Genomic DNA, 57,671 nt, shown 5'->3' with positions numbered 1-57,671 from the left:
ATACCACTCTCTCTGGCAACACTGCCATAGCAAGAGGTGGTGCTATCTTGTCGCTTGGTACGGCAACCATCACGAATAGCACCATCACCAATAACACCGCTGACTCTGATGCCAGCAATGGCGCAAATGACAACGGGGGTGGAATATTCAGCAGTGCTGCCACGAACTCTCTCATAAATACCATCATCGCCGGTAACTTTGATGCCTCTCCAGCCGCAGGAACCATACACCCCGACGTTTCAGGCAACATCACCGGGAATAACAACAATCTGATCGGCAGCCTGACGGGCAACACGGGTACGCTTGGGACTGGCAGCGACATCGTTAACTTAACTCCTGGACTAGCAGCACTGGCAAATAACGGCGGCCCCACGCTGACGCACCTCTTACTGCCTGGCAGTCCGGCTCTTGATAGGGGTAATAGCGCGATCGCTACGGATCAGCGCGGCTTAACTCGGCCTTCTGGCAGTGCTGTTGACATCGGCGCTGTTGAAGTACAGCAGATTGTCAGCATCACCGCGCCGGATAATTCAGCCTCTGAGACTCCTATTGATCCAGGCACTTTCCGCATCACCCGCAGTGATAGCACAGTCGGTAATTTGACGGTGAATCTCGCCATTGATGGCAGTAGCACCGCCGTTGCTGCTGACTACAACCTCAGCACTACCTTTCCCGTCACTATTGCCAACGGGCAAAGCTTTGTGGATGTGATTCTGACTCCGGTTGATGACGCAATACCGGAGGTTGCAGAAACGCTGCGATTGAATTTGGGAAATGGGAATTATGCGATCGCACCGGCCAGCAGCAATGCTACAGTGACTATTGCAGCCAATGACTCGATTGCTTATGCGATCGCACTCACAAATCCAGCGACAGGTTCCTTAATTGAAGGCAACTCCGGCACTCAACCCGTCACTTTCACCGTCACTCGCAGCGGCGGCACGGGGGTAGCGAGTACAGTAGATTATGCGATCGCCGGCACCGCGATCGACGGCGCAGACTACAATAATATCAATGCTGCGGGGGCGACTACCGCCACAGGGACGATCGCCTTTGCCGCCAACGAAACAACTAAAACTATTGCTGTGGATGTCTTGGGCGAAACTGCGGTTGAACCTGACGAGACAATTACCGTCACCCTCAGCAACCCAAATTTGACCGCAGCGCCGGAAAGTTCGACTGTAACCACCAGCACCGCAACTGCTACGATCGTCAATGATGATACTCCTAGTATCTCGATCGGTGATGTAGTTGTTACCGAAGGAAATACCGGCACTGCTAGCGCCACCTTTACTGCCACTCTCTCAGCAGCTTCTAGCTTGCCCGTCACCGTCAATTACGCCACGTTAGACGGTACTGCTACTACTGCTGATAGCGATTACGCGGCGGCCGCAGGCAGCGTCACCTTCAATGCCGGGGAAACGACAACAACCATTACTGTTGCTGTCAACGGCGATTCTAAGTTTGAAACTGACGAAACATTTAACGTCAACCTTAGCACCGCTGTCAATGCGACTATTGCTAAAGCGACGGGCATAGGTACGATCGTAAATGACGACTTGGAGTCACCAACTCCGACGCCAACACCGACGCCAACGCCGACGCCAACTCCGACTCCGACTCCGACTCCAACTCCGATACCGACTCCAACTCCGACTCCGACTCCGACTCCAACTCCGATACCGACTCCAACTCCGACTCCGACTCCGACTCCAACGGAAACTCCGACTCCAACTCCAACTCCGATACCGACTCCAACTCCAACGGAAACTCCGACTCCGACTCCGACTCCGACTCCAACGGAAACTCCGACTCCGACTCCGACGCCAACTCCAACGGAAACTCCGACTCCGACTCCAACGGAAACTCCGACTCCGACTCCAACTCCAACGGAAACTCCGACTCCGACTCCGACTCCGACTCCAACGGAAACTCCGACTCCGACTCCAACGCCAACTCCAACGGAAACTCCGACTCCGACTCCAACTCCAACGCCAACTCCAACGGAAACTCCGACTCCGACTCCGACTCCAACTCCAACGCCAACTCCGACTCCAATTCCGACGCCAACGGAAACTCCGACTCCGACTCCAACGCCGACTCCGACTCCAACTCCAACGGAAACTCCGACTCCGACTCCGACTCCAACTCCAACGGAAACTCCGACTCCGACTCCGACTCCAACGGAAACTCAAGACGAAGATTGCATTTGCAAGCAGATAACCTTTCCCAGCCAGACTGCTATTCGCGGCCCCAACCAAACAAATAGCACCACCAACGGTACAGAAAGCGACGACATTCTGGAGGGTTCGATTACCAATGACAATCTCAACGGCTTAAATGGTAACGACTTGGAGGTTGGCTTCACCGGTAATGACAATATTTATGGCGGATCTTTCCTCGGCATCGATCGAGGAAATACAACCATTCTTCCCTCTGCCAAAGATAGCGACGTGCTGTTTGGCAATGAGGGCGATGATTACCTCAACGGGGGTGCTAAAGATGATTTAATTTTTGGGGGCGAGAACGAAGATGTTGCTTACGGCGGCAAAGATGACGACATAATCTTTGGAGACAAACAGAGCGATACTTTAATTGGCGATGAGGGTAACGACACATTATACGGTGGTACTCTTAACCCTTTAGACATCGATTCTACAGGTCGCGATTTGCTATTTGGCCTCAGTGGCGATGATTACCTCAACGGGCAAGAAGCCGAAGATTCCCTTTCTGGCGGTAATGGAAACGATACAGTGCGCGGCGGCAAGGGCGATGATTTGGCCCTAGGAGATTTGGGCAACGACGTGCTGTTTGGGGATGAGGGCAGCGATACTCTCTGTGGTGGCGACGGAGAAGATACTATGTACGGGGATATTGGCAGCCCTCTCGCGATCGGCTCCGCTGGCGGTCAAGACCAGATGTGTGGTGGTTTGGGCAACGATTTGTTGTTTGGCAATGAAGGTCAAGATACCGTCAGCGGTGATGCTGGAAACGATACTCTTTATGGCGGCAAGGATGAAGACAGTTTACTGGGTAGTGCTGGGGACGATTGGTTATTTGGAGATGAGGGGAATGATACTTTGATTGGAGGTACTGGGAACGATCGATTTATCTTAGGTATCGACTTCGACCGCGAGACTATTTTAGACTTTCAAGATGGTCGCGATGCGATCGGCTTGACAGGCGGTTTAAGTTTTTCGCAACTGAGCATTACTTTAGAAAATAATTCTACTTCGATCCGAGTTACCAGTTCCGGTCAACTGTTAGCAACTCTCAGCAATGTGTCAACAGGGCTGATTAATGTTACCGATTTTGTAGCGGTCTAAATCGATACCCGTAGGGACAGGGGAATACCGGGGCTTTTACGGTTCGTAGTGCGGACTTCAGTCCGCACTACGAACCTTACTTATTGCGATCGATCGACTGGACATGATATTACACATCGCAAAAAAGCTGAAACCCGATTGAAATTGTTAGGATAAAGGCAATCGAGACGATGTGCGTTGTGATTCCGTAGCAGTCAACTGTCAACTGTCAACAATGGAGGGCGAATCCCATGCAGTCCTTGACATCTCCAACCGATCGAACCAGTGGATTATACGTGCGTTCCCCGGAGGGAGAACAACTCGTTTTTCCCCTCAAACATACAGAAGTCACAGCCAAAATAGCCGGAAATCTCTCGCGGGTTGAAGTCTCCCAAAAATTTGAAAATCCTTTTACTAAGCCGCTGGAAGCTGTCTATATTTTCCCGCTACCTGCGGAAGCAGCGGTAGATGAGATGGAAATTAAAATTGGCGATCGCACTATTAAAGGCAGTATCAAAAAACGCGAAGAAGCCCAACAAATTTACGAAAAAGCCAAACAAGAAGGGCGGACTGCAGGTTTGCTGGAACAAGAGCGAGATAATATTTTCACCCAGTCCCTTGCCAACATCAAACCCGGTGAAGAAATTGATGTCACGATTCGCTATACCGACAGCTTGAAATTTCTAGCGGGCGATTATGAATTCGTCTTTCCGATGGTTGTCGGGCCGCGATATATTCCCGGTACGCCGATCGATGAAACGGCAGCCAGCGGTAGCGCCCCAGCCCCAATGACAGTCAATTCGTCTACCGATATCGTCCCCGATGCGTCGCGCCTGAATGCCCCGATTTTGCCGCTGGGAATGCGATCGGGACACGATATCGGCGTCACGCTGGAAATTGAGGCTGGCGTACCGATTCGTAACGTCAATTCCCCATCCCACAAACTGCAAATTGAATATTTCGACTCTCCCCAAACTTCCTTAGCAAGCGAGCAGAAAAATGGGCTGAGGGTGCGCGTTAAATTGGGGAATCAAGATACAATTCCCAACAAAGATTTGATTGTTCGCTATCAAATTGCGGGTCGAGAAACTCAATCGACGGTATTAACTCAAGCGGACGATCGCGGCGGGCATTTTGCAGTTTACTTGATTCCGGCGATCGAGTACAAAACTGATGAAATTGTGCCGAAAGATGTCGTATTTTTAGTCGATACTTCCGGTTCGCAATCCGGTGCGCCTTTGCAGCAATGTCAGGAATTGTTGCGGCAATTTATTAACGGATTGAATCCAGCGGATACTTTCTCGATTCTGGATTTTTCCGACAAAGTGCGACAACTGTCAAAACAACCGCTACCGAATACAGCAGAAAATCGACAAAAGGCGATCGAATATATCAACAAACTCCGCGCTGACAATAGTACGGAAATGTTGGGCGGGATTCGGGCGGCGATCGATTTTCCCGCACCATCCGGGCGCTTGCGAACTGTAGTATTTCTCAGCGACGGTTACATCGGCAACGAAAACCAAGTTCTCGCCGAAGTGCAGCAACATCTCAAATCGGGGAATCGGCTGTACAGTTTCGGTGCGGGGAGTTCCGTCAATCGCTTTTTGCTCGATCGCATTGCGGAAATCGGGCGGGGAATCTCGCGGATTGTCCGGCATGACGAACCAGTTAACGAATTTGTCGAAAAGTTCTTCCGGCAAATCAACAATCCGGTGTTGGTAAATCTGGAAATTACTTGGCAGGGAGAGGGCGAAAATCCGGTAATTTATCCCTCAGTTGCGCCGGATTTATTTGCCGAACAACCGCTGGTTCTCTTTGGAAAAAAGGGCGATCGCGAAGGTGGAACGCTTCATATTAAAGGGGTTAGTGCAGGCGGAAACCAGTACGTCCAAACCTACGAAATGAACTTTACAGATCCAGGAAATCCGGCAGTTGCCCAGCTTTGGGGGCGGCACCGCATCAAAGATTTGATGAATCAGATGGTGCAGTACGAAACCAAGGTGGGGGTGGAAACGGTGACAGAAACGGCGCTAACCTATCAGCTTCTGTCGCAGTACACGGCTTTTGTGGCTGTCAGCGATGATGTGCGCGTCGAACCGGGTACGGAATCGATCGCGATGAATGTGCCGGTAGAAATGCCAGAGGCGGTGGAATATGAGGGCGTATTTGGCGGCACAAACTATATAGATAATGGCTGCACAGACTGGATGGAACAAGAACAAGAATTAGAACGCGGTATTTCAATTAGCAGCAACCAGAATCGGATTTATCGATTGTCCGCCTGGATGGAACAAGAACTAGAACTAGAACGCGGTATTTCAATTAGCAGCAACCAGAATCCGATTTATCGATTGTCCGCACCAGCGAGGGCTAGCGCCCCCGCACCGTCAAAGCGACGCGCGCGCAGCACATCACCTGTAGAAGTCGTTAGCGCGACGGGGTTGGATGAAGTGGCGATCGATAGTTTAAACGAACACTTGGCAACTCTGACTGTTCCCCCCGGTATCAATGGCGAATTGGTGTTAGAAATTGTCTTCACTAAAGTGCGCGCCAGCCGCATAGTTGTGGATGCTGATGCTTCGACTTTGGCGGATGTGGAGTTGCTGAAAACTATCAAAAAATGCCTCTTTAGCTGGCGCATTCCTCACTTTATTGGGGATACAGTGCGCCTGACGTTGCGGGTGCGATCAATTCCGGTTGCACCGGAATGATAGAGGAGACGGCAATGCCGTGTCCCTACCCAAAATAATATTGTAGGGACTTAAGCCAAGCCGTTTCTTGATTTCTACGCCAGATTAATTGTAGGGACACGGCACGGGGCCGTGTCCTGATTTCGGGTAATATTAATTCCGATACAACCGGAATTGGTATAACTTGACGGACACGATCGCATTTTCAACTAAACAGCAGCCAACTCGGGAGTCGGACGCTTGCTGTGGCGGATACCCTCGATCGCCGCTGCGTAATCATTCGCCTTAAACACAGCAGAACCAGCGACGATCGCATTTGCGCCCGCTTCCAGCACCTGCCAAGTATTGTTCCCCTTCAAACCGCCATCCACCTCAATCCAAGGATCGAGGCCCTTGTCGTCGCACATTTTACGCAACTGGCGAATTTTCGGCAAAACAGCCGGGATAAAACTTTGACCGCCAAAGCCCGGATTGACGCTCATAATCAGCACCAAATCGCAAAGTTCCAGCACGTACTCGATCAACTCCAAAGGCGTCGAAGGATTCAGAACCACACCAGCCATTTTGCCCAATTCCCGAATTTGGCCGAGGGTGCGGTGCAAGTGAGGCGAAGCATTATGCTCGGCGTGAACCGAAATAATGTCAGCACCAGCCTTCGCGAAGTCTTCGACGTACTTCTCGGGCTCCACAATCATCAAGTGGACATCGATCACCTTGGTAGTAACGGGGCGAATTGCCTCAACAATCAGCGGCCCGATAGTAATATTAGGAACAAAGCGACCGTCCATCACATCTACGTGAATCCAGTCAGCCCCAGCTCGATCGACAGCCTGAATCTCTTCTCCGAGACGGCTAAAATCGGCTGATAATATGGATGGAGCAATAACGATTGATTTTTGGGATTGGGTCATGGCCTTCGTCTGTTCTCCTGTCTGCTGTGCTGTATCCAGTTTATCAAAATACAGGTCTCCGGGCCGAAAAGTTGCCAGCGATCGGTCGCGAGATTGGGAGGGCAGAAAAATTTGGTCTCTGACAGACAAATTTGGCGATCGCACCAGCCCTGAAGAAAGAAATTTTGGTTTAGGATATAAATTTTCCCTCTCACAAATAACTTTTGTGCAAAATCTCACCTCCTGCAAATTTTGGGTAGCGAATTATGAAAAATACAGAGCCCTTAGAAAATCCTGAACTCGATCGTGCAAGTCTGTTTGTATTAATGATCCCAGTCATCGGCTTTTTCCCCGCCCTGTGGACTCTTTACCGCCGTCAGGGCAGCCCCGAACGCAAAGCCGTCAGCCGCTTGGCAATTGCCCTTGCTTTTAGTTGGCTCTTAGGACATATTCTTTTAGAAGCTGGAGCGATTTCTGCGGAATCTCCGACACTTCCCATGTTATTAATGAGTAGCCTGCTAACAACCAGCTATTTCATCGTTGCTCTGGGACTGATGGTTCGCCTCTGGAAGCGTCAACCGCTATGGTTGCCAGGAATGAGTCGCGTAGCCGAGCAAGTAGTAGGCAAACATTTATCATAATTTAGGGTTATTGTAAGCCCCTACCCTATTGATTGATTGCGTCTTCAGCTTGATACTACATATTGCCATTATCTTTTTTATTTTTGTTGTGTGTGAGGAAGCCAGTGCCAGCTCAAAAAATTCCTAATCAAGACCCTATCCAACAATCAACTGCCCAACCTTCAACCAAAAAAGCTTCCCAGCCCCATCGAGGCCGCTGGCTGGGTTTTGGTTTTGGTTTGGCTGGAGTAGCCATGCTCTCAGCCACAGCCGGAGCGTTGCTAGCCGTCTCCCTTTCTACAACGCCGCTTCAGCAACAAAAGTTGAGCCCTGAAGAAGCGGCTGTGTTTTCTCAAGGCGACATGGCAAAGCTCAACATGAAGATGCCGGAGCTGACTCGCCCAGTTAATATTTTAGTTTTAGGACTTAAAGTTCTCAGCTCAGACCTCGACGGCCATCCCGATAAGGAGCTGGGATACGAGGTCTGGCAAAATTCTTTCAAGGGGTTAACCGATACCATGCTGTTGGTTAGGTTTGACCCTCAAAATAAAAAGTTAAGCGTGCTTTCGATTCCGCGTGACACCCGCACCTATGTTGAAGGTAGGGGCGAGGTGAAAATAAACGAAGCTAATTACTACGGGGGCCCGGCTTCGTCAGCAAAGGCAGTCAGCGGACTCTTGGGCGGGGTGGGAATTGACCGCTATGTCACAGTCAATATTCAAGGCATCAAAAGTTTGGTGGATGCACTTGGTGGCATTACTATTAATGTCCCTAAAGACATGAAGTATACCGATGAAAGCCAGCATTTATATATAGATTTAAAGGCTGGCAAGCAGAAACTCAACGGCGAACAAATCGTGCATTATTTGCTTTACCGGCACGACGATTTGGGCGATATCGGGCGGGTGCAGCGCCAGCAATTGTTGATGCGGGCTTTTGTGGAACAGGAAGTAAATGTAGGTTTGCTGTCTCGACTACCGAAAATTTTGTCGGTGATTCAGTCTCACATTGACACCAATTTGAGTATAGAAGAATTGGTAGCTTTGGCTGGTTTTGCTACTCAAACCGATCGCGCTGGCGTGCAAATGTTGATGGTTCCCGGCAAATTCAGCGATTCTAAGGACTACAAGGCGAGTTTTTGGTTGCCAGATCAAAGTGGCATCGAAACTATGGTGTCAGAACATTTTGACTTCGGCCAAAATAGTTGGACAATTGAGAATGCTGATGCGACTTTTCTCAAGGTGGCGATTCAAGATAGTACCGGAGATCCATCGGCTGTTGAAGATTTTGTCAATACTCTGACTCAAGCCGGTTATCGGAATGTTCAGGTTTATAAAGCTTGGCCCGAACCGCTGGAAGTAACTACTCTAGTAGCTCAACAGGGTGATATTAAAGGTGCTCAAGCAATTCGCCAGTTTTTGGGTTTTGGAGATGTGCTGGTTGAGAGTACCGGTTCTTTGCAGTCGGATGTGACAATCAGATTGGGTCAGGATTGGTTGGAGAAAAAGGCTCAGTCCGGCAGTGCGGCTAAGTCTTTTTAAACTGGATTTTAACTGGGGTATTTGTAGGGACACAGCATTGCTGTGTCCTCTTATTTTGTGTTGATAGAGATGGAGGCGATCGCTTTTTTGTCGATTTACTGATACTATACTTTTTGGTGATGATGGATCGCGATCGCAATACCGATACTTCCCTCCACAATCTGAACTGAAACAATAATCAACGAGGGAAAGCTTAAGATATTTTATAAAGGTAGGGTTGATGAACAAGGGTGCTAAAATAGACCGACAGCGGGAACATCAGGCAAATGAACGCACCTTTCTTGCATGGTTACGAACTTCACTCGCTTTAATTGGTTTTGGATTTGCGATCAGTAGGTTCAGTTTATTTCTCCGTCAATTTCAAGCTACAGTAACTCAGCAAGAAGTTTCCTCCCCTCCCTTCTTCAACTCAGAAACTTTAGGGCTAGTTATGGTCGTTTTTGGCATTGCGGTCATTGCCTTAGCAGCATGGCGTTATAATCGAGTTTTCTGGCAAATTGAGCGAGGTGATTATCGCCCAAATCGCGTGCTAGTTTGGATTCTGACTGGAGTTGTAATGATTTTAGGAACGTTAAGCATTCCGTTGTTGCTATGGCGAGATCGCGGAAATATAGCTCCCACTGCAACTCCTAAAAAATCTCAATTCTAAGTTAACCAGATCGGTTAGCTAAAGTGCCTCTTCCTTCATTCAGCTACCATATAGGCGTCCCAAATTGTCTTGATTTTTTCCAAACGTTACAAATCATCGGTAAGGCGATCGAATTGAGGTGGTCTATCGTGCCAGTAAACTGGCTAAAATCGCAAGTTTGAGCTTTGTTGCGGCTTAAAAATTTTCAAGTTCCATTAATCACGATCGCCCACAGGTAAGCTCAGTATAAACCCTGTTTGACCAAGTATGGCAGCATCTAGTTTGATATCGCCGCCGTGGGCCCGTGCGATTTCCCTTGCTAAACTTAGCCCCAATCCCGATCCTTCGATTTTTTTGATCTGAGTCGAGTCACCGCGATGGAAGCGCTCAAAAATACGATCGCGCTCCCTCAAAGAAATATCGTGAGAACTATTGACAATTTTCACAATTACTCTTTTTCCCTGACAGTTAGCCTGTAACCTGAGCCAACCCTTCGGTAAATTATATTTAATCGCGTTACCAACCAGATTTTGCAAAACCTGCACCAGCAAATCGCGATCGCCCTTGATATATAAATTAGGAGCAATTGCCATTTGTACATCTAAATGCGGTGCTAACAGTTCCATATCTTCGGAAAATTCCAATAGCAAGGCCGAGATATTCACCTCAACCAAATGTAAACCCATACGTCCGGCATCGGCTAGAGAAAGTAAGAGAAGTTTGCGGGTAATTTCACTCAAACGGCACACTTCATCCAATAAATTACTCAGGGTTTGCTGCACCTCAGAACCAGATTCAACTTGATGCAAAGCCCGTTCTAATTCCCCTTGCAAAATGGCCAGCGGAGTCTTTAACTCGTGGGCAGCATCTCCACTAAAACGAGAAGCTTGTTTAAAACTTCGCTCCAAACGTTCTAACATCTGATTGAACACAAAAATTAATTCTACAAACTCTATATCCGTTGAGCCGACAGGAACGCGCCGATCTAGCCCTTGTACGGTAACATTGCGAATAGCCATCGTGAGTCGCCCAATTGGATATAGAATACTCCGCGATATGACCCACGCTCCACCGGCCACGAGTAAAAGCACTACGGGAATAGAAAATAGAAAGATATTGCGAATCGATGCCATTTCCCGATCGATCGCTTGTAAATTAACAGCGATCGCTATTTGAGTTTGAGGAGAATGAATCGCGCCCACACGCCAAACTGCCCTGCTAGTACGCTGGGTTGCTAGTTTAGCTTTGAAAACTTGAGGAAAATTGGGTCGATCGAATGGAGGAGGTCGATCGCGCGGAGGTCTTCTTTCTCTCGGTGAAAATGAATCCGGTCGATCGAGAGGTGGTGGATGGGGAGGTGGTGGATGGGGAGGTTCTAATTGAAAAGGTATTCTGGCAGGATCGGGAGGGGGTTGGGGCAGCGATCGCCATAGTGAATTGGCATCAATTCCATCTTGCCACTGGCTCGATCGGTAGAGCAAATTACCATCTCTGTCAGTCACCAGCAAAGCCACGGTTGTTTCCCCATCATTCATGCCCAAAACTGATGGCAAAGAATCATTATAAACATCCCATTGGGTCGATTGCGGGCGGGTAGATTGGATTAACTGATTCTTGATTTCCGCATCAAGACGCTTGACCTTAGCATCGTAAATCAACCACCACGAAACAATACTAAAGCCAATTAGAGCAATACTTGCCAGAACAGCAGATAATAGAGTAATCCGAAAGCGAAAAGATTGCAGTTTCACGATGGGGAATCTGGTTTGCGAAACCGATAGCCAACGCCCCGCACGCTCTCAACCCATCCTGTACCGCCGATCGGTTCAATTTTCTTGCGAATGCGTTGAATACATACATCTACCACATTCGTATTCGGATTAAAATCATAACCCCAGATATGTTCGAGGATTTGCGTGCGGGTGAGTACCCTACCGGGCGATCGCATCAAATATTCCAACAGATTAAACTCGCGGCTTGTAAGTTCTACCGCATGGCGATCGCAAGTAACTTCTCGGAGAATGCGATCGAGCTTAACTGGGCCAACGCTCAGAATATTTTGCCCACCGCCCGAAGCCCGTCGCACCACAGCATAAATCCGAGCAACTAACTCCTCAACAAAAAACGGTTTAGCCAAATAGTCATCAGCACCGAGATGTAACCCTTCAATGCGATCGTCTAGTTCATTGCGAGCAGTTAATAAAATCACGGGTACGTTGCGTCCAGCCTTTCGCAGATGTTTGAGAATAGATAATCCGTCTTTTCCCGGCAATACAATATCCAGCACGATCGCATCGTACTCATTATCCATCGCGCGCCCGTAGCCATCATTGCCATTATCGCAATAATCCACAACAAAGCCTTGTTCTTTCAAGCCGATACAAACAAAATTGGCGATTTTTTCTTCATCTTCAACGTATAGAACATTCATAGATTTACCGATTAGGTTGCGATTATACCGCGAGCGTGGATTTACTTAAATTACAAAACTGTAATCTATCCACACTGTTGCAGGTCATGTTTGGGGAGTTTGATGTAGCTATAAACATTTTTGGATCGGCGATCGTAACTATCATGAAAATTGCTTCACTGCTGGCATTACCTGCTACAGCCTTGCTGCTGGGATTTAGCAGCTTGACTTTTCCCGATCAAACTACAGCTAATTCTAATACTCTACTCGCCCAGAGCCAACCCGAACCCAGTCAAGCGCCCAGACATCCGCCCCGTATAGATTTTGCCGCTGCTGCCAAACAATTAGGAGTCACCGAAGCCGAGTTAATCGAAGCTTTGGGCCTACCCGCCAAACCGCCGGAACCACCAAGCGAAAATAATCGCCCGTCGAGCCCACCGCCCCGTCCTCGTTTAGATATTCCCGGTGCAGCGAAAAAGTTGGGAGTCACCGAAGCAGAGTTGATTAAAATTCTGGGCATTCCACCGCGTCCACCCGGCGATCGTAATTTACCTCAAAATTCGGAAAAACGCTAATTTCTCCAGATTACAAAACTGTAATCCTAGGACAGGGATAAATGTCATATTCAACCAACTTAATGATTGTAGAGGCTAAATCCAAGGCCGATTGAGAACTCATTTCTTTAGCCTGACAACAGATTCAAACTTAGAAAACTAATCCGGGTAATTACATCATGCCAGCACTATTTCCTAATTCAATCAATGCACCGGGCAATCCTCCCCAAAATCAAGGCGCACCAGGCAACCAACCTCCCCAAAATCAAGGCACACCAGGCAACCAACCACCTCAAAATCAAGGCGCACCAGGCAACCAACCTCCCCAAAATCAGGCAGCACCGGGCAATCCACCTCCCCAAAATCAAGGCGCACAAATTACCAATTCTGCTCTACCTCCCCAAAATCAAACTCCACCCCCTCCCCCAGCTAACAGTATTAGCACCACAGCAGGAAACGACAATATTACCGGAGATAGTTTAGATAACTTCATCCTAGGTAGTAGTGGCACAGATACCATAATTGGAGGATTAGGCACGGATACAATTAGCTATCTTTCCCTGGGCAGCGGCATTAGCCTTGAGGCGAAAGGTATTGTAGATAAAGGCGCAGCAGGTACAGATACCCTGCAAAATATAGAACAAATAATTGCTCCTTTAGGACAGAGTAATACGATCGATGCTTCTACAGGTAGCGGCACGGCTTCTATTAATGTAGATTTGTCGCAGAATAGTTTGGCAGTTAACAATCTACCCGGTATCGGCACTCTGAATTTTACGGTAGAGAATTTCGTTAACGTCACAGGTACTCCCAATGTAGATGTCCTTACCGGAAACATCCAAAACAATTCTTTAATAGGAGGAGATGGTAACGATACACTCTCAGGTTTGCGCGGCAGTGATACCCTGATTGGAGTCAATCCCTTGAGTGCTACACCGGGAAGCAATGATACGGATGTGCTGATTGGGGGTCGGGGTAGAGATATTTTTGTTCTCGGTGATGCGACCAAGACATACTATCAGGGAACAGGAGTTGCACTAATTCAGGATTTCCAACAGGGAATCGATCGCATTCAGTTACGCGGGAGTATTTCTAACTACAATATAGTTGGTAACTCCATCAATTTGGCTGGTACATCTGACCAAATAGCTGTAATTCAAGGCGGATTTACCCCTGATAGTTTCATATTCGTGTAATATCAATTTCGGAGGAGACGGCAATGCCGTTTCCCTACCCAAAATAATATTGTAGGGAAACGGCACTGCCGTCTCCGTATGATACCGAGGAGACGGCAATGCCGTTTCCCTACCCAAGATAATATTGTAGGGACACGGCAGTGCCGTGTCCTAATTTCTAATTTTCTGCAAACGCCGATCGCTCTTTAATCCAATCCAGTAAAATAGGATTGACCAATTCCGGCGCTTCATCTTGCGGGCAGTGCCCCACTCCCTCCAAAGGAATAAACTTTTCAACAGCCGGAAACTTTGCCAATTCTCGCCCCAATGCGATCGGCTCCCAAGGGTCGTCCGTACCCCACAAAATCAAAGCCGGACAGCTCAAACGAGGCAACAAATCCTCCGGTAGCGGGCCTTGAGAATAACTGATAAATGCTACAAATACTTCGACTGCGCCGCTGTCTTTGGCAGGTTCCAGCAGCATATTGACCAGTTCGTCGCTGACAGCTTCAGGACGGCGATAAGCTTGCAAAAGCACTTTTTTTACTGTTTTTGGCGTTGCTAATTGTTTAAAAAATAATTGACTTATCCACTTGACATTTAAAACTTTTTGTGCAATTGGCGCTCCCATACTGCGATACCAAGGCATTTCGGCGCGTTTGCGATCGTGCAGCAAGCGCAAAGAACAATTAAGTAAAATTACGCCAGAAGCAATATCGGGAAAATCCACAGCAGCTTGCATAATTGCCACGCAGCCGATCGAATTTCCCACCAAAAAAGCCGGCCCGCCCGCAACTTCCCGACAAAAATCAGCAATTAGCTGTCCCCAAGTTTCAAAAGTATAGTCAATCTCAAGTTTGGGCGCGGGTTTAGCAGAACCGCCAAAACCGATGAGGTCGATCGCATAACACCGACAATCAGCAGCTAATGCCGGCAAATTCTTGCGCCAGTGGCCCCAAGACGCACCAAAACCGTGGACAAACACCACCGCAGGCCCCTGGGAACCCGCAGCCTGGTAGCAAATCGGAAAGCCTTTCCACAGCCAAGTTTGAGGTGCAGCAACTGTTGACGGAGTGGGAGTAGAAAATGTCATGGGATTTTAGATTTTAGATTTTAGATTTTAGATTTTAGATTTTAGATGAATGCAAGGCTGCAAAGGACTCAAGTCATTACTACAAACCCTATCGCAATTCGAGGCAACCACGGGGAGATGGCCCCGAGCATAAATCCTCAGCCTTCCTTCCCTCTCCCCTCTTCCTTCTTCCTTCTTCCCTCTTCCTTCTTCCTTCTTCCTTCTTACTTTGCAGTTAGGGCCGATATTATGTCAGGATTAAAGATGCTGACTTCTTTGCCTTATTGAAATTTCCCTTATGCCAACGATCGTTTCCACTGCTGTCGTACCGTTTCTGGGGTCAGAAATTGTACCAGACTACGACACCGCCAAAGTAGTAATCTTACCAATTCCCTACGAAGCTACCACCACTTACCGCCGGGGGTGCGAAAACGGGCCGGCGAAACTTCTAGAAGCTTCTCATCAACTCGAGTGCTACGACGAAGAACTAGATTCCGAAGTTTGCTACGATGTCGGAATTTATACAAAAGAGCCGATCGCCGATACGCGCAACAGGCAACCAGTTTCATCGTCAGAAATGCTGCAAGTCACCCAAGCTGCAGTCCACCAGCTAGTTACCGAAAATAAATTTGTCATCTCCCTCGGAGGCGAACACAGTATCACTGCCGGTGTTGTCGAAGGTTATCGCCAAGCATACCCAAACGAACCTTTCACAGTCGTGCAAATCGACGCCCACGGCGACTTGCGGCACGAGTACGAAGGGTCGATTCACAACCACGCCTGCGTGATGCGACGTATTGTAGATATGGGCTTGCCGACACTGCAAATCGGGATTCGCGCTATCTGCAAAGAAGAAGCCGACTTGATTAAAGCAAAACAGCTAAACGTGATTCGAGCTAGGGAAATCGCTACTCAACCGGATTGGGCCGATCGCGCAATTGCCAGCATAACAACTAAGCGAGTATTTTTGACGATCGACTTAGACGGCATCGATCCGACTTTAATTCCAGGAGTGGGAACACCCGAACCGGGCGGGTTAAATTGGTATTCCCTCACCGGATTTTTGCGTCGCGTCTTCGAGTCCTACGAAGTAATCGGGTGTGACATTATGGAATTAGCACCGGTTGTAGATTCTGTAGTCTCAGAATTTACCGCCGCCAAATTAGCGTACAAAATGATTGGGTATCAAGCTCTGGCTCAAGGTTGGCTAAAGCCAGACGAGGGATAAATCGCCAAGTACGAATCACTCATAGGCTGTTGGTAAAGGCTAGAATTAAGCTAAATCCAAAAAACAGCCAATTTTATTCGCGCTAACAGTTTCATATTTCATGCTTGCAAAACTGCTCTTCACCTCGTGAAAACATGAGTTTACTAATCGATACAACGGGTACTCCTATTAACGGCTACGCTCCCGATTTTGAACTGCCGGGAGTTGACGAAGAAGTTCACCATTTAGCTCGATATTTAGAAAAATTTCGGGCGATCGCGGTGATATTTATGTGCAATCATTGCCCTTACGTGCAGTTTTATCTAAATCGCCTGAAAGAAATTCAAGCAGAGTTTCAGGATCGAGGCGTTACTTTAATCGGGATGAATGCTAATGACGCAAATCAATATCCTGAAGATAGTTTTGAGAATATGAAAACTTTTGCGGCTAACAATCAACTCAATTTCCCCTACATCCGAGATGTTGCTCAAGATGTGGCTGAAAGTTTTGGGGCTTCTAAAACGCCGGAGGTTTTTTTGTTAGACCAAGACGGCAAACTGCGCTATAAAGGTTTAATTGACGACAACGCTGACGATCCGGCGGCGGTGCAGGTTTCTTATCTGCGAAGTGCGATCGACCAATTGCTCAACAGCCAACCCGTTGAGCCTTCAACTACAGAGGCTATAGGCTGTTCTATCAAATGGCGATCGTAGTCATTAGTCATTAGTTGAAAGGTGCGTCTGTTGTGAGATTGTTGGTTTTTATCGAAAATAATAGTAGCTGACGCACCCTACTGCATTATGATAGGGTGCGTCAGGTTTTACATTCTCAATTTGCACGAAAAGTTTAGTTCTAATGTACCATAACGATCCGAAGCTGCTGTAAGCTAGATTTCTCACTCGCCCTATAAAAAATTAGAACATAGCCCTATGAAAACAAAACGCATCCTTAACTTAATTGTAGTAGCCGTCGTGGCAATGACACTACTAATTACTTGGAACTTGTTTCAAAGCGTTCCTCCAGTCAGAGCACAGCAGCAAACATCCTTAACAGTATCCGCCGCTATCAGCCTCTCACAAGCTTTACAAGAACTCAAAACAGTTTATCAAAGCAGCAATCCCAAAGTTAATATTACTTATAATTTCGGTGCTTCCGGCGCTCTCGCACAGCAAATTCAGCAAGGAGCACCGGTAGATGTATTTTTCAGCGCTGCTACAAAACAAATGAATGATTTGCAGCAATCTAACCTGTTAATTAACGACACGCGCCGCAATTTACTAACAAATCGCCTGGTTTTGATTACTCCTAAAAACGGCGTTGCTTTGAACGATTTCAAACAGTTGACAGATGCCAGAATCAACAAAATTGCGATCGGCGAACCGAAAAGCGTACCTGTGGGACAATACGCTCAAGAAATGCTAACTAAGCTGGGATTGTGGCAGCAACTCCAGCCAAAATTAGTGCTAGGAAATAACGTCCGCCAAGTGCTGACATTTGTCGAAAGCAGCAATGCGGATGCTGGCATAGTTTACACAACTGACGCCAAAGCCTCTGACAAAGTAACTTTGCGGCTAACGGCTGCGGAAAATTTGCATTCGCCCATTGTTTACCCGCTGGCAGTTATCAGAAACAGCCGCAATCCGGCTGCTGCGAAAGGGTTTGTTGACTTTTTGGGGGGCGATCGGGCTAAAATAGTATTTCAGAAATACGGGTTTGGCATAGCTAGTTAATTAGTTTCATACAACCAAATTCTGTAGGGGCGGGTTCACCAACAATATCTAATTCCCACCAACAATCTATATAAACCCGCCCTCACACTCGTTAATTAGTCTCATACAACCAAATTTTGTAGGGGCGGGTTTTACCAACAATATCTAATTCCGGCCAACAATCTATATAAACCCGCCCTCACACAACAGATAACTTTGTGTATTCAAAGAGGTACATTTCGATTTGCCGTTGGGTGGGGGCGGGTTTACGAGATTATTGGTATTAGCCCAAGATTGTGGGTAAAACCCGCCCCTACGAGCGAATCCCAAAATTATACATTTTGATTTATCTTTGGGGGGGCGGTTTAGGAAAATATTTGTTTGAGGCAATTATTGTTGGTGAAACCCGTCCCTACGATTTATGGAATTTGATTTTTCTCCGCTGTGGATATCTCTGAAATCATCAGCCATCGCAACTTTTTTTACCTTCTTTCTGGGAATAGCCGCCGCCCGGTGGATGCTTTCAACTCGCATCAGAGGTAAAGCTTTGATTGAAGGGATTTTCATTTCTCCCTTAGTTTTGCCGCCGACAGTAGTCGGATTTTTGCTGCTGCTGCTGTTTGGCAGAAATGGGGCGATCGGTCAATTTTTGCTACAATTCGACTTAACTATAATTTTCACTTGGCAAGCCGCCGCCATTACTGCCACAGTTGTATCATTTCCCCTCATGTATAAAACTGCTTTGGGAGCTTTTGAGCAAATTGATGCCAATCTTCTCAATGCAGCCCGCACTTTGGGCTCGTCGGAGTGGCAAGTCTTTTGGCGGATTATGTTGCCGGTAGCATGGCCGGGAATTTTAGCAGGAACTATTCTCGCATTTGCTCGCGCTTTGGGTGAATTCGGCGCGACGTTGATGTTAGCGGGGAATATTCCCGGACAAACTCAAACTATCCCGATGGCAATTTATTTTGCTGTGGAAGCTGGGGAGATGAGGCAAGCTGCTATTTGGGTTTTGATTATTCTGAGTATTTCTTTGAGCGTGCTAACTGCTGTTAATTTTTGGACGGATTTACAAAGGATCTCGCCCAAAGCGAATTCGAGCTACAGATTGCAATCAAATATTCCCCAAGTAACGTCTAGTTTTACCACAAAACCCCAAAAACAACTGAAAAGCGGACTTTGTTTGCACATCTTCAAACCTCTTTCCAGCTTTGCCTTGGATGTTGGCTTTGATATCGGCCCGGAAGTGCTGGGAATTTTGGGCGCGTCGGGTTCCGGCAAAAGCATGACTCTGCGCTGCATCGCCGGTTTGGAAACTCCCAGCAGCGGTAAAATTGCCGTCAATGGCAGGGTTTTATTTGACTCAGCACAGGGTATTAATGTAGCTTCTAAAGACCGCCGGATCGGTTTTTTGTTTCAAAACTATGCTTTATTTCCTCACCTGACTGTTGCTCAAAATATTGCGTTTGGCTTGCAGCATTTATCTGAAAGCGAGCAACAACTTCGGGTAAAAGAACAGCTAATTTCGGTGCAAATGTCGGGACTGGAAAACCGCTACCCGCACGAACTTTCAGGGGGCCAACAGCAGCGGGTGGCTTTGGCAAGGGCGATCGCCCCTTCTCCCGATTTGCTGCTGTTAGACGAACCGTTTTCTGCTTTGGACACTCACTTGCGGAGTCAACTGGAACGCGAGTTAATGCAGACTCTGGCTAATTATGGGGGCATTACTTTGTTTGTCAGCCACAATTTAGAGGAAGTTTACCGGGTGTGCAAAAATCTGTTGGTATTGGCAGAGGGAAGGCCGATCGCCTTTGATACAAAACAGAACATTTTCGATCGCCCTGGCAACTTCACTGTCGCCCAGTTGACGGGCTGCAAGAATTTCTCAGCAGCTAAACCGATCTCCGTAACTCTTGTGGAGGCGATCGACTGGGGCTGTACTCTGACTGTAGTCGAACCCCTTCCCAAATCTCTAGTTTCTGTGGGAATTCGGGCTCATCAACTGAGTTTTGTTAGCGGGTGCGATCGCGAAAATACATTTGCTTGTTGGATCGCCTCGACTGTGGAAACTCCGCACCGGGTGACATTATATCTCAAATTGCACTCGCCTCCCAATGATTCCCAAGATTATCACTTGCAAGCCGAATTTTTCAAGGAAAAGTGGAGGGCTATTAAGGACAATCCTTTTCCCTGGTATGTTCATTTCGAGCCAATTAGGTTAATATTAATGGAGGCATGAGTTAACTAGCAATATACGGTTAACCGTCAACACTCAACAGTTAACTGTTAACCATCAACACTCAACAGCTAAATACATCTTAACCCAACATCAAATCATGACTGGAAAAGTTAAAAAAACCGACGCTGAATGGCAACAACAACTCACGCCAGAACAGTTTAAAGTCACCCGCAAAAAAGGAACGGAAAGAGCTTTTAGCGGCGAATATCACGACAACAAAAAACCAGGAACTTATAAGTGTATTTGCTGCGGCACTGAGCTATTTAAATCAGAAACCAAGTACGATTCCGGTACCGGTTGGCCGAGTTTCTACGCTCCCGTTAGCGAAGAAAATGTCAAGTGCGAGTCGGATAACAGCTTGTTCATGCGCCGAACAGAGGTACTGTGCGCTGTTTGCGACGCTCATCTCGGTCACGTATTTAACGACGGGCCCAAACCTACCGGTCAGCGTTACTGCATGAATTCTGCTGCTCTTAATTTCGTTCCCAAGGATTGATTCTTTTAGGGGCTAGCTAGAAGCTTAACCCCGACTCCCACAAAAAATCCGGTTGTGGAACAGGCCGGAAAGCCTGTTCACGTAGCAGCCAACGCAACAAACAAATTCTCTGGCAGCACAAGCAGGATGGCTGTTCTGGGTAATTGATGTTCAAAATGCACCCGTACTGCTATCTTATGGTGGAGGCAAAAAGAGTAAAAAAATAGTGGCGGCATGGGGATGGTATATCAGCGAGTTTTGCTGAAGCTCAGCGGTGAAGCGCTGATGGGCAGCTTGGGCTACGGCATCGATCCGGTAGTCGTTGGGTCGATCGCCCAGGAAGTGGCCAAAGTCGTGTCCGAAGGCATTCAAATCGCGATTGTTGTCGGTGGCGGCAACATTTTTCGCGGGGTGAAAGCTGCTTCGGCAGGGATGGATCGGGCAACGGCTGATTATGTGGGCATGATTGCTACGGTGATGAATGCTATCACTTTGCAGGATGCCCTGGAACAAGCAGGAGTGCCAACGCGGGTGCAATCGGCGATCGCCATGCAAGAAGTAGCTGAACCCTACATCCGGCGGCGGGCAATTCGCCACCTCGAAAAAAAACGAGTAGTGATTTTTGGTGCCGGTTCTGGCAACCCTTTTTTTACTACTGATACTACAGCCGCTTTGCGGGCGGCTGAAATTGATGCAGAGGTGATTTTTAAAGCTACTAAGGTAGATGGGGTGTACGATTCCGACCCCCACCTCAACCCCAACGCGCGCAGGTATCAAACCCTCACCTATGCCCACGTCTTGAATCAAGATTTGCGGGTGATGGACAGTACGGCGATCGCCCTTTGCAAAGAAAATAATATTCCTATTATGGTATTTGACCTCTCGGTGTCGGGCAACATCTACCGAGCTGTAATGGGAGAATCTATTGGAACTCTTGTCGGAGGTTTTTGTGAAGTTAGCTGACGCAGAAGATCATATGCAAAAGGCAGTTGAGGCTACTCAACGGTCTTTTAATACTATTCGGACGGGACGCGCCAACGCCTCCCTCCTCGATCGAGTCATGGTAGACTACTACGGTTCTCCAACTCCGATCAAATCCCTTGCCAACATCGGCACGCCGGATGCGACTACGATTACCATTCAACCGTTCGATCGCACAGCGCTGACCTCGATCGAAAAAGCAATTTCCCTGTCCGATGTAGGACTCGTTCCCAACAACGACGGTTCAGTTATTCGCTTGAATATTCCGCCGCTGACGAGCGACAGACGCCAAGAATTTGTCAAAATGGCCGCGAAGTTTGCCGAAGAAGGTAAAGTTGCAATTCGCAATATCCGCCGCGATGCCGTTGACTCGATTCGCAAGCAGGAAAAAAGCAGCGATATCTCTAAAGATGAATCCCGCGACTTGCAAGATAAAATTCAAAAGCTGACGGACAAGTACGTTGCCAAAATAGAAGAAGTTCTGGCAGCGAAAGAGAAAGATATCACGACAGTTTAGGGAATGGGAAATTGGGCATGGGGAATGGGAATAGTTTTGAGATTGCCAACAGGCGACCGCGAACAACGCGCAGACGCTAGATGAGTTCTCATTTGTGAGTTAAAAACTCAAGATTTAACACTTCAAGAGTTACCAATTCCCGGTTCCCCATCACCAATTACCCATCACCAATTACCCATAACCGAAAATGTTTGATTGCATTATTGTCGGTGCAGGCCATGCAGGTAGCACAGCAGCCGATCACTTGGCAAAGCAGGGACGTTCTGTTTTGTTAGTAGAGAAAGCATTTTTGCTCCGCAATAAACCTTGTGGCGGCGTTTCTGGGACGATCGCCCAATGGCTCGATTTTGACAGGACGCCAGCTATTTCGATGAAAGCTAATAAAATTAGCTACACCTGGAAAATGGGAAACCCGGTGAAAGTTGAGATAGATTCGCCAATTTCGACGGTACAGCGAGATGTATTTGACAATTTTTTAATTAAACAAGCTCAAAAAACTGGTGAGGAAATTGGAGCATCTACAGAAGTCAAAGAAATTGAGTTTAAAAATTATGTTGGGGAAGTTAAAACAAACTCAGAACCCCTTTCCGGCCGCTATTTGATTGCTGCTGACGGTGCCGGCGGGCAGATGACTGAGTGGCTCGTATTGAAAGAACCAAAACTCTGTTTGATCGCAAGTTTAGAAACTCGCTCAATCAAGGCCGATGCCATCTATTTCGATTTTGGTACTATAAAAAAAGGTTTTATCTCGAGCTTTCCCAAAGCTGACGGCTACTCTTTGAGTATTGCTGCGATGCGCGGCGACAAGCCAAAAGATATCGAGAAAATTTTTGCCGACTACGCAACTAAGTGCGGTGCGGATGTTAGTGTCAGCAACGTGCGGAAACACCTCAGGAGTATGTGGGATGGCGATCGCCAATTGCACTCGCAAAATGCGCTGCTTTTAGGAGACGCCACCCCTCTTGCCGACCCCCTCTCCGGTGAGGGGGTTCGACCTGCCCTATTTAGTCGATTTAAGGCTGCTCAGGCGATATGTCGAACTCTTGAAGGTGCAGGCAACGCTAAGGATAGTTACACTAAATCGATCGCCGAACAATGGGGAACTGATATGGTTTGGGCCTGTCGCTGGGCTGGGGCATTCAATCAGTTTACAGGAACTGCTTGCAGAGCGGGCCTCAAATTAGCGATCGCTGCTGGCGTCGGGCAAAATTTTGCGTGGCGAACTGCGTTATACCGATATCGCTAACCCTGCTCTTAAAAAGCTGATGCCATTTTAGAACGAAGGAAGTTCGGCAACGGATTTAACGCATGAATTTCGAGGATCGAGGTGAAGAAAGAAGAGAGAATATTCTTAAATCCCAATTCCTGATTCTCAATTCTTCATTCCCAATAGCGGTAAGGTGCGCCCCTAAGCACCCTAGATAATTAGGTTCTGCGTAAATCTTGTAAAATCTAAAATCTAAAATCTAAAATCTAAAATCAAATGATAATTTATTTTTATAAAGTAGAGGAGCCTTACGGCTGCTTTTCTAATTTTTCACTACACGAAATTAGCCTGTACGGTCAAGATTGGTTGACTGTGGAACATTACTATCAAGCCCAAAAATTTGTCACCGTTGATGAAAGATTAGTGGCGGCGATTCGAGCCGTAGCAACTCCCCAGGAAGCTGCCAAATTAGGTCGCGATCCCAACCACCAGATGCGCGCTGATTGGGAAGCGGTGAAAATTCCCATTATGCGCGAAGCAGTTTTAACTAAGTTTCTCGCTCATACAGACATTCAAGCTATTCTCCTCGCCACAGGGGATCGAGTGATTGTCGAGGATTCGCCAACGGATTATTACTGGGGGTGCGGCTGCGACCGCACCGGCCAAAATCATTTGGGTAAAATTCTGATGAGCGTGCGCAGCGAGATTTGTCAGCGCCAGGGGAGCTGACAAATCTCAAATTCTTTCGTTAATGCTCATTATATGAAGTTATACAAACAAATGTCAAACTATCCTCACAATCAATAATTCTGATAGTGAGATTTTAAGATTGCGAGAAATTTATAAGAAGATTAAAATAATAATTATTATTTGCTTAAGTCGCTCTGCTTCTTGAAGGCAAGGACTAAACCGGGGCGATCGCAGATTTTTCTTACCACAGCGCGCCAGAGGGGATACATCGCCGTCTCTCACCAGTGCGCCACCGAGCGATTGTACAGGTCGGTTGAGTTGAAAACTCAGGCTGATGCCTTTGAGTTTGAGCGCTCCAAAAGCCGATAAAAACTTCTTATTATCATTGTATAATTACAAAAGGAGATTTATGCAACTCACAGAAAATACCCAAGAATTACATCATAAACTAGACAGAGAAGTTTTAGTAAGGCGGATAACTGAACGCATTCGTCAATCTTTAGAATTAGAAGATATTTTAACCAGTACGGTAGCAGAAGTGCGGTCTTTTTTGAAAACAGATCGCATTATGATTTACAGGTTTAGTGCCGACGGCAGTGGAGAAGTTGTTGCTGAGTCAATTAATAACAACCATCTTCCTTCCTTGAAAGGACTGCACTTTCCCGCAGACGACATTCCCGCGAGCGCGCGGGAGATGTATGTCACTTTGCGCCAGCGGACAATAATAGATGTTAACTCGGGGACGATCGTCCTGAGTCCCCTCGATGCTGCAGACACAGGTCAACCTTTAGTAAATGAAGAGATGCACTACAGATCGCTCGATCCTTGCCACACCGCTTACCTGATGGCAATGGGAGTGCAATCTTCCTTAGTCGTGCCGATTTTGCACCGCAGGATAGCGTCGCAAAACAGCAAAACAGATATCTGCGAGGCGACCACGTGTCTAACTCGATACGAGCCAGGAAATAATCAAAAAATTCACATCGAACTGTGGGGGCTTTTAGTGTCTCACCACTGTGCCCCCCTCAATATTTCACCACTAGATTTAGAAGTAGTTCAGCTTGTATCAGATCAATTGTCTAGCGCCATCGCCCACGCGCTCCTCCTCCAGCAAACCCGCTCTCAAGCCGCCCGCGAAGCTACCGTGAGCCGCATAGCAGCCTTGTTGTACGGTCAGGTCAACATTCAACTGCAGCAGGGTTTAGAAGCCACCGTCACCGCTTTGGGCGGCAGCGGCGGCCGACTCTATCTGAACCCCCCGAAAATCAAGGGTGAAAAGTTATCTGCTCCCAAGATTGAAGAAAGATTTCCCATTGCCCCGGGCCACAGTGATGCTACCTTTGAACTGTTCACAACAGGAGAACAACCGACACTTCCCAACTGGGAAAAAGTTAAGGAGATCGAAGCTCATCCCCTCTGGCAGGAATGGCTAACCCAAGGATTAAAAAATACCGAACAATTTCCAAAATTGGCGAATTTTACTAATTCTCAATTTCCAATTTTGATAATTACCGACTTATACAAAGAACCTTTATTTAGAGTTTTAGTTCCAGCTTTCCAATCTACTAAAATTAGGGGTTTGCTGGTAATTCCCCTGCACCACAAACAACAAGTAGTCGGCTGTTTGACAGTTTTTCGCAATGCAATTGATACCGAAAAACTGTGGGCCGGCCGCTTTGACAGCAGCGCTGCACAAATCCTTCCCAGACAATCCTTTGAAGTCTGGCGAGAAATAAAAAAAGGTCAGTCGCCCGAGTGGAAGTGCGAGGACATCGAGCAAGCTTTAGCTATAGGCAGCCAATTTTGTTCGGCAATTGGTCAGTACGTTCTTTATAAAGAAGTGCAGACTCTGAATGCCAACTTGGAGCGCCAAGTTCTTGAACGTACCGCCCAATTGCAAAAATCTTTGGAATTTGCCAAAGTATTGACGCGAGTTAGAGACCAGATTCGTAGCACCTTAGACTTAAAAACTATACTGCAAACTATTGTGCGAGAAGTGAGAGTTTTGCTCGATAACGATCGCACCATAATTTATCAATTTGCCGCAGGGTTCGACGGCGAGGTAGTTGTAGAAGCTGTCCGGGGCCAGTGGCAGTCAATTTTAGGTATCAAATTTCCACAAGAATGGTTGGCGGAAGACTCAGACTGCTTTTACCGAGCAGGACGGGTGCGAGCAATTAATGATATTTATACTGATGATTTAACGCCCTGCCACCGCGAATTTTTGGAAAAAGTACAGGTGAGGGGAAGTTTAATTGTGCCAATCGGCCAAGATTCCCATTTTTGGGGTTTGCTGATTGTCCACGAGTGTTCCGGGCCGAGAGTTTGGCAAACAGCAGAACAGGAATTGCTGCAAAATTTGGCTGCTCAAGCTGCGATCGCCATTCACCAAGCAGAACTTTATCAAGAAAGTCTCAATGCAGCAGCAGCCGATCGAGCAAAGGCCGAACAGCTAGCTAAAACCCTCACAGAACTGCACAATACCCAAGCCCAACTGATTCAAACCGAGAAAATGTCAAGTCTCGGACAACTGGTGGCGGGCGTCGCCCACGAAATCAATAACCCCGTTAACTTTATCTACGGCAATCTGTCCCACGCCAGCGAATACACCACAGATTTGCTCTGCTTGGTGGAACTCTACCGCCAACACTATCCCAATCCCGACCCAGAAATTAGCGAGTGTTCCGAAGCGATCGACATAGAATTTCTGGCCGAAGATTTGCCCAAAATTTTGGGTTCCATGAAAGTCGGAGTTGACCGTATCCGCCAATTAGTTGTATCTTTGCGCAATTTTTCCAGAAGCGATCAAACCGAGAAAAAAGCCGTTGACATTCACGAAGGTATCGAGAATACCCTGTTGATTTTGCAGCATCGGATCAAAGCTAAATCCGATCGCTCCACTGTAGAAATCATTAAAGAATACGGCAATTTGCCCTTAGTAGAATGCTATGCCAGCTCGCTCAATCAGGTATTTATGAATCTGATCGGTAATGCCCTTGACGCCCTAGAAATGAGACAAAAAGAGCGAGTTATTAATCTTCCATTTAAAGCGGCAAGTGCAGCGGCGACACATTTAAGCTCCCAAAAACTGGCTGTCGAGTCAGGAGATATAAATGCCACCACCGAGTGTTTGATTCCTGATTTCGCATCCCCTTGCATTCGGATTCGCACTGAATTAATCGATGAAAAAACGGTAGGAATTTGTATTGCCGACAACGGTCACGGCATCCCCAAAGAATTAATCTCTCACATATTTAATCCCTTTTTTACTACTAAACCCGTCGGTCGGGGTACGGGTTTAGGACTGTCTATCAGTTATCAAATTGTAGTTGAGAAACACCAAGGCGTACTCAAGTGTATTTCTGTACCCGGTCAAGGTACAGAGTTCTGGATCGAGATTCCGCTGAATTAACTAGAACAACCTAAAAAAACAACACAGCCAGATACCCGACTTCTTTAAGAATTCGGGTAATTAACAGCGATCGCGTTTTAAGTCAAGAAATTATTTTCTCTTCATCGCAGAGAGAGATAATTCGATTCACAAAAGCTTTTAGTTCTGGACAAGCTTGAATCGCAATCATCAGATCGTTTTTTTTCAAAATAGCCATTCCATCAATCACTTTGTTATAGTCTTTTCCGCGTTTTCCAGAGCTAAAAATCTCCTTAATCCAATAGGAAGGTGGCTTTTGATGATTCACTGTTTCAGGCAAACCGCTAGGAGCAGAAAGGTTGTGTTTCGCTAGCTTCTGGATAGTTGTCCAGTAGGGAAGAAGCCATGCTTCAAAATCATGTAATGCTGTGTGAGGATAGAATTTTGGGTTTTTACCTACCCATGTCCTCATTTTCTCTTTAGCATCATTGGCGTCTTTAAAGTCCGGCTTTCCGGTATAAACGTCTGTAAGTGCAATTACAGCATCATAGCCATCATTATCGAGGAGAGTTTCAACTATTTTCTTGAGTTTCCCTTCCTTGGGAATTCCACCATGTTGTGGTTTAAAGTCTAGTCTGGGCATTTTTTGCTCTAAACGACTTTGCAGAAACTCATGAAGCTTCTTTCTAAATGCCATTTCAGTAGCACCTTCAACCAAAATAGCAATTCTCATGGACGGCCACCCATCACATTCATTTCCCAAACCTGGTCAAGACTGTAATCTTCTAACCATTTATCCAGGTTAAAAGTGTCACCCCACCTCATTTTTGCCTCCCCTTCTTCCAAATCGCAGACCAAAACCTCGCTTGGATCGAGAAATCGGATGAGTCTATCTGAGTGTGTGGCAACTATCAGTTGAGTGTGTTTTGAAGCTTCTCTCATTAAATAAACTAAGTGTCTTAAGAGTTCCGGGTGTAGGCTAACTTCTGGTTCATCTAGCAACGTGACGGTTGTTAAAGTTTGACTTTGCAGGAGCGCAACCAACCAGAGGAAGCGCAGCGTTCCCTCTGATAGCTCATGGACATAGAAAGGCTGAGGAAAATTTCTATCTGTCCAAGTCATAGACATAGTTCCTGCGGCAACCGGAGGAAAGTTTAACCGCTCGAAATCTGGAAAGGCAGCAGAAATGATATTTTCAACCATTTCAAAACTGTCTCGATCGGTTTCCCGAAGGTCATAAAGACAGGAAACGAGGTTTTCACCGCTTGCTCCAGGCAACTTTGCAGGGCGCATTGCTTGAGGTAGACGAATTGGACTTTTCTCTGAAACATCGAGTGCTCCATAATATGTGCAAGAAGCAAGGCTCTTTCTCAGGTTCTCTGGTTCGCGATACATTTTAGGAACTTGAGAAAGGGATGTTTCAAGAGGATTGTGATCCCAAGTCGGTCTCACAAATCCTCTGCTTTCTTCTTGAGAATATTTAATATCCAAACCTTGTGATTCAATATACTTGAATGGTTCAGCTCTGTGGGGATTTCTCTGCTGTGTTAAAGATTCGTCTATAACTTCATAAGATAAACCTTTAGGTGACAATGTTAAGCTGTACTTCAAAGCTTGTTCCTTTGGCACTTGCATTGAAATTTCAATTTCAAGTTCTTGTACTTTACCTCTTGTTAAAATTTCATTCAAGCCACCTTTAAGTTGCAATAAATTCTGTAAATTTCCACTTGCTGAAGCTGCTAGTATTGAAAGAACATCTAAAAAAGAAGTTTTTCCTGCTCCGTTTGCACCAATCATGACGATGAGATTTCTCATCTCAAGCTCAATATTTTGAAGACGCCGAAAACCCCTTACTGATATATTTTCAAATCTATTCATATTCTGTCCTTAAATAGTGAAACTAGCCTAGACACATATATTGAGACTAGGCTAAGTATATCTGCCTTAGATACTTTAGAGGTTTAGTAAAGCCAGATGGGTGTATGAAACGGTCTGCATCCCTTGGGTTGGCGCAGCATGAAAAGTCGTTGGAGGAGGCCGAGGTCGTTCACAACTCTTTAAGGCAAGATTAGCTTCACCAGCACAGAACCGATCGAACCGAGAAGACTCATAAAGTTGCCACCGCCCCCCGTGCGGGGTTCCGTAGGCTTTTGGCGCGCTACAATGGCTTCGCCTAACTGCTTTGACAACTCCTGACCTTGGGTATTTCCTTGAGCGGCAAAGAGTTGGTTTGCTACTGCAGCGTCTTGAGCCGCGCCGGCGAAGTCTCCCAAGTCAGCGCGAGACATACTGCGGGCAAAATAAACGGCGGCTACATCCGATTTCAGATTCAGGGCTTGATTGTAATAATCAATGGCGTTTCTGTAGTTTCCTGCTTGAGCTTCCAGCACTCCCAACCGGTAGAAGTCTTCAGCGGTGCCGATATTTGTTGGCATTCCTCTAACTCCGAGCAGTTGCGCGTTAGTTAAATTGGCGTTGAGCAAATTGGCGTCGCTGAGATACGCACTTCTCAAGTCCGCACCGCTGAGGTTGGCACCGCTGAGGTTAGCCCCTGTCAGGTTGACGCCAAACAGACTGGTGCCGCTGAGGTTGGCACCGCTGAGGTCAGCCCCTGTCAGGTTGGCTCGGCTGAGGTTAGCCAACCTCAAGTCAGCACCTTTGAGATTGGCTCCTGTTAAGTTGGCTAAAACCAAGCCAGCACTGCTGAGGTCGCAGTTGGGGCACTCTCGGGTGGCTAGTAATTGTTGCGTGTGTTGGATGTTCTCGGCGGGTGCAGGAGCGATCGGGGCGATCGAGCTCACTAGCGTTACAGCAGCGAGGATTCTGAGTTTCATTTTAACCGTCCAAAATCCAAAATATTAAATCTAAAATAGCTTTCATTGAAGCAATTGAAAATCAACATAACACAACTTCACCCAACAAATCTTTTGGCTCGCCGTATGTAGGAGTTCTGTGCGCCATCAGCACCCTACATTGAAGTTATCGGGAGCATCCCGATTTTGCAAAAACATTAAACTGCAAATTCACCATTTAAGTAGGCACAACGCAGTTGCAACATTTGAGAAACACTTTCAGATTTCCACTGCGAAGAATGAAATTTTTAGCCTTCTACCTATTTGCTTGACGGCTGATGCTACCGCTCCCGAACCGATGGAGCCTGGTTGTAATTCTTGACAAGTTTCATAGTCCACAAGGCGAAGACGGTGTTTTTTGAGGTAGGCACGGAAATTAATGACTTGCCGACTGTGGCAGTTGTCAAAAATAGCGATCGCATCTTCTACCCGACCACGCCATAACAAAGCCTCAGCTTGTTTAAGCGGAACTTACCCCGCACATAAGATTCATTTCTTCTGAAACCATTACAGGGCAAGACTTTCCTGGAGCGGGAAAATCAAGTACATGACTACAACTTTTTACAACCCTTATGTGGAGCGGGTTTGAGTTAATTTTATGATACAGCAATACTTTGGTTCTAAATATTAAGAAAATCTTAAATACATGGCTACAAAATTGGAACTGCCAAATAGCTAAAACGAATACGGCTCAAAGAATACAGCCACCGAAACTACCCCCTGCAGGGGTAAGTTCCGTTTAAGCCGCTTGCCGGAGCCACCAACTTTATACAGATTTTCTTTCAGGTGATACCAGTCTAAGATTTCCTGCCTTTGTGAAGTTGTCGCAATTTCCTTGAATAAATTCACGCGCACCCGGAGTGACCATCTCCTAAACAGATTACAGGATTAGTTAGCGACTGACTATTCACCCAATCTGTGAGGCTTAAGTTATCTTGGAAAAAAGCGCCATAGTAAAGGTCTTGCAAGCGCACTGCCTTATAGTCGCGCCACTGACATGGGAGTCCCCGTTCGGTTCGGAGTCGCACTTTACCGCCATCTATGCTCACTTGTGCTAGAGCCTGTTTGACTTCAGGGACGGGAAATTCTTGGCGTTGCACAAGTCTGTTTTGACTGCTATGGCTGACCTTAACTCCTGTGAGGGTGGCCAGGTCAACAGAGGCATTTTGGTACGACTCCGAAGCAGAAAGTAAAAAACAGCATTTTTCAAGCATTGGACTTCTACGGCTGTAAGCCTCCACCCCCAAGCGGTTTGCTTGTTTTTGTGTAATTAAGAGCCGTCCTACACAACTGTTGAGCGTGCGCGTGCGCCCTTTAACCGTTTTAGTTACTTTTTGGATAAAAAAAGGGCAACTTTGGGGCTGACATATTCTAACATCTGTTGACGTACTACTTTCTCAAGCCCTTCTAGGGTAGCTATTTCTGCTGAATCTGTATTTCTGTAGAGGATTTGCGCTATTTCTTGAGTACAAGCTGATAACCGTAATTGTTCTTCGGGAGTTAGGCTCATTTTTTTTCCCCGATCTATTCTCTTTATTTTAGCTGCTGGCAGTCTATTTGCAAAATCGGGATGCTCCCTGGAAGGTTAGGTTTTAATGAGCTGTCGCAGCGGAATTTCTACGATCAATTCTGCCCCCTTCCCTGGTGACGAAATGCAGCGCAAATTTCCGCCGTGTTTTTCCACCACTATTTTATAGCTAATTGACAATCCTAAACCCGTCCCCTTACCAACAGGTTTAGTGGTGAAGAAGGGGTCAAAAATATTCTGCTGGATTTCTTCAGGTATGCCGGAACCGTTGTCAGCAATTCGGACAGCAATTTTGTTGTCTATAAGTTCCGTGCGAATGCGAATGGTAGGGATTGGGGACTGGGGACTTCCCAATTTCTCTTTTCCTTCTTCTAAAGCATCGATCGCATTCGTGAGAATATTCATAAATACCTGATTTAGATGTCCCACATAGCACTCGATTTCGGGCAGAGCGCCATATTCTTTGATGACTTCAATAGCTGGAGTCCCATCATTTTTATTGAGGCGATTTTGCAAAATTAGTAGCGCACTCTCTATGCCTTCGTGAATGTCTACCCGCTTCATATCGCTTTCATCCAAACGGGAGAAATTACGCAGAGATAAGACTATATTGCGGATGCGCTTAACTCCCATCTGCATCGATTCTAGCAGTTTTGGCAAGTCTTCGACAATGAAATCGAGGTCATATTCTTCGGCTTGTTCTTGAATTTCTGGATCGGGTTCTGGATAATGCTGCTGATAGAGGTGCAAAATTTGAAATAGGCTTTGAATGTATTCTTGCGCGTGAGACAAATTCCCATAAATAAAGCTAGCGGGGTTATTGATTTCGTGGGCGACTCCCCCGACTAATTGACCGAGAGAGGCCATTTTTTCATTTTGAATTAATTGAATTTGGGTGCGTCGGAGTTCGTCTAAAGCTTGTTGCAATTCGATCGCTTGTTGTCTCAATCGCGCTTCTGAGTCGCGCAAGGCGGCTTCGGCTAATTTGCGTTCGGTGATGTCTCGATAAACGACGCCTACGGCGAAGACATTGCCTGCTGAGTCTTTAATGGGGGAAAGGGTTGATTCGCTATAAGAAGGGCGATCGCCGACGTTAGTAGCATCCTCAAAATGCAGCGATTTACAGGTATTAAAGATTGTCTCAAAACGGCTCGTCCACAATGGAATCAATTCTGGAGAATCTTTTAAAATTTCGCTAAATTGTTTCCCTATGACGCGATCGCGCGGCTTATGTATATTATCCAGCCACGATTTATTAGCATAGAGACAGTGATAATTGCGATCCCACACGGCGATGAAGTCGTCGGTAGATTCAAAGATGGCGCGAAACCGTTCTTCACTTAAGCGCAGTGCCTCTTCTGCGAGGAGGCGATCGCGGACTTCTTGTTGCAAGTTATCATTTTTTTCTTTTAATTCTAGGGTTCTCTCTTCTACTTTAATTTCTAGAGTTTTGCTGTAGTCTTGTAATTGATTTTTAGCGGTTTCTAAATTCGTATAGAGACGCGCATTTTCGAGAGAGATAGCCGCTTGGGAAGAAAGCAGACGTAAAATTTCCAGGCGATCGCTCGTAAAAGCATCTTGTGTAAGATTATTTTCTAAATAAAGCAATCCGATCAATTTTCCTTGATGAATGAGTGGCGTGCATAAGATAGATTTAGGGTGAAATGTGGCAATATAGGGATCGGTGTTGAATCGGGGTTCGGCATTAGCATCATTTAAAACCAAATTCTCGCGAGTTCGCGTTACATAGTTAATCAGCGAAAGCGGGAGATTAGAAGAGGGCGGGTTTTGTAGGGGGGTTATCGGTGTGGTTTCTAGATTGTTGGTTAAATCCGCCCCTACATATACGGGAATCGATTGCAACACATTGACTTCATCTCCCTCCTCGGTAATAGTAGCTTCTACAAACAATTCTCCATCTTTCTCTAAGATGAGAGAGCCCTTTTGGGCTCCCGCATTTTCTCGAACAATCAGCATTAGCTTAGAGAGCAATTTATCGAGAACAATTTCTCCAGCCAAGGCTTGCGAAGCTTTCATCACCGTGGTAAGATCGAGATGAGATAAACCCGTGTTAGTTGAAGTTGTCGTTTTAGAAACTTCGAGTTTAGCCGCTTCTCGATCGAGCTTTTTCGAGAAGAACTGAGGGTATCGCTGTTCTAAGTCTTGCACTTTAGCGGTGGCTCCCCAGCGGATATAAGCAGAGTGAGATTCTGTCAGATAAACTGCCGCGATCGCCTCTTTTCCACGCGAGAAGTAAAACTCTGCTGCTAGTTCATTTGCCAGCGCTTCTTCTTGAATGTATCCCTGTTCCGCCGCTCCTTGAATGGCGCGATCGTAATAATCCATTGCTTGGCCATTCTGCCCCAAAACCCTTGCTTTCTCAGCTTCTACTAAGTCATACTTATGCTGGAAATTGCACGGCGCATGGAATACCCAAGTCTTCATTTTTTCTTGATTTGCAGCAACTTGACTGAGATATTCTTCTTTCGTTTCTAGCTGAGCTTCTGGATAGAGTGCTAAAAGGGTAAGAGAATGGTATAAATTGTAGACAGCATTGTGAAGTAATGCTAACCCTGCATTAGGATATTTTGCCACCAAGTTAGCGCTTAATAATGCCCGCGCGTAATCTTTAAATAAATAAAATAGAATAGTTTGAGCAACATAGAGAGCAAATAGTAATATCTCAGTGTTAGACTCCTGTATAAGTGGCAGAATTTTGGCTTCATCAAAACTCTCGCCATTTAACAGGTATTTGTCGGGCGCTTTCCCGCGCAGATTATCAACAACCTGCTGATAAATTTTAACAAAAAATATGTCATAATCTTGTTTAAACTTAATAGCCATATTAACATATTTTGTCTGTCTTCGCTCAACCTTTTCTAAAGAAATTCCACTTAAGAATGAGTAGTTACAATAATTCATAGCACTGTGACAAGCAAATTCTATATCTCCAGTTTCTAAACCGATTTTAAGGGCTTCAACAAAAGGCTCTAGAGTTTCTGTCAGAGGTTCTTTCCAATGCCGGATCAGAACGTTAAATATACAAAATATCTTACTTTTGAGTGAGTTAGCATTAAATTTTTTTAACAAAATAACGGCTAGTTGGCCAAATCGATATCCAGAATCTATGTCTCCCATTGCCCCACACAAGAGTACCCCATACCAAGCATAAGCGCAAGCGGATTCCGGGGAATTTCCATAAGCAATTGACAACTTTATCATTGTAAAAAGAATCTGTGAAAACATCTCTGTATTTGCAACATAAGCCGTTGTCACGATGCTCATTAATATCCGCATAGCCGCAATTTTATCGGGATCTGTCATTGGTGGCAAGTTAGCTAAATCGTCAATCACCAGTTCTTGAGGGAGTTCTTGTTCCAAGTGAACGCCCAGCATTTCCAAAACCTCGATTCCGGTATCGATGACCGAATTTATTCGGTTTCCAGAAAACTCCACCTGAATTTTTATCTCGTACACTTTGACTTTTTCTAAAAGGGTTTTTGCCCGTTTTAGAATGACATCAGATAACTGTTGCGATCGCTCAAAATAGGTGTTTAAATATTCAACTTCTGTCGCTTCCAGATAAATATTTAAGGTCAAATCATACTGACTTTCCCAACTATCTGAGCCAAGCAGTCCTAAACCCACATTCAAATATTTGACAGCGGACTCATACGCTGTAGCGGCTTTGGCTTTCTGACCCGCTATTAAATTGAGGGAAGCTAGCTCGTATTTTTCGGCTTCCAAGCTCAGTAAATCGGTGCCATAATTTAGTTGGTTAACCAGGGCGAAAATATTTTCTTTTCGTTCTTCCGGTGTTGTATTTTGCAGCAATCGTTGACCGATTTTCAGGTGGGTCTGTTTTTTTTGCTCATCTGGAATTAGAGAATAAGCGGCTTGCTGCACGCGATCGTGTAAAAACTTGTAGTCAACTTTGACATCGGTTAAGCTAAATCCCCCGGATTCTTCCTGACTAAATACCAGGGGGATTTTGTACTCATTGCTTAAAGGTAAAATTAACCCAGTCTGAAGTGCCGACCACAATTGTGCAGCCGTGATTAAGGAAGATTCTTCATTGACGATCGCCAGGACGTCTAAGTTAAACGTATTGCCAATACAAGCCGCCAGTTTTAAGACTTTCTGCGTATCTTCAGATAGCTTGCGAATATTTCTAGCGACCAGTTCGACAACATTCAAATCGGTAATGCCAAGGGCTTGAATTTGCTTAATGTCCCACTGCCACGCCCCTAAATATAACTCATAACTTAACAACTTTTCTTGATAAAGAGTTTTGAGCAATTGAGTTAAGAAGAAAGGATTTCCCTGAGTTTTGTTGAAAAGTAGAGACGCAAAATTTCGCGTCTCGACAGACAAAGATTCCGATCTCACCGATTCATTATTTAAAGTATCGGCGATTAATTCTTCGACGTGAAGGATTTGTAACGGGCCTAGTACGATATTATTGACCGTTGCACCCGCTTGTTGAATTTTTTCAATCGTCTGAATAGTCGGATGGGTCGGAGAAACTTCGTTATCTCGATACGCGCCAATCAGCAATAGATATTTGCTATCGCTATCGGTCATCAGCAGTTCAATCAATTTCAGGGATGCCGAATCGGCCCACTGCAAGTCATCTAAGAAGACAACTAGGGGATGTTCTTGGGTTGTAAATACGCCAATAAATTGTTTAAATACCAGATTGAAGCGGTTTTGCGATTCAGTTGCCCCTAGTTCTGGCACGGGTAGCTGCTTGCCAATAATTAGTTCGACTTCGGGAATAACCTCAACGATGATTTGCCCGTTAACCCCTAAAGCTGCTAACAGTTTTTCTTTCCAAATATGGATTTCTGCTTCGCTTTCTGTTAGCAGTTGCAGAACTAATGACTGGAATGCTTGAATCAGGGAAGCATAAGGAATATTGCGTTTAAACTGGTCAAATTTACCCGCAATAAAATAACCTCGTTGTCGCACAATGGGTTTGTGAACTTCATTGACTAAAACGGTTTTTCCAATCCCAGAATAACCGGAAACGAGCATTAATTCGGTAGTGCCATTCGCCACGCTATCGAACGTTTCCAGAAGTCCATTAACTTCGGGTTCCCGACCGTAGAGCTTTTGCGGGATATTTAATTGACTGGCTTTATCAGCACTTCCAGCCACAAACTCGTCAATAGATCCGGTAGCCTGTAGTTTTACCAGGCAGGTTTCTAAGTCAAATTTTAGCCCTTCAGCGCTTTGGTAGCGGTCTTCAGCGTTTTTGGCTAATAATTTCATCGCGATGTCGGAAATGGCTGGCGGAACTTCAGGATTCAGCGCTTGTGGCGGGATAATTTTTTGGGCTATATGGCAGTAGACTAATTCCAGAGGTTCGGTATTCGTGCAGGGCAGCGATCCTGTTAGCATTTCATAAAAAGTTACGCCTAACGAGTAAAGATCGGTGCGGTAGTCAATCGATCGATTCATTCTGCCAGTTTGTTCTGGCGACATGTAAGCGAGGGTGCCTTCTAAAAAATGAGGATGACTGGCAGCCGCGTTTTCTCGTTCTAGGCGCGTAGCGATGCTAAAATCAGCTAATTTTAGCTCGCCTGTTTTTGGATTAATGAGGATATTTTGGGGTTTAATATCTTTATGGATGACGTGCTTTTTATGCACTTCCGCTAGGGCTGATGCGATCTGGATGGCGATTTTGAGGAATTCGCTTAATTCGATTTTTTTAGAGGCAATATAATTTTTTAGCGACTCTCCTCCAAAATCTTCCAAGATGAGCGCTAAACCGTTTTTATAGGTTTCTAAGCTATAGGGTTTAACAATTCCTTCTAGATTGTCTAGATGCTGTAATATTTGATATTCGTGTTTTAATCGGGTAATTTCTTCGAGGGTGGGATACTCGGATTTGAGGAGTTTGACGATCGCCCCCTTGTTTGTGCCCGCGATCGCTGCCCGATAAATTACACTATTGACACCTGATTGAATTTCTTCTATAATCTCGTAACTGCCAATAGACCTAATCAAATGATTCATCGTTGATGCCTCTGATTGAAATGCATGAGTATGAATACTCCCTATAGAGGGATGATTGAAAAGTCAATCTGGTTGCAGCGCAAGCAGCTTTGCGGTAAGGATTTAGGTATCTGAAACGTAGTCACAGAAGGACTTCTAGAATTCAAGCATTCGCTAAATCAACAGCTTAATTCTCAATAGGTACGAAAATAAAAGCTTTCATGGTTTCTTAATAAGAATGGATATTTGATGATTATTCGACCAAATGCTTACACCGTATAGGTTTTAAGGCTTTTTTCATGACCTGAATCCTTACGCTTTGCGGATAGGGTTCTGGTGAGTTTTTCTAATGTTTTAATTATAGATAAACTCGATCGATTATCTGGGATTTTTTAATATGTTTTAATGAATGGGCGATAAAGTTAGCGCATTGCAGTTAATAAAACTTTCAACTAAAAATTGGCTCAATATGCAGTTAGAATGCGGCAGGGGTCAGCCCGACATGCGAAAATCGCTACATTACAAAAATGGGATGCTCCCGAATTTATCCGCCTTACCTGAGTGTCAAATAAACACTTCCCTACCAATAAATTAGGGTAATGAATGACTCATTACCCTTTAGCCGCTGTTCTCGGCAACCATAAAAATTAACAAATAAATTAGTCGTGAATCGTGCCGTCGGGCATCGTCGTACCCTTAAGATATACTCCGCTCAAGTTGACTTTTGTAAGGTTTGCTCCCAGCAGGTTTGCTCCGCTTAAGTCTGAGGCACTTAAAATCGCTTCAGTCAAGTCTGCCCTAATTAGGCTTGCTCCCATTAAGTCGGCTCCGCTGAGGTCTACTTTGCTCAAGTTGGCCCCAATTAAATCGCATTCTGTCAGAACCGCCCTGCGCAAGTTTACTGCATAAAGATTTACTCCGTGCAGGTCTGCACGGCAGAGTGTTGCCCGAGATATGTTGGCTCCAATTAAAGTTGCTTGGATCAGGGAAGCTCTGCTCAAGTCTGCTTTGCTGAGATTGGCTCCGATCAACTCAGCTCGATTCAGGTTAGCTTCAGCTAAAAGTGCTTCTGTGAGGTCGGCTCCACCTAAGTCTGCTTTGCTCAAATTAATCTTGCACAAATTGGCTTTGCCAAAGTTGACTCTGTTGAGTTTGGCTTTTCTGAGATTGGCTCCAATCAGGTCGGCTTCATACAGATTGGCTCCAATCAATTCTGCTTCGTAGAGGTAAACCTCGTGCAGGTAGACCCCGCTAAAATTTCTTTCTCCTATTGCGTATAGCTTGAGCAGTTCGTCAACGTTCATTATGGCTTCTCTACACCTTTTAAATGAAGAATACTCTCAGTAAGCTGGTTGCACCGGATGTTCTGCTATTTTAGATTTTAGATTCTGTAAAGATTCGCACCCAGCCCGAGAAATCCCTCAATCTGCAAGGTTTGAGAATAAATTAGACGGTTTGGGGAGGGTGTCAACGACAAAGCTGCATTCTCAGTCCAGGACGGACGCTAATCAAAAAAACCCGATCGCTCGATCTTTGTCACGATCGAGCGTATATGACCACATGACGTGAAGAAACCGGGTTTTTGCGTCCAGGACGGATTTTGTTTTCCCTTTGATTAAAAATAAACATTTAAAAATTTGAACAACAATGTCGATCGCACTTCCTAACTAAAGCCAAAAAATTATAGGTGGAAAGTGCGATCTAATCCATAACTTTTTGTGAATAGTTGAGTTTACTGAGGACTGTGACAACGATCACGAATAAATGTTAGTAGTATCACATAGAAACTACCGTTTCGATCACAGCAGGTGGGGAAAAATAGCAGGTAATGTTACTGTAATGGTGGAAAATTCACAATGCTACCCTCGCCGTGTTTTACTCAACTGGCGATAAAACAAGTAGTTTCACAGATACTTGCCCCCTTGCTGTGAAAGTCGGTTGCAGCGTCACTCGGCGCTACTGGCTCCGGCTGATGACAGTGTTAATCTATCAGGATTTCTCGAACAGCGAAAGCCAGAAATGCACTTCTGGAAGTATGGGAATGTCTGTCTAAAAACGCGATCGCTGGTGTACAGATATTCGCCTGTTTACTAGCAACTAATGAATAAAAATCGCCAATACCTTAGCAAAATTTAGCAGTAAATATCACGAAAACCATGATATATGTTTAGCAAAAAGAGAATAAATGGTATTTTTTAAAATTCCACTATTGCCGCTAATATTGCAGTCGATCGGTTAACTGACATCAGTATTAGCAATGACGCTTGTCCGTAAAATACAAAACCGATCCAGAAACCTGGTTTTTTACTAAAAAACTTCATTGCAGCCTTTGCTCTCGGTAAAAAAAAACGGTTTCTGAGTGTCAGAGTGCCTCCCGCACTGAAAAAGTTTAATGAGATCGCTTTTGTATTGCTTCAGGGCAAACAAAAGGTCAGCATTTAGGATAGGAGCAGCTTTCGCTCCCTTGTCAAAAAAAGGTATTGTAGAACGCGAATCGTGAGGTAATTGATATGGCTGGAGTATGTAAACTTAGCATCACAGAGACAAGTGAAGAGCTAAAAAACCTGTTAACTGAACAAAAAACGGCAAGCGGCTTTCAAAAAATTCAAGCACTTTACCTGTTCAAAATTTGTCATGTTAAGACAGTTAAAGAATTGGCAATGACGATCGGGGTCAATCGAATTACAGTGCAGCGGTGGCTGAGAAAGTACCGTTCTGATGGACTCGAAGGACTCCTCGAAACAAAGCACAGCGGCGGCCGTAAACCGGCCATTCCTCCTCTGGCCCGCGCTAGTTTGGCAATGCGCCTCAGCGACCCCCAGGAAGGCTTTAAAAGCTATGGAGAGATTCAAGAGTGGTTGCAGCAGGAATACAGCATTGAGGCTTCCTATAAAGCCGTTTACGCAACAGTCAGATATCACCTAAAAGCCAAGCTGACGAAAGTCTAGACAGTTCATACCGCGTCGGATTAAGCACCAATTATCTAATTGTTTGCTGTCAGCTTTTGAAGATTTTGAGGATTTGGATCATCACGACAAATCTGACAAATTCTTTTTTAACAAAACTTGCCCTCATAAACTGCGGAGCATATAAATTATATGTTGTGGCAATGGGGGTGAGGGGGATAAGATTTGATGCTTTTCCCGCGTTTTTGAAAGATGCTCAAAAAAAGCGTCATAAGTCATAAATTGCAAGTTTTGTCTAATTTGCAGGTTTTATTATATCGATGTGAAAGTTGGCAATGACTAAGGCAAAAACCGATCCAAAGCCGCTTTCAACTCTTCGATTTCCGTATCGATATTGCCTTCTTTAGCGGCTCGGGCAATGCACTCAGTTAAATGTTCGTCAAGAATGATTCTCGCCACGCGATCGAGCGCGCCTCGAACCGCAGCAACTTGCACGAGAACTTCGGGACAAGGACGGTTTTCTTGCACCATTGTTTTAATGCCGCGGACGTGTCCCTCAATCCGAGACAAGCGATTTACCAGCCGCCGCATGGATTCTTCATCGTGATGGTGAGGGTGTGCCAATTTATCGTCGTGATGGTGGTGGGAATTTGAGGGCAAGGATTTGTCAGTAGAAGTCTCAGATAGAATCATCGGGGTTATACCATTTTAGATTTTAGATTTTAGATTTTAGATTGGGAATGAGTGATTTCGTAATGGTTGGGCCCACGGGCCTAGAGTTGCATTCTTTTTTTGAAACTGGTATTACTAGGGAATTTTTTAAAGTTAGAATTCACAATAGGGTGAGTTGGTGCGGGCTCGTGACTCATGTATTGTAACTGTCAAAATATATTTAGGATCTTCATAGTGGCAGATTATTGAGTCCGCACGATCGCACACGTTTACCAGACTAACCCAGACTAACAAAGATTGACGCTATGCGACTATTTAAGTTTTTTCGCCCCGCACCTCGAATCGGTGCTCGTTGGTTCGCCCTAATTTTAGCAATGACGATCGCCCTGAGTGCTTTAGCAATCAATGCTGCACCCGCTACCGCCGCGACGTTCACAAATCCGCCCAACTTACAGTTCCAGACTTCCCCAGCCACTCCCCCGAATCCGCAACTGTTAGCGCTGCGGAGCTCGGAACTCCCGGGCGATACCGGCAGTTTTGTGACGGCGGCTGTCGATCGAGTCGGACCGGCAGTTGTCCGCATTGATACCGAGCGCACTGTCAGCCGCAACCTCGACCCTTTAATGGAAGACCCCTTCTTCCGCAGATTTTTGGGAGAAGATTTACGCAGCCTGACCCCCAGACAAGAACGATTGCGCGGTCAAGGTTCCGGCTTCATCATTGACAAAAGCGGGATTGTTTTAACCAACGCTCACGTAGTTGACAAAGCCGATCGAGTGACTGTCACCTTAAACGACGGCAGGACATTTCCAGGAGAAGTGCAAGGTACTGACGAAGTAACAGATTTGGCTGTTGTCAAAATTAATACCAAGGAAGTTAACTTGCCCGTGGCAACCCTAGGAGATTCCGACGCGGTGAAAGTAGGAGATTGGGCGATCGCCGTGGGCAACCCCCTGGGATTTGACAACACCGTCACCTTGGGCATTATCAGCACCCTGAAACGCTCTTCAGCAGCCGTCGGCATTCCCGACAAGCGGCTCGATTTCATTCAAACCGACGCCGCCATCAATCCCGGCAATTCCGGCGGCCCCTTGTTAAACAGCAGAGGAGAAGTGATTGGCATCAACACGGCGATTCGAGCCGATGCAATGGGTATTGGCTTTGCGATTCCGATCGACAAAGCCAAGGCCATCTACGCGCAGCTAGCCAACGGAGAAGAAGTCAGCCATCCGTTTTTGGGCATTCAGATGATTGCTTTGACTCCTGAAATGGCCAGAGAGAATAATTCTGACCCCAATGCTCCTTTGATTGTCCCGGAAGTTAATGGAGTGTTAGTGATGCGAGTTGTGCCCAACACCCCTGCTGAGAAAGCAGGCCTTCGCAAAGGGGATGTGATAGTTCAAATTGACGGCGAGGGAGTGACTGAGGCCGAACAGTTGCAAAGTTTGGTGGACAACAGCAAAATCGGTCAAATTCTGAAACTGAAAGTGCGGCGCGGTGCCCAGATTAAAGAAGTAGCCGTTCAAACTGCTCAATTGAGAGATTTTTAGGGAAGAATGGGAAGGGGAGAAACTGTTAGAAACCCTTTCCTTCTTCCTTCCTCTATATGACACGAATTCAACTTGCCTATCCCAAAATTCCAGATAGTAAAAATTGCCCTGACGAACAATGTATAGCTTTTGAAAAGTACGATGGTACTAATTTGCATTGGGTTTGGGAAGTAGAACTCGGTTGGTATGCTTTTGGTACGCGCCGCAGTAGATTTGATTTGGATGAGATGGGAATTGCAGAATTTAATGCTGCACATCCAGGTTTAGAAGCAGCACCTGAAATATTTAAGAGAGATTTTTCTAGTCCGTTAGAGTCTATATTTAGAGAAAACGAACAGTATCACTGTGCAGAAATTACTGTGTTTACAGAGTTTTTGGGCGCTAAGTCGTTTGCGGGAATGCACCAAAAGGACGATCGCAAACAACTGGTGCTTTTTGATGTGGAAACTGAGGGCGGTATGGTTGTTCCCGATCGGTTTATTCAGGATTTTGGTAAATTAAATATTGCGCGAGTGATTTATCGCGGGAAACTGACGGGCAAGTTTATGGACGATATTCGCAAGGGGAAATACGGTGTAGATGAAGGTGTTGTGTGCAAGGGAGGCAGCAATGCTAATAATCTGTGGATGGTGAAGATTAAGACTGATGCGTATATGCAGAGATTGCAGCAAGCTTTTCAGGATGATTGGGAAAATTACTGGGAGTAATATCAAACTGATAGATCGACTGTTAGATCAACTGTCACAAGCCAAAGTTGGAGATATAGGCAACCCCGTTCGATTTGACAATACCGTTGCGTAAGTCATCAGGAATTAAAGTATATTGGTCGTAATCAATAGACAGCCCATAAAAAAATCAGGGAAGATTTAGTTATGACACCTGTGGAGCTTGAAAAAAAAGCCATGACTGAAGAAGATGTGGCAAAGTTATGGGAAGCGTTCCAAGTATTTGACGCGGACGGGAGCGGTGGTATCTCATCAGAAGAACTGGGTCAAGTGATGCGATCGCTAGGCCAGAGTCCTAACGAAACCGAGCTGCGCGACATGATCAAAGAAGTGGACGTAGACTTGTCGGGCAGTATCGATTTTGAGGAATTCAAAATGCTGATGGTGTCCCGGCAAGGCGATCGCCACAGTCGTCTCAAAATGGCATTTAGTGTATTTGATGAGGATGGCAGCGGTCAAATCACTAAAAACGAGATGCAGGGTGTGATGAGCCAGTTTGGGCTGACAGAGCAAGAGCTTGATGAGATCATCAAAGAGGTAGACCATGACGGCGATGCCTCAATTGACTTTAAGGAATTCTGCAAACTGGTACCGGATGAGTCAGAGCTCACAACCGGATATCAAGACTCACCCGTTCCGGTTGTCAGTACACAGACAACGGAGATTTCAGACAGTACAGCGGCTGCGATCGCAACTACAGCAACTGCTATCGACGAGGCAGCTTCTGCCACTATTGAACCTAATCTAGAAGAAGCACCCACCGATAGCAATCCAGAAATAGCGAGACTAAAAGAACTACTCGCGCAACACCCACAAGCTGAGAAGAAGCGCGGTACGTCCCGCTTGCAGATGCAGATTGGTTTGTTTCGTCTGATCCAGGGAGCAGCCTACCGCAGCTTCCGCGAGAGTTTTTCGGCCAACCACGAGACTCACCTGCGCGTGAGAAACTTGCCATACAGAATCGCTGATTTTGTGCAATTTGTCAGGAGTGCGATCGGGCTTTATAAAGGATTGGGTGTAGTAGAGTCGGCGTGCAACCCTCTACTGGATGCAGTAGTTAAATCGCTCGATGATGAATATGCCCGACTGCAAGATCGCATCAAAAACTGGAAGACTATAGAAAAAACTCCAGAAATGTTGGCTGAACAAAAAGCCATGTTGGAAGCGCGGGGTAAGTCTGCCTCCGCCAAGGAAAAGTTTGCCGCAGGAGTCGAGTTTGCCATCACCATTAAAAAGAAAAGTCTCAACTTGCGGGACATCGCCGAGGGTGTGCTTGCCGTCAACGAACTCAACCGATTGAGAAAAATGGAACTGAGTGAGGAAATGGCACCGCCACCAGCCAAATCTGAGGGAGATCCAAAAGAGTACCTCAAGAAGTGGAACCGCGTCATCCTCTCGGATGCCTCAGAGGAAATCGATGGTGCGATGATGCCAGTGGCATATTGGTATGAAGATTTTATGCCGAAGCTGTTGGCTGCCTTCAGCGTCAGCACAGCAGCAGACATCCCCTTCAACACGGTGCCTGACGAAGCGGCTTTAAACCAGTGGTACGAAGCTACCAAGGCGTCAGGGGAATTTGGCCGCTATGGGGCGGATGTTGCAGAAGGCTTTCCCAAATGCGCTCCAAAACAGAAGTTGATGCTTCAACAGGCATGGCGCTTGACGCACAACTACCTGAATGGGGTACAGAAACGGCGCGAACGCTTGGAGTTTGGGCGCGAGTCTGGCGAACTTTCGCAATATGTATCGTTCATCGACGTGTATATCGATCGCAGTGAAATAAAGAATTCACAAATGCGCGTCAGCTTCCCGTACTATATTGGCCCTGCGGTGTGGCGTTTCTTCCACACTACGGCTGAAATCGTCTCTACCAAGACCCCCCAACAGCAAAAAACTTTGGTTGCCATCTTCAAGGACTTTTTCAAGCTGTTTGCCACTATGTATCCCTGCCCCTACTGCCGCCACCACCTCAACGCCTACGTCGTGCAGAATAAAGAGGTGGAAATGTACCCTGTGGAGTACCTCGTGCTTGGGCGCGACCCGCGTCTGAATAACTTTGAGGTATCAATGGAGGCGAAGCTGTCCACCGTAGTAGATGGAGCTTCCCTGCGCTTATTCTTCTGGAAGCTGCACAATACTGTCTCCTCATCAATTGCGCGATCGGAGGAGTGGTATCACAAGGATGAGAAAGCATTTTATACCACTCGTTATTGGCCCAGCATTGACTCTGAGCTAGCACGAGCCAAGGCCCTCAAACACATTAGCATTGCCACCGATCGGATGTACCGCCTCTACGGTATGCTCAAGCCCGCGGCACGACTGACAGGGGTGAGAGCAACTTTGCAAAAGCTGTTGGATAAGCGGGATGAGGAAGGCATCAAGGAGGCTTGCTTAGTTGCCCAAGATTATATCAAGGAGTTGGAGGAGGCGATCGTCACCGGACAATTCTTACAAGAGACATACTACTTTGACCCTGATCTTGTGGATCAAGCTCCTGTCTTTAGTCCTGAAGAAGAGGAGTTTGCTCGCAGCGGTGTGTTCGTAGAGGTTGCTTAAATATCAGTCAGTAAAAAGTTAAGTTGAAAAGCTTAACTTTTTACCTCTTCAAAATTTCGAGAGAATGAACTGTATCACTGTGCTGAAATTACTGTGTTTGCAGAGTTTTTTTGTGCTAATTCGTTTGCGGGAATGCACCAAAAGGACGATCGCAAACAATTGGTGCTTTTTGATGTGGAAACCGATCGCGGTATGGTTATTCCCGATCGGTTTATTCAGAATCGATCGAGTAGTGCGATCGCTGAAACCTCCTCTTTTGCTTGAGTAAAATTAACCTTGTCGTTTTCTTCAACCTAATCTTCATTCAATACTTGGTTCAATCAGAGCCATGTGCTAAGGAATTAGCTATCTCATCCCCTAGTCTTCTTGCGCCTAGCGCGTCAATTTCCTGTAACTGCCCCAACAAAGTTCTCAGACCACTACGTCGAAGTGGGCTATGTATTATCCAACTCGGATCTGAATCCCAGAGTTCAGCAAGAAGTTGAACTAAAAGTTCACTTTCGTCATTTCTGCTAGTGGGTAAGATTTCCTGGTTTTGGATGAGCATTTTGAAAAGTAAACGGCGGAAGTGCCTATAATTCGTTAATTGGCCAACACGGTACAATTTTATTCTTAACCACCAATCAGGAAGTAATACTTCTTGAAAACGCTCTAAAAACTCCATAAGCCATTGATCTGCTTGAGTTGCATACTGAAGATTTTTCTTAGACCATTGCCACAGCAGGTCAATCAATTTTTCCCAAATATCTCTGACACTACCGAAGAATCGCAGATTTGGCTCCTGCTGGTTTCTAAGGCCAAACAGATATTCTCCCACTGTACAAGCTGTGTATTTTCTAAATGAGTGGTCAATTATATCCGAAGAATTTTCCTCAACAATGCAGTAACTTAAAGTATCTATAACCTCACCTAAAACAATGCAATCTACCAGTTCAACTGTTTTAAAAACCTGGAAAATTACATTAATTCGTGTAGCAAATTCGGTAGAATTGGATTTTACTATTGTATCTATTATTTGAGATTGAGCTGAATAAAGTTGTGTTTCTACAGAATCATCTCCATCCTCTTCTTGCTCTGCTTTGTTATCTACATAAACTGTTGCCCTTTCGTGCAACAAAGCAAAAAGCACTTGCTCGCGTAATAAACTGATTAAATCCAGCTCTATCTCGCTATCTGGCTTTGCTTTTAGCACCGGAATCAACGCTGCCGCTAAAAAATCCCAATCAAAGTAATTGTGTAACCAGCGAGGTTGTTGTTGCAGAGGTTGGATAAGTATTTCTGGAATCCATTGAGAAACATCACTTATAGAAATTCCTGAATTTTTTTTCTCTTCAAAATCCTTTTGTAAACTAGACCAGACCTCTTCAATTTGAGGCTTTTCTCGTTTGCTTATTTCTTCAGCATAGGGTACTGCATAAGTCAGGAAAAGGAGGCGGGCTATTCGGGGTGCAATATTGATGAGTTCTTGGGTGAGAGGGTGAACAAGCCCATATTCTCTTATCCATGAACTCATAAAAGCAGATGTATTGCAATTGCGGACACCAATAAAGCAACGGAAAGCAGATGATCGAAGTAAGGTTTCAGATTTGCATCTTCGCAGTAATTTAGGGGCCCCATGAGCGAGAAAAGCTTCAGCATCCCTATTATAATTTTGACAACGACTGCCGTCATCTAAACTTATCGGTAGATTAGAAAAATCACTAGCATAATCAGTGATGTAGTTCTCCAGTTCTGGGTTGAGATTATCAATAGGAAACTCTAGAATAACAGCAATCGCTGCCCAAATTATATCTATAAAAGCTTTTTCTCCAAGGCGCTCTTGTAGGGAAGTAAGCTGTTCTTCACTGGTCAGAAGAGTAACAAACTCCCTATCTAGTTCCGGTGTCTTTTGCAACTCACCATCTAGAACTTTTCGGCACATTCTTACGATTTCAAGATGCTGAAGATTCCAAAGTGCAGATTCAGCTTTAGCATCAACTTCAGCATCTTGAGGTAGAGTACCGACGAAGTGAAAGATTCTAGTTCCATGCTCATCCTTTTTCGACAGCCAGTTGTTGCCCTCAAACCAAGCTCGTATTTTTAATGCACGATAGCGACTGACCTCTGGAATAAAATTAAGTTGGTGATTATCCCAGTCTGCCAAAATCTGAGATGTTGCATCAAAAGGAATGTCTCCCTCTAGCCACATTCGGAGTGCTATCTCTAAAATAGAAATTTTTCTGTGAGATAACTGATGAAATTCAGCTAACTCTTGATATTCTTCCTTTGACAGTCGATTCCATGCCTTCCAATAATCGAAGGCAAAATCTTGTCCTCGATCGATCTCTTCAAAATCTAACCATATTAAAAGTTGTAGTGATGACAATAGAGGTAGTAGGGAACCTTTCAAAAGATTGGGAGCGCATTTAGCCAGCGAAATGAGTAACCCAAGTATTGCAACAGTGTCAGCACGCTCAAAGATAATTGATATAGAACGTTCGAGTGCTGCTTTAGTCGGACGACTGTAGAGCCATCCCTCCAGCGTCATTAAGAAACAAGCGACAATATTTGGTGACCTAGTATACTTGCGATGCCAGTACAAAGCATGACGACCACCTTTGAAGTCTTTTCTGTTCTCGCCAATAAGCAAAGTTACGCCATCAGTATCAGTTTCTGGCATACCCTCCAGTTTGTTCTTTGCCCAGCGATGCTCATGCCAGTAATCTGTCGCTACCTTACAAAGGGTTGCAATAACATCAATGGCAACAACTTCATTAATTTGTAAGAGAGACAGGAGCGGAATAAACTTGAATGTACAGACATCAATCTCGTCTGAGCCTTTTGTTCCGAGAGAATTGATTAGCCTATTATGGTCATTATCAAATTCATAATGATAACCTGGCGGTGAAATAGTCAGAGCTAAAAGTAATTCAGCACCGAGTTGTGGATTAACACTAACTACATAATTGAGATATAGACCTCCTTGCTTGAGCATGAATTTGCGAAAGTTATTATTAACTTTTCCTGATGGCCCTTTTGGATGTGGAGGCTCAAGCACACCTACACCAGGTCTAATTAGAGAAAGAGAGGTTTCAGTTGCTTCTAATCTATTTGCTGGTGTAATCTCTCGTCCTGCCAAAACTTTCAAAAACCAGGCTGAACGTTCTGGAATAATCTTGAGCGCAAACACTATACAGGCAAAAGCATTTGATGAAAAATCACGTAAATAGTATTGCTTTTTATGGACAGGGAAGGGTAACGCTCCTTTCTGTCTTAGCTCGATTATCTGGTTTAGGTCTTCCCAACTGTCTACTCGCGCTTCTGGTACAGGATCGGGTGGATCAGGATCGGGCAGCAATATTCTTTGCAGCAAGTTAAGGACAAACTCTGCAACCTCAACCCGGAAAGAAAATTTTTCTGCAAATATTCCCCAATTCAGCCAAGCTTCAGCAGCTCTGAAAACTAAACAAGATTCCTCGATTACAGTCTCGGGATTTTGAGATAAGAGCCATCGCCACACAGGTTCCCACAAATGCGCTTTTGGAATTCCCGTTATCTGCTCCTGTATGACCAGCCTTGTGCCCGCAGACGTAGATTCAGAAATTCCTGCAAGGGCTGGATTTGGAAAAGTTGCGATCGCTAGAAGACGAGAGATGAGATGCTTGATGAAAAAAGGAAGGTGTTCGCCGGAACAGCCTTGGAGAACTGAACTTGGCTGTCTGCTCAAGATCGCGCCATCGAGAAGTAAGTCAATAAGCTGTAAATGATTACCTTCCTTTGCCTCTTGAAGCAATTCCTGCCATGTTTCAGTCTCTTCTGATTCCATCGCAAGATACAAAGCAAACCAGCGCACTGGCTGAGACCAAAGAGGATTTCTCAGCTTCGTTGCAAGCTTACTGACATCTAGTTCGCGACGTTTCCCCAGAAGGTAGCGAAACCTTGCACAATCTCCTACAAAACGGTGTGTGACAGCTACTTTTTCCTCTGCAACTCGAAGACAGTCTCGCCGCACCAAGGTATCTAGAACTTTGGAATCAATCTCAGAGTCATAGAGAGACAGATCGGGAGTAAATTTATTGGCTAATGAAATGGCTGTCCTAATTAGCGCACGACCTTCTTCACTGCCATCGCGTCCATTGTTTACATGAAAGCGCCAGAACCAAGCAAGCAAATCTAGGTCATTTTTGAAGGCTGAAGCATCGATATCATCTCGCTGAACGCTACTAATCAGCCAGTCAAGAAGCTTAAGGTTCAAGGCAGGCCCAAACTCATCAGCGCGTTGAACAAGACTAGCAACGTCGGCTGGTAAAGTATGAGATGACTGAAGATCGTTAATAGGTAGTTGTGGTAACTTAACAACATCAATAGAAAGTTCTGCGCCAAGTCGAGCATCAATTTTGTCACGAACTCGGCGTTCAGCATCTAGATGCGCCACGAGAACGAAACGCACATCCGTTGATGTCTCGCTAGCCAAAGCATTTTGAAGAAGGTTAAGTACACAATCAAAGCTTTGATCGTTGACATCACTCAGGTCATCTATGATGATGATGGGCTTCTCAATTACCTGAGCTGTTAAGAGTTCATCAATACGTCTTGTACGGCTAGATGTGGAGTCTGGGGTTTCTGTGAAGGAAATAATGTCAGACGGATGGAGAAACAAGCGCGTATAATCTGGAAAGTTTTTTTGCATAGCCAGCTTGCAAAGTGCTGATTTTCCAGATCCCGATGGCCCGATGAGAAGGGTTATCCGCTTCGTGAGTACAGATGCTTGTAGCTGTGAGAGTAAATCTGTCCTAGGTAGAGACAGACTGCCACCGAGTGTATGTCGAACAACACGAAGTCGATAGTGGGATAGGCTGAATAATCTTGCCTGTGTTGCTCGGAACGCTTCCAAGCTTTTATCATTTATGAGTTCCCGCCATATAAGAGCGCTTATACGCTCCGGAGATAAGCCTGAACCAAGTTGAAGAAGATAGCCTAACCATCGTCCTATAGTTGTTTCTGTATCCTCATCCCGTGAAAGATTTTCTAACTCAGTCGTTAAGTCGGTTCTTGGGTCAGCAACAAACTCATAGCTGACACAAGTTTTGAATGTATCAAGCCTTTGTGCTTGATCTCCTTGTAATATAGGGTTCCATTCTTTAATAACTTTATTAGGATTCTTATTATCCTCAAACTTTCCAGAGATTTTGAACCGTAAGTGTTCTACCAATCCAGGTGTATGCTTAGAGGCAAGATTGAAAATTTCCCAAAGTTCTTCAAGCGCTTTACCAATCGCCTTGCCTGAAAGAGTTCGTTTGACTTGTGTGAGGGTAACTACTTTACCGGATTCAGTAATATCTGAAATAGCTTCAGTCAGAACTTCATGAGCTGTATTTAAATCTTGGCGTTCGGCTTTAGAAGCTTCTTTCCATCGGTAGACAATTTTCAGCAGCACCAAAAGAAATTGGTGTTCAAAACCACTCAAGGCAAGGAAACCACCCTTTGCTCGGGCAGATTGATCTTCCTGCCAAGCACTCCTTAGCTCATCTAACTGAGAGAGCAGGCTGAATTTGGAGGTTGTTACATTCAGGCTTGTTGTTTCGCTATTGACCATGCCTAATCCTAACTTTTCCTATAAGAGTTTGTTGCCCCTTTGGACTTAAAGAGCAGTTCCTGAAATAATTACCGCCGATCGACTCTTGCGGAGTTATGTACCGACTGAGGGATCGAAATTCACGATCCAGAGGCTTCCCAGTCGGTAATCGCTGCTTGCTGCCATGCTCGATCCTCATCGGCTAATTCATCGCTCAGTTCATCCAGCAATAAACAGGCTTCTACCATTGCCTGCTGTTCTTGTTGTTGGCGCCATGCTTGCAATAAAAGCTCACTTAGCCGACTGCGATTTTCTACACGATCGTCAATGTAACGCACTAGCTCATCTGGCAAAGAGATAGATACTTTCATAATTATTGTAAAACTATTTATGTCACTTTCAATACTACAAATGGTAGCACAATTCTATTGGCTCACCTTACGGAACAAAAAGACGACCAACGCCCATCCAGGTTTCGATATCCAGCAAGATTTCCAGAATACGGTCAACACAACGATTTCGATAGACTCGATCGGCTAAAAATCGATCTGCATCTCCAATCGTAATGACAGGTAGGGAATCCACTGTATTTTCTTCTCGGATCACCTGTTCCAGGGAGTCTTCACCCTTCATGCTGCGGTTTGCAGTAAGCAAGATCATTTGATTGGCCTGAGCAAGTCGCCAAACAACTCGATCGTTACTGTCGATCGACAAATTCATCTGCTTGAAGGTGACAACACGAATTGGAAGTAGATTTAACCAGCCTTGACTCGCAATATTGCCCAATAAAATCTCTGCATGACCTCCGAGATTGCGATCGATGAGAAAATTCATGCTTCTAGTTCGTGTTTGGCTTTCTGCTCTTGAAGTTTTGCCCAAAGAGCCTCTCGACCGGGTTTGGGTGGCATCGCTGCAACGCGGGCTGAATGTTCGCGATTGCGTTCTTCCCAGTAATGCTGAATTTCTTTAGCTTGCTTTAAAACAACTTGATACTCTGCTTCGACTTCTGCACGATTTGCCTCAATGTAGGATAAAGCAACGTTAATCTGATCGTCTGTTAAGTCAAACAAGGAACGGATAAACTTCGGGGGATACTGAGCCGTCAGGTAGTCCATCACATCATAGAGAGTGATGCGCGTACCTGAAATTGTCAGTCCGCGCTCTGTACGAATAATGATTGGTTGGTTGTTGGATACTGAAACCATACCCATAGCCTCTGAAACAGTCTAGAAAATAATCCGATCGTACCTTACAAATTTGTAATGTCGTGTTTGGAGAAACCTTTGAGCAAATCCACCAGACGCCCCCTACACAAAATTAGCCGGATCTTGATCTCGCCGATGCTTCAGCAGAATCGGAGAACCTTGGCCATCACCCACCAAAGCAGCCGTTTCCTCCAACGCTTCCCTCAGCCGCTTGGCCGCGTAGATGGACATATCGCGGGGCACATTCACCCGATCGCGCAAATACCGCAAAGCCGAATCAGAACCAGCCGGCGGCGTACAAACTTCGCCAGTCATCATCAAAGTTAAAGCACAGCGCAAAGCCTCATCAAATAAGTTGTCATCAGCAGGATTGACTCGAATGATGTTGCGGTGATGCTTGATAACGCGGTGAAGTGCTTCAGCGCGGGAGGTTTCCGGTTCTGGGTACATCACATCCGGCAGTCCAGCCCAAGGCCCATTATCCACGCGGGCTTTATTGAGTAGCATCTGAGGTTCGCCGTTTTCATAACACCCGCCCATCTGAGGCGGTAAATCGTGGACGTGGGTGTGAAAATCGCTCTGAGTGCCGCGATAGGTAGGGCGGGTTTCCATCGCCGCAAACCAGTCAGCAAAGCGCGGGTTTTCTTCCCGCATCGAGTAGCCTTTGTAGTAGTAAAGACTGGCATTCATGCGTTCGACGTAGGGCGTAAAGATGACATCCGCAGTGCCAAATTCATCGAGGAAATAAGGCCCCGGAGTGCTGCCGAGAGCCTTTTCTACCTGGGCGACGACGCTGATAAATTGGTTGCGATTGTGCTGTTCTACTCTGGCTGAACTTGCTGGGTAGCACAGCCAAGAGCACCAGGCCCTAAACAGCAGTCGCTCTAGCCGCCGCAGGGGTATTACTGCGGGGTGTTCCATGCCCAAACCCAAGGGGCCGTAGACTCGTTCGAGGGCGATTAAGATATCATCGCTTTCGGTGATGGTGCGGCCGTCTAGTTCGATCGCCGGTAGCATTCCCGATGGCACTTTGCGCTTGTACCAACTTTCTTTTTCCCCGTAGCAGAACATGGTAACTTTGTCAATACGGTAGGGAATTTGTTTTTCTTCCAGCCACAGCCAGATTTTTTGGCAGTAGGGACACCAGGCGTGGTTGTCGCGGTACAGGGTGACTCGCACATCGGATTCGGTTTTACCGAAGAGGCGCAAGCGGGCTTGGGCGTTGGTTGGGCCGTTGACGCGATCGACTTCAAAGTCTGTGAGGGCTTCTAATTCTGTCCAGCTTAGGGGGGTCATGCGATTTTAGATTTTAGATTTTAGATTTTAGATTGGAGAATTGAAGACAGCGACTTCTTCGTGACAATAATAGAACTTACGCACCAACTCTATCTGTAGGGTGCGCTGTGCGCGCACCTTACGCCTACGCATAGCGCATTCAACTATTTTTGGGTCTTAGTCCTGAATAAGATAGTTGGCTCTCAGTTAAACAACACTTTGAGGACTGAAGTCCTCACTACAAACGAAACTATAATTAAGGCGACATTTGGGAAGAGGGTGGGGTGTCTTGAATTTTAGCCAGTGCTGCTTTCATTTGGGGAGTAGCCAGGAAGTTTTGGGTGGCTGCGATCAAACGATCGCCCCAGAGGTTTTCTTTGAGATATTCTACGGTAGCATAGCGTTTGTCGAGTTTCAGAGCTGCTTCTCCCATCGCTAAGCCTTTTGCTTGGTCGCCTTTGCCGTAGAGTGCCACTGCTAGAGCTAGCATTGATTCTGCTGCTTTGTCGTCGATCGCGATCGCCTGTTCCCAGCGTTTGATGGCGCTATCAACATCTCCCATTTCGTATTTGACTAATCCGATATTATTAATAGCCGGCCACAGGTTTTTTTCTAAAGCAAAGGCTTTTTCGTATTGGGCGATCGCCCGATCGAACCGCTTTAGCTTATAAAAAGCATTGCCTAAATCAAATAATGCACCCGGAGTGTCTGGTTTTAGTTTTAATCCTGCTTGCAAATATTCGACTGCTTTCTCGTAGTTCGCTTTCCGAAAGTGAGCTTCTCCCAAGACAAATTTAATTGATGGATTTTCTGGCGACAGAGATTGAGCTTGCCCTAAAGCTTCAATGCCTTTGTCAAACTGCTCGACTTGAAGGTACAAGCTGCCTAACAAAGTCCATGTTTGAGGATTCTTGGGGGCTAACTGTGTGGCGAGTTCGGCTCTGGGTACGGCAAGTTCGTACTGCTGGAGTCTGGCTAACTGGACGGCTTCTTCTGCAAGGCTCAAGGCTGTCTGTTCGAGTTGAGCCGAGTCAATTTTCAGGGTGTAAGGCAGGAGTGCCTGACAGGCAGCCGGCTCGGGCATTGCCCCCAAACCGAGTGCGAGTAGCAGAGATATTAAAGGAATGCGATTAGGCACTGTACAGCCCCAGCAAAAAATATAAGGGTTTCTCGATCGCCTATAATAACTCATATTTTTGAGTTTTGATATTGCTTCTTGACTCACAACACTTCGGGGTTTTCATTTAAATATTTATCAAATTATGCTTACACTCAGGGTAGCCGTTTTTATTCACTGTTTTATAAACGACTGATAACCTCACTACAAATAGGCACATTTATGAGTTATTATAATTGAATATTTTCATAAATAACGCTTTGCGGTTGACAGTTGAAAACTCCCCAAATTATGTTTTTTTCATAAAAAATAGTTGATTTTTACTTGCTTATCAACGAGTTAATTCCTCACTGCAAACCTGGTAAATTCTTCATTTTCAGGAACTTGAGTGAGTTAATAAAGTCTGTTGAATTTTGTCTAATAATTGTGCTGCCGACAAGGAAGAAGGCAAAATTTTGGCAGATACTTCTTGCAGTAGAAAGTCGATCGCCTCGGATTCGGAATTTACAGAATACCGATAATCCCAGACTAAAATTGGCAGTTTTACTGCCATTTGGCGCAAGTTCGACAGCGCCTGCAACATAGCGGGGGATTCTGAGGGATCATCTCGCAAACACAGTAAAACTAAGTCAACGCTTTGATATTGCAACTGCTGCAAAACTTCTGTCCAGCAGGGAGCGATCGACCCTCGAAATCCTGCTGTTTGGATGTACTGAATCAAAGCTTGAAAGTTGGGAGTAGAAAACTGGGAATTAGGCAGGGGAATCTCGGCTGCGGTCGATCGATCGCAATGTTCCAATTCTTCCGTCGGGTTCCCCCCAGAAGAGGAGTGCAAATCGGGTAAAGTCGAAATGTCGGCAAATAAAATGCTGGGCTTCCAACTCATGCCTGCAGCAACTTGAATCACTTGCCACAAAGCACTTGGCATTAACCCGGTAGGTGAAGTTTCACCGTCGTCGGGACTGCTAGTGGCTAAACAGGGAAATACCGATAATCCTTTGACTTGATTTGCCAGTTGCGTAGTTCGGGGGTCTAAAGTCACCAAGGGGAGAGAACCCAAATTTCGAGACCGACTTAACTGTTCGAGAAAAGCTAAGGGGTTTTGCAGTTGACTCGTACCGTCCAAGACGATCGCGTCGGGCCGCCAAATTCTGGCCACGAGTTCTGCTTGGCCGAGGTCGTCTGCTTCTAAAACGCGACAGTAGTTGGGGTTGAGCAGTAAAGCGGAACCTTGAGACGAACTGTTTTGCGGGCTGAGCCACAACACGGTTAAAGAACTCCTTACTTTGGCGCTGCTAGCATTACTGTGACCGATCAAGTCTGCCAGCAGCCGCCGCAAAGCGGGTTCTTCCACCGGCAAGCTCAAAAAGCCTTCGGCCCTGTTGACACTGGCCCGTTCTTTTTCGCCTCTGGTGGCCGTGACAATCGCCGGAATCGATCGGGTATCCGGGTCGCTCTTGAGCAGCGTCAGCACGTCCCAACCCGACAGCAGGGGCAGCAGCGGATTGAGGAAAATCGCTTCGGGACTAAACCTGCGGGCTTTTTCCAGGGCTTCGGTGCCGGAACGGGCGACTATTACTTGGTAGCCCAAACCTGAGAGGACGTTGGTTAAGTCTTCGATATATTTAGGAACAGCTTCGACTATTAATACTAAACGAGAGCGAGAATGGGCGATCGGAGTCGGATATTGGGGTTTTAATAATTCTTCCTCGCCGGCTCCAGATGCCGGGACTTCTTCGCTGTTTCCCGGAGGATTTGGCGGCAGCAGCAGGGTAAATTGAGAGCCTTGATTTTCTGAGGAAATAAACGAAACGTCGCCGCCGTGGAGCCGAGCTAGGCGTTGAGTCAGTACCAGTCCCAGTCCGGTTCCTTGAAAGCGGCGGGTGAGGGGGCTTTCTAGCTGTTGGAATTTCTGAAAGATCAGATGCTGTTTGTCGGCGGGGATGCCGATGCCAGTGTCCCAAACTGTGAATGCGATCCAGCCTTCCCAAACATTTACTTTTAATCCGATTTTGCCGCCGAGTTCGGTGAATTTTAGGGCATTGGAAAGGAGGTTAACCAGCATTTGCCGCAGCCGCAGTTCGTCGGCAATTAATTGGCTCAGTCCCGGTTCTATTTCGAGTGTAAATTCTATTTGGGCCGAGGGTTCTGCGTTTGCTGTACCGTCCGTTTTGCTCGGGGTGGGAGGGTTTTTTTCTTCTTGCTGTTGCAGTTGTTTTGCTTGTTCAAAGGCTCTTTGGCAGGTTGATGCTATTTCGACTGCTTCGGGAATTAGTTCTAGCTGCCCGGTTTCCATCCGGGTCAAGTCTAAAATGTCGTTAACTATTGTCATCAAGTGCCGCCCGCTTTTATGGATTAGTTTGGCGTAGCGTGTTTGGCGGTCGTTGAGTTCTCCGATCAATTTATCTTTGAGGAGGCTGGACAAACCGAGGACGGCGGTGAGCGGGG

The 57,671-nt window shown here is 45.9% G+C and carries 40 protein-coding genes and 2 pseudogenes (2 of these 42 cut by a window edge); 22 read left to right on the top strand and 20 right to left on the bottom strand.

The window, feature by feature from the left end:
• Positions 1-3,326, top strand: partial view of a DUF4347 domain-containing protein gene (locus QUA99_RS06225; RefSeq protein ID WP_333241684.1) — the 3' portion only. 1,303 nt of this gene lie to the left of the window's left edge; 3,326 of the gene's 4,629 nt are visible here — the last part of the coding sequence; its start codon lies off the left edge, out of view; the stop codon is at positions 3,324-3,326.
• A 230-nt stretch (positions 3,327-3,556) separates the two neighbouring features.
• On the top strand, positions 3,557-6,019 hold the full coding sequence (locus QUA99_RS06220) for a VIT domain-containing protein (protein ID WP_333241686.1): 2,463 nt from the start codon (positions 3,557-3,559) through the stop codon (positions 6,017-6,019).
• Positions 6,020-6,207: 188 nt separating this feature from the next.
• On the opposite strand, the gene rpe is transcribed toward QUA99_RS06220, so the two are convergent.
• Positions 6,208-6,909 (bottom strand): ribulose-phosphate 3-epimerase, encoded by a 702-nt coding sequence (gene rpe / locus QUA99_RS06215; RefSeq protein WP_015179568.1) that lies wholly within the window; start codon positions 6,907-6,909, stop codon positions 6,208-6,210.
• 245 nt (positions 6,910-7,154) lie between these two features.
• Between rpe and QUA99_RS06210 the strand changes: the two genes are divergently transcribed.
• From QUA99_RS06210 to QUA99_RS06200, 3 genes are all read left to right on the top strand, one after another.
• Positions 7,155-7,529 carry a hypothetical protein gene (locus tag QUA99_RS06210; protein WP_333241688.1) on the top strand — a complete coding sequence of 125 codons (375 nt, stop codon included), beginning with the start codon at positions 7,155-7,157 and terminating at the stop codon, positions 7,527-7,529.
• A 104-nt stretch (positions 7,530-7,633) separates the two neighbouring features.
• Positions 7,634-9,049 (top strand): LCP family protein, encoded by a 1,416-nt coding sequence (locus QUA99_RS06205; RefSeq protein ID WP_333241690.1) that lies wholly within the window; start codon positions 7,634-7,636, stop codon positions 9,047-9,049.
• A 220-nt stretch (positions 9,050-9,269) separates the two neighbouring features.
• Positions 9,270-9,698, top strand: coding sequence for a DUF202 domain-containing protein (locus QUA99_RS06200; RefSeq protein ID WP_333241692.1), 429 nt, complete (start codon positions 9,270-9,272; stop codon positions 9,696-9,698).
• Positions 9,699-9,892: 194 nt separating this feature from the next.
• Here QUA99_RS06200 and QUA99_RS06195 read toward each other — a convergent pair whose 3' ends face one another.
• Positions 9,893-11,428 (bottom strand): ATP-binding protein, encoded by a 1,536-nt coding sequence (locus QUA99_RS06195; protein ID WP_333241694.1) that lies wholly within the window; start codon positions 11,426-11,428, stop codon positions 9,893-9,895.
• Entirely contained in the window at positions 11,425-12,108 is a 684-nt protein-coding gene (locus QUA99_RS06190; protein ID WP_333241696.1) for a response regulator transcription factor, read from the bottom strand. The genes QUA99_RS06195 and QUA99_RS06190 overlap by 4 nt, the downstream gene beginning before the upstream one ends.
• Before the next feature lie 143 nt (positions 12,109-12,251).
• Here QUA99_RS06190 and QUA99_RS06185 point away from each other — a divergent pair, with 143 nt between their 5' ends.
• Both QUA99_RS06185 and QUA99_RS06180 read left to right on the top strand, forming a co-directional pair.
• Positions 12,252-12,662 carry a hypothetical protein gene (locus QUA99_RS06185; protein ID WP_333241698.1) on the top strand — a complete coding sequence of 137 codons (411 nt, stop codon included), beginning with the start codon at positions 12,252-12,254 and terminating at the stop codon, positions 12,660-12,662.
• A gap of 158 nt (positions 12,663-12,820) precedes the next feature.
• Positions 12,821-13,837, top strand: coding sequence for a M10 family metallopeptidase C-terminal domain-containing protein (locus tag QUA99_RS06180; protein ID WP_333241699.1), 1,017 nt, complete (start codon positions 12,821-12,823; stop codon positions 13,835-13,837).
• A gap of 157 nt (positions 13,838-13,994) precedes the next feature.
• Here QUA99_RS06180 and QUA99_RS06175 read toward each other — a convergent pair whose 3' ends face one another.
• On the bottom strand, positions 13,995-14,909 hold the full coding sequence (locus tag QUA99_RS06175; protein ID WP_333241701.1) for an alpha/beta fold hydrolase: 915 nt from the start codon (positions 14,907-14,909) through the stop codon (positions 13,995-13,997).
• Positions 14,910-15,186: 277 nt separating this feature from the next.
• On the opposite strand from QUA99_RS06175, the gene speB reads away from it, so the two are divergent.
• The 10 genes from speB to QUA99_RS06125 all read left to right on the top strand — a co-directional run bounded on the left by speB (position 15,187) and on the right by QUA99_RS06125 (position 27,325).
• Positions 15,187-16,116: an agmatinase gene (gene speB, locus QUA99_RS06170; protein WP_333241703.1), complete on the top strand. Its 930-nt coding sequence runs from the start codon at positions 15,187-15,189 to the stop codon at positions 16,114-16,116.
• A 134-nt stretch (positions 16,117-16,250) separates the two neighbouring features.
• Positions 16,251-16,808, top strand: a complete 558-nt coding sequence (locus tag QUA99_RS06165) for a thioredoxin family protein (protein WP_333241705.1) — start codon at positions 16,251-16,253, stop codon at positions 16,806-16,808.
• Positions 16,809-17,024: 216 nt separating this feature from the next.
• Positions 17,025-17,825, top strand: coding sequence for a molybdate ABC transporter substrate-binding protein (gene modA, locus QUA99_RS06160; protein WP_333241707.1), 801 nt, complete (start codon positions 17,025-17,027; stop codon positions 17,823-17,825).
• 400 nt (positions 17,826-18,225) lie between these two features.
• Positions 18,226-20,043, top strand: coding sequence for a molybdate ABC transporter permease subunit (gene modB, locus QUA99_RS06155; RefSeq protein WP_333241709.1), 1,818 nt, complete (start codon positions 18,226-18,228; stop codon positions 20,041-20,043).
• 97 nt (positions 20,044-20,140) lie between these two features.
• Positions 20,141-20,539, top strand: a complete 399-nt coding sequence (gene msrB, locus QUA99_RS06150; RefSeq protein WP_333241711.1) for a peptide-methionine (R)-S-oxide reductase MsrB — start codon at positions 20,141-20,143, stop codon at positions 20,537-20,539.
• 213 nt (positions 20,540-20,752) lie between these two features.
• Positions 20,753-21,481 (top strand): UMP kinase, encoded by a 729-nt coding sequence (pyrH, locus tag QUA99_RS06145; RefSeq protein ID WP_333241713.1) that lies wholly within the window; start codon positions 20,753-20,755, stop codon positions 21,479-21,481.
• On the top strand, positions 21,468-22,016 hold the full coding sequence (frr, locus tag QUA99_RS06140) for a ribosome recycling factor (RefSeq protein ID WP_333155548.1): 549 nt from the start codon (positions 21,468-21,470) through the stop codon (positions 22,014-22,016). The genes pyrH and frr overlap by 14 nt, the downstream gene beginning before the upstream one ends.
• 187 nt (positions 22,017-22,203) lie before the next feature.
• The gene (locus QUA99_RS06135; protein ID WP_333241715.1) at positions 22,204-23,262 is read left to right on the top strand and encodes a geranylgeranyl reductase family protein; all 1,059 of its coding nucleotides are present in this window, start codon (positions 22,204-22,206) and stop codon (positions 23,260-23,262) included.
• A gap of 237 nt (positions 23,263-23,499) precedes the next feature.
• Positions 23,500-23,952: an NADAR domain-containing protein gene (locus QUA99_RS06130; RefSeq protein WP_333241716.1), complete on the top strand. Its 453-nt coding sequence runs from the start codon at positions 23,500-23,502 to the stop codon at positions 23,950-23,952.
• Between the two features lie 370 nt (positions 23,953-24,322).
• The gene (locus QUA99_RS06125; RefSeq protein ID WP_333241717.1) at positions 24,323-27,325 is read left to right on the top strand and encodes a GAF domain-containing protein; all 3,003 of its coding nucleotides are present in this window, start codon (positions 24,323-24,325) and stop codon (positions 27,323-27,325) included.
• 82 nt (positions 27,326-27,407) lie between these two features.
• On the opposite strand, the gene QUA99_RS06120 is transcribed toward QUA99_RS06125, so the two are convergent.
• From QUA99_RS06120 to QUA99_RS06085, 8 genes and pseudogenes are all read right to left on the bottom strand, one after another.
• A complete protein-coding gene (locus QUA99_RS06120) occupies positions 27,408-28,016 on the bottom strand; it encodes a DUF4276 family protein (RefSeq protein WP_333241718.1) in 609 nt (202 codons plus the stop codon).
• Positions 28,013-29,161, bottom strand: coding sequence for an AAA family ATPase (locus tag QUA99_RS06115; protein ID WP_333241720.1), 1,149 nt, complete (start codon positions 29,159-29,161; stop codon positions 28,013-28,015). Before QUA99_RS06115 ends, QUA99_RS06120 begins: the two co-directional genes overlap by 4 nt.
• A 179-nt stretch (positions 29,162-29,340) precedes the next feature.
• The gene (locus QUA99_RS06110) at positions 29,341-30,117 is read right to left on the bottom strand and encodes a pentapeptide repeat-containing protein (protein ID WP_333241722.1); all 777 of its coding nucleotides are present in this window, start codon (positions 30,115-30,117) and stop codon (positions 29,341-29,343) included.
• A gap of 176 nt (positions 30,118-30,293) precedes the next feature.
• Positions 30,294-30,600: pseudogene (locus QUA99_RS06105) on the bottom strand (ISKra4 family transposase); the annotation flags it as partial.
• Positions 30,601-30,873: 273 nt separating this feature from the next.
• Positions 30,874-31,190, bottom strand: a pseudogene (locus QUA99_RS33020) (ISKra4 family transposase); the annotation flags it as partial.
• Between the two features lie 272 nt (positions 31,191-31,462).
• On the bottom strand, positions 31,463-31,645 hold the full coding sequence (locus tag QUA99_RS06095) for a hypothetical protein (protein WP_333236737.1): 183 nt from the start codon (positions 31,643-31,645) through the stop codon (positions 31,463-31,465).
• Between the two features lie 75 nt (positions 31,646-31,720).
• The gene (locus QUA99_RS06090; protein ID WP_333236735.1) at positions 31,721-37,684 is read right to left on the bottom strand and encodes an AAA family ATPase; all 5,964 of its coding nucleotides are present in this window, start codon (positions 37,682-37,684) and stop codon (positions 31,721-31,723) included.
• Between the two features lie 638 nt (positions 37,685-38,322).
• Complete coding sequence (locus QUA99_RS06085; protein WP_333236733.1) at positions 38,323-38,967, bottom strand: pentapeptide repeat-containing protein; 645 nt, start codon at positions 38,965-38,967, stop codon at positions 38,323-38,325.
• Between the two features lie 1,206 nt (positions 38,968-40,173).
• Between QUA99_RS06085 and QUA99_RS06080 the strand changes: the two genes are divergently transcribed.
• Positions 40,174-40,611: a helix-turn-helix domain-containing protein gene (locus tag QUA99_RS06080; protein WP_333068711.1), complete on the top strand. Its 438-nt coding sequence runs from the start codon at positions 40,174-40,176 to the stop codon at positions 40,609-40,611.
• A 297-nt stretch (positions 40,612-40,908) separates the two neighbouring features.
• On the opposite strand, the gene QUA99_RS06075 is transcribed toward QUA99_RS06080, so the two are convergent.
• Entirely contained in the window at positions 40,909-41,262 is a 354-nt protein-coding gene (locus QUA99_RS06075; protein WP_333236730.1) for a metal-sensitive transcriptional regulator, read from the bottom strand.
• Between the two features lie 284 nt (positions 41,263-41,546).
• On the opposite strand from QUA99_RS06075, the gene QUA99_RS06070 reads away from it, so the two are divergent.
• The 4 genes from QUA99_RS06070 (at position 41,547) to QUA99_RS06055 (ending at position 46,336) form a co-directional block, all read left to right on the top strand.
• On the top strand, positions 41,547-42,791 hold the full coding sequence (locus tag QUA99_RS06070) for an HhoA/HhoB/HtrA family serine endopeptidase (RefSeq protein WP_333236728.1): 1,245 nt from the start codon (positions 41,547-41,549) through the stop codon (positions 42,789-42,791).
• A 56-nt stretch (positions 42,792-42,847) separates the two neighbouring features.
• Positions 42,848-43,498: an RNA ligase family protein gene (locus tag QUA99_RS06065; protein ID WP_333236726.1), complete on the top strand. Its 651-nt coding sequence runs from the start codon at positions 42,848-42,850 to the stop codon at positions 43,496-43,498.
• A gap of 165 nt (positions 43,499-43,663) precedes the next feature.
• A complete protein-coding gene (locus tag QUA99_RS06060) occupies positions 43,664-46,072 on the top strand; it encodes an EF-hand domain-containing protein (RefSeq protein WP_333236724.1) in 2,409 nt (802 codons plus the stop codon).
• Positions 46,073-46,165: 93 nt separating this feature from the next.
• Complete coding sequence (locus QUA99_RS06055) at positions 46,166-46,336, top strand: hypothetical protein (protein ID WP_333236722.1); 171 nt, start codon at positions 46,166-46,168, stop codon at positions 46,334-46,336.
• A 52-nt stretch (positions 46,337-46,388) separates the two neighbouring features.
• Here QUA99_RS06055 and QUA99_RS06050 read toward each other — a convergent pair whose 3' ends face one another.
• The 7 genes from QUA99_RS06050 to QUA99_RS06020 all read right to left on the bottom strand — a co-directional run.
• Positions 46,389-51,647: an ATP-binding protein gene (locus QUA99_RS06050; protein WP_333236721.1), complete on the bottom strand. Its 5,259-nt coding sequence runs from the start codon at positions 51,645-51,647 to the stop codon at positions 46,389-46,391.
• 119 nt (positions 51,648-51,766) lie between these two features.
• Positions 51,767-51,997: a hypothetical protein gene (locus QUA99_RS06045; protein ID WP_333236719.1), complete on the bottom strand. Its 231-nt coding sequence runs from the start codon at positions 51,995-51,997 to the stop codon at positions 51,767-51,769.
• 67 nt (positions 51,998-52,064) lie between these two features.
• Positions 52,065-52,460 carry an ACP S-malonyltransferase gene (locus QUA99_RS06040; protein WP_333236718.1) on the bottom strand — a complete coding sequence of 132 codons (396 nt, stop codon included), beginning with the start codon at positions 52,458-52,460 and terminating at the stop codon, positions 52,065-52,067.
• Positions 52,457-52,831: a DUF433 domain-containing protein gene (locus QUA99_RS06035; protein WP_333236716.1), complete on the bottom strand. Its 375-nt coding sequence runs from the start codon at positions 52,829-52,831 to the stop codon at positions 52,457-52,459. Before QUA99_RS06035 ends, QUA99_RS06040 begins: the two co-directional genes overlap by 4 nt.
• A 102-nt stretch (positions 52,832-52,933) precedes the next feature.
• Entirely contained in the window at positions 52,934-54,127 is a 1,194-nt protein-coding gene (locus tag QUA99_RS06030) for a glutathione S-transferase family protein (protein WP_333236714.1), read from the bottom strand.
• A 235-nt stretch (positions 54,128-54,362) separates the two neighbouring features.
• The gene (locus QUA99_RS06025) at positions 54,363-55,244 is read right to left on the bottom strand and encodes a tetratricopeptide repeat protein (RefSeq protein WP_445250983.1); all 882 of its coding nucleotides are present in this window, start codon (positions 55,242-55,244) and stop codon (positions 54,363-54,365) included.
• A gap of 355 nt (positions 55,245-55,599) precedes the next feature.
• Positions 55,600-57,671, bottom strand: the 3' portion of a protein-coding gene (locus QUA99_RS06020) for an ATP-binding protein (protein WP_333236712.1). 1,183 nt of this gene lie beyond the right edge of the window; only the last 2,072 of its 3,255 coding nucleotides appear in the window; its start codon lies beyond the right edge, outside the window; it ends in the stop codon at positions 55,600-55,602.

The organism is Microcoleus sp. F10-B2, assembly GCF_036704965.1.
Classification (GTDB): Bacteria; Cyanobacteriota; Cyanobacteriia; order Cyanobacteriales; family Microcoleaceae; genus Microcoleus.
Note: the sequence above shows the minus strand (reverse complement) of the source record. Positions and strands in the feature narration are given on the sequence as shown.

Excerpts from the sequence above, each read along its gene's own strand:
- QUA99_RS06050 (WP_333236721.1), bottom strand. The coding sequence starts at position 51,647 with ATGGTCAATAGCGAAACAACAAGCCTGAATGTAACAACCTCCAAATTC.
- modA (WP_333241707.1), top strand. The coding sequence starts at position 17,025 with ATGAAAACAAAACGCATCCTTAACTTAATTGTAGTAGCCGTCGTGGCA.
- QUA99_RS06220 (WP_333241686.1), top strand. The coding sequence starts at position 3,557 with ATGCAGTCCTTGACATCTCCAACCGATCGAACCAGTGGATTATACGTG.
- QUA99_RS06045 (WP_333236719.1), bottom strand. The coding sequence starts at position 51,997 with ATGAAAGTATCTATCTCTTTGCCAGATGAGCTAGTGCGTTACATTGAC.
- QUA99_RS06190 (WP_333241696.1), bottom strand. The coding sequence starts at position 12,108 with ATGAATGTTCTATACGTTGAAGATGAAGAAAAAATCGCCAATTTTGTT.
- QUA99_RS06175 (WP_333241701.1), bottom strand. The coding sequence starts at position 14,909 with ATGACATTTTCTACTCCCACTCCGTCAACAGTTGCTGCACCTCAAACT.
- QUA99_RS06085 (WP_333236733.1), bottom strand. The coding sequence starts at position 38,967 with ATGAACGTTGACGAACTGCTCAAGCTATACGCAATAGGAGAAAGAAAT.
- QUA99_RS06130 (WP_333241716.1), top strand. The coding sequence starts at position 23,500 with ATGATAATTTATTTTTATAAAGTAGAGGAGCCTTACGGCTGCTTTTCT.
- QUA99_RS06060 (WP_333236724.1), top strand. The coding sequence starts at position 43,664 with ATGACACCTGTGGAGCTTGAAAAAAAAGCCATGACTGAAGAAGATGTG.
- rpe (WP_015179568.1), bottom strand. The coding sequence starts at position 6,909 with ATGACCCAATCCCAAAAATCAATCGTTATTGCTCCATCCATATTATCA.
- QUA99_RS06065 (WP_333236726.1), top strand. The coding sequence starts at position 42,848 with ATGACACGAATTCAACTTGCCTATCCCAAAATTCCAGATAGTAAAAAT.
- QUA99_RS06075 (WP_333236730.1), bottom strand. The coding sequence starts at position 41,262 with ATGATTCTATCTGAGACTTCTACTGACAAATCCTTGCCCTCAAATTCC.
- msrB (WP_333241711.1), top strand. The coding sequence starts at position 20,141 with ATGACTGGAAAAGTTAAAAAAACCGACGCTGAATGGCAACAACAACTC.
- QUA99_RS06090 (WP_333236735.1), bottom strand. The coding sequence starts at position 37,684 with ATGAATCATTTGATTAGGTCTATTGGCAGTTACGAGATTATAGAAGAA.
- QUA99_RS06185 (WP_333241698.1), top strand. The coding sequence starts at position 12,252 with ATGAAAATTGCTTCACTGCTGGCATTACCTGCTACAGCCTTGCTGCTG.
- QUA99_RS06200 (WP_333241692.1), top strand. The coding sequence starts at position 9,270 with ATGAACAAGGGTGCTAAAATAGACCGACAGCGGGAACATCAGGCAAAT.
- QUA99_RS06135 (WP_333241715.1), top strand. The coding sequence starts at position 22,204 with ATGTTTGATTGCATTATTGTCGGTGCAGGCCATGCAGGTAGCACAGCA.
- QUA99_RS06115 (WP_333241720.1), bottom strand. The coding sequence starts at position 29,161 with ATGAATAGATTTGAAAATATATCAGTAAGGGGTTTTCGGCGTCTTCAA.
- QUA99_RS06040 (WP_333236718.1), bottom strand. The coding sequence starts at position 52,460 with ATGAATTTTCTCATCGATCGCAATCTCGGAGGTCATGCAGAGATTTTA.
- modB (WP_333241709.1), top strand. The coding sequence starts at position 18,226 with ATGGAATTTGATTTTTCTCCGCTGTGGATATCTCTGAAATCATCAGCC.
- QUA99_RS06070 (WP_333236728.1), top strand. The coding sequence starts at position 41,547 with ATGCGACTATTTAAGTTTTTTCGCCCCGCACCTCGAATCGGTGCTCGT.
- QUA99_RS06080 (WP_333068711.1), top strand. The coding sequence starts at position 40,174 with ATGGCTGGAGTATGTAAACTTAGCATCACAGAGACAAGTGAAGAGCTA.
- QUA99_RS06165 (WP_333241705.1), top strand. The coding sequence starts at position 16,251 with ATGAGTTTACTAATCGATACAACGGGTACTCCTATTAACGGCTACGCT.
- QUA99_RS06120 (WP_333241718.1), bottom strand. The coding sequence starts at position 28,016 with ATGAGAATTGCTATTTTGGTTGAAGGTGCTACTGAAATGGCATTTAGA.
- QUA99_RS06030 (WP_333236714.1), bottom strand. The coding sequence starts at position 54,127 with ATGACCCCCCTAAGCTGGACAGAATTAGAAGCCCTCACAGACTTTGAA.
- QUA99_RS06095 (WP_333236737.1), bottom strand. The coding sequence starts at position 31,645 with ATGAGCCTAACTCCCGAAGAACAATTACGGTTATCAGCTTGTACTCAA.
- QUA99_RS06210 (WP_333241688.1), top strand. The coding sequence starts at position 7,155 with ATGAAAAATACAGAGCCCTTAGAAAATCCTGAACTCGATCGTGCAAGT.
- QUA99_RS06125 (WP_333241717.1), top strand. The coding sequence starts at position 24,323 with ATGCAACTCACAGAAAATACCCAAGAATTACATCATAAACTAGACAGA.
- speB (WP_333241703.1), top strand. The coding sequence starts at position 15,187 with ATGCCAACGATCGTTTCCACTGCTGTCGTACCGTTTCTGGGGTCAGAA.
- QUA99_RS06035 (WP_333236716.1), bottom strand. The coding sequence starts at position 52,831 with ATGGTTTCAGTATCCAACAACCAACCAATCATTATTCGTACAGAGCGC.
- pyrH (WP_333241713.1), top strand. The coding sequence starts at position 20,753 with ATGGGGATGGTATATCAGCGAGTTTTGCTGAAGCTCAGCGGTGAAGCG.
- QUA99_RS06110 (WP_333241722.1), bottom strand. The coding sequence starts at position 30,117 with ATGAAACTCAGAATCCTCGCTGCTGTAACGCTAGTGAGCTCGATCGCC.
- QUA99_RS06180 (WP_333241699.1), top strand. The coding sequence starts at position 12,821 with ATGCCAGCACTATTTCCTAATTCAATCAATGCACCGGGCAATCCTCCC.